Origin of the sequence: Oceanobacillus sojae, from assembly GCF_007991515.1 — a bacterium.
In the GTDB taxonomy this organism is placed as follows: domain Bacteria; phylum Bacillota; class Bacilli; order Bacillales; family Amphibacillaceae; genus Oceanobacillus; species Oceanobacillus sojae.
In genome coordinates this window covers 57,672-115,342 of record NZ_BJYM01000012.1, presented here as the reverse complement: position 1 = coordinate 115,342, position 57,671 = coordinate 57,672, and the positions used below count along the sequence as shown (strand labels likewise).

The window sequence follows — 57,671 nt, the reverse complement described above, 5'->3', positions numbered from 1 at the left end:
TGGTAAATAAAAAGAAATTCAGACAATAAAAGCCTCTGCCTGAATTTCTTTTTATGAAAAATATTTGCGTGGAGTATATGTTAATTACCATCCTATTCTTCTGCAACGGAGGGACGATATCCCTGTTGCAGTTCAGAAATGCTCAATCCGAATGTCATCTGCAAATGCGGATAATCTGTAAAGCCATTGAAATCTCCGCCCCATTCAAACTCTAAATCTTTTGCGATTTCTGCAACTTCAAACCAGTCCGGCTCTCCATTGTTATTCCCGTCATAATGAATATCCCAGATAATTTCTCCGTCGTTGTTCCGAATCGCATAATCCACAGCCAAACCATAATTATGATAGCTTTCACCTGCTCTGGCGTGGGTAACAATATCTTCTTCGTTTTCTCTGCCTCTTGCATACAGCGTTTCCTGTTCTTCCTCTGTACGCAGGCCATCTGTAATAACAACCTCTATATCAATATCATCAGCACGATCAATTAACGTATCGACAGCTTCCTGGACAGCGGGATGAAGTTCTGATATCGTTTCTTCTCCATCCACTCTTTCATAAGAAGAATTTGTCTGCTGGTAAAGCCAGAACAGCAAACCTATAAAAAGAATAATAGCAATCCAGGAAAGCGTAAAATGCTTTAAAGCTTTCATTCGTTATTTCTGACTCCTTTAAAAAATTTCTCTCTATTAGTAATCATAACATGAACAAGTTCCTGATGATGCATTGAACAACTAGATAAATATGGTTGTTTTACAAATTGATTTCTTAAGCATTCTGGACATATAATAAGAGAAACTTAACAGAAATGGAGGGAAATCAATGTATTACTTCATTAGCTGTTTAATAGGCTATATTTTTGGCTGTATTCATGGATCGCAAATTATCGGGAAAATAAAGAAGCGGGATATTAAGAGTGAAGGTGTCAAAAATGCCGGAGCATCTAATACAACAATTCTGTTAGGCTGGAAATATGGTATTGTGGTTGCGCTGATTGATATTTTTAAGGCTACACTTGCCATTTTACTCGTCTTATTTATTTTAGGAGAAGCAGGAATCCCGGCTGGAGAGGCTTCCTTATATATTTATTTGACTGCTTTATTTGTTATTATTGGGCATAATTATCCTATAACGATGAACTTCAGCGGCGGGAAAGGTACCGCGTCCCTGATTGGTGCATTAATTGCCATTGACTGGCGGGTTGCTTTAATTGGAATTGCTATTTTATTGTTCTTTACTTTTGCAACAGACTATCTTGTTATCGGCGTCCTGTTTATGTATGTATCTTTTCTTATTACAACCTACTATTTCTTTGGAAATGGGCCTGCGCTGGTGGTTATATTTTTAACACTGCTTTGTATATACAAGCATATGGAGAATTATCGCCGGATTATATTAAAGGAAGAGACAAGGTTATCCAGTATGTTTAAAAAGAGTGCCTAGATAAGGGTTTTTTTGAACTTATATTATAGGGGATACTGAAAAAGTAAGCTTTTTATTAAGGAGTGTGCAAGAATTGGATATTTTATTATGGATAATCATTATCCTGTTATTTATCGCAAGTTTTCTGGGAATTATCTTTCCGATGATCCCGTCTGTTATTGCTATTTGGGGAGGATTTCTAATCTATTACTTCTTTATAAATAGTGAGACCCTGAACTGGTGGTTCTGGGCAGGAATGATTGTGATCACAGTTATTCTCTTTGTTGCGGACATTATTGCCAACAGTTATTTTGTGAAAAAATTTGGAGGCAGTAAAGCAGGAGAAAGAGGCGCTGCGGTAGCTGTTATTATCGGTTCCTTTATTACTCCGCCATTTGGAATTATTTATGTTCCATTTTTAACAGTGCTCGCTATCGAAATGATGCAACGGAGAACAGTGAAAGAAGCAATCCGGGCTTCCATTGGTTCTTTTTTAGGATTTTTAGGAGGTTCTTTTGCAAAAGTTGTCCTGCAGTTGATTATGATTGTCTGGTTCTTTATCGCGGTCTGGTTATAAGCAGGCAGCAAATGCCTTATCCCCATTTTCTTAACTGTAAAAAATCGTCTGCTTCTTGACTTTCATCAGTGAGAACTATATATTAAAAGCATAGTTGAAATATTGACGGAGAATAGTACGTTGTTACTGTCTAATACAGAGAGAAAAAGGATGCTGAGACTTTTTCATAGACATACAAGGGAACCTGCCTCCCGAGTTCGCCATATAAGGAGATACTGCTCTGAAATTGGCGCGGTTTTGGCCGTTATCAAATGAAGTGTATATATTTGCCGGTCCTATCTGTAAAATAATAGACAGCAGCTTATATATAAACAAGGGTGGTACCACCTGTTTAACCTCGGTCCCTTTCATAAGGATGGAGGATTTTTTGCGTTTATAGAGGATGTTCAAAAAGTCCAATAAAAATGACACGGCGATAAGAGGATCTTCTACTAAGAACGCCCACGTCGTGTGGGCAACGTAGAAGTCACCGCATCCTGCGGAAGTGCGTTGGTTTGCTTTTCCGGTACTCACGTATGTTAAAGCATACGCTCCGTTCCTCAAAGCGGCACCGCCTTGAACTTCTTGGTCCTATTTATCAGACTTTTTGAACACACACTTATATGGAATTTCAAACAATAGAAGAGTTAAATAAGAAAGAGGTGCTTACAATTGGGTAAGAAAAATAAACAATTTGTAGAAAAAATTACAGCGATGGAGGACGATTTCGCACAGTGGTATACAGACGTTGTCAAGCAGGCAGAGCTTGTTGATTATGGTCAAGTGCGCGGAACAATGATTATCAAACCTTATGGTTATGCAATCTGGGAAAATATTAAAGATGAATTAGATCGTATGTTTAAGGAAACAGGTCATACGAACGTTGCTTTTCCGCTGTTTATTCCTGAAAGTCTGCTGCAAAAGGAAAAAGATCATGTAGAGGGATTTGCTCCTGAGGTTGCCTGGGTAACTCATGGCGGAGATGAGGAATTAACAGAACGTATTGCAGTACGCCCAACTTCTGAAGTACTGTTTTGTGATTATTATTCAAATAATATTCACTCTTACCGTGATCTGCCAAAGCTCTATAATCAATGGTCCAATGTGGTCCGCTGGGAAAAAACGACACGTCCGTTCCTGCGTTCTTCTGAATTTCATTGGCAGGAAGGGCATACAGCACATGCAACAGATGAAGAAGCAACCGAAGAAACAAATCGTATGCTTGGAATTTATGCCAAGCTGGTGGAAGAATATTTAGCCATCCCCGTGTTAAAAGGAAAGAAAACAGATAAAGAAAAATTTGCAGGGGCGGAATTTACCTTAACGATTGAAGCATTGATGCATGACGGGAAAGCATTGCAATCTGCTACATCGCATCATTTTGGTTCTGGATTTGCAGAAGCATTTGATATTACCTATCTGGATGAAAATGGGGAAAGCCAGTTTGTTCATCAAACTTCATGGGGCTTGTCTACCCGGATTATGGGAGCTTTAATTATGGTGCACGGTGATAACCGCGGACTAGTAGTGCCTCCAAAGGTTGCGCCGACACAGGCAATGATTGTTCCAATCGCCCAGCATAAAGAAGGCGTACTGGACAAAGCTTATGCTCTACGTGATAAATTAGCAAAAGTTGCCCGTGTCGATATTGACGGCAGTGATAAAATGCCAGGCTGGAAATTTAATGAATATGAAATGAAAGGTATCCCGGTCCGAGTTGAGATGGGGCCAAAGGATATTGAAAAAGAGCAGGTCGTTCTTGTCCGCCGTGATACCGGCGAGAAGGAATTTGTTGCTCTGGCAGATGTGGAAGAGCGTCTTGCTGCATTGCTGGATGAAGTACAGGCAAATCTGTATAATCGTGCATTAGAGCATCGTGAAGAGATGACCCATACAGCTAAAAATATGGATGAATTTAAAACAGAAATTGAAAAGGGCGGCTTTGTCAAAGCAATGTGGTGTGGAGATGTAGCCTGTGAAGAAAAGATTAAAGAAGAAACAACAGCAACCTCCCGCTGTATTCCATTTGAACCGGAAAGCGTATCTGATACATGCGTATGCTGCGGGAAGCAGGCAAAGGAATTAGTTTACTGGGCAAAAGCGTATTAATAACTGAAAAATGGAAGCAGACTGGGTTTTGCAGCTCAGTCTGCTTTTATGTATTAAAGATAATATATAAAGTGCTTAAGGGATTGCCTCTTTCTGATAGTAGAAAAATTTAGACTGAATGGGGTATATCCATTCCAAATGATATGCAAGAATCAGGCTTTAAAGAAATAATTACAGATGAAGATGGATACCGCTATGATGGTTTATTGGGGAATTAAAGTAACCTTTCTTAGTAAAAATACGATCCTGGGTTGAGGGATATACTTCTTGTAAATATCAATATATAAGCTTGAATAATTATCTGAAAATATAATTATTATTTTGCCTATTGCATAAGCATGCAAAATCGTGTTATAAATATACATATTAATTAATAATTATACATTAAATGAGGGAATAAATATGAAGTCAAATTTAAAAAACGAACTAGATAAAGTAATTAATGATTTAACGAACTTGAGCGACACTATTTTTGATAATCCAGAGCTTGGAGATCAAGAATATGAATCTATGAAGCTATTAACAGATTATTTAACGTCACATCAATTTAAAGTAGAAAAAGGGATTGTTGGTCGTGATACGGCCTTTAAAGCAACCTACTCAAGCGGAAAGCCTGGTCCTCAAATTGCATATCTGGCCGAATATGATGCACTTCCAGGTGTAGGTCACGGCTGCGGGCATAATTTAATTGGAACGATGAGTGTCGGTGCAGGAGTTGTATTAAGTAAAGTTATTGATGAAATTGGCGGCACTGTTTATGTATTCGGTACTCCTGCAGAGGAAACAAACGGAGCTAAAGTACCGATGAGTGAGCAGGGAGTGTTTGACGGTATTGATGCTGCGATGATTTTACATCCAAGTGATACATCACAGGTAAGCGGCGAATCACTGGCTATGGATGCAATCCAATTTGAGTATCATGGAAAAACAGCACATGCTGCAGCAGCTCCGGAAAAAGGGATTAATGCCTTAGATGGTGTGCTTCAATTGTTTAACGGTATTAATGCATTGAGACAGCATGTGAAATCAGATGTCCGTATTCATGGAGTTATTCCTGATGGAGGACAAGCTGCGAACGTGGTTCCTGATAAAGCAGTTGCACAGTTCTATGTCCGGGCAAATAATCGTCCTTACCTTAATGAAGTAGTAGAAAAGGTAAAGCATATTGCTGAAGGAGCAGCTTTAATGACTGGAGCAACATTAAATATATCCAACTATGAATTAAGCTATGACGATATGACAACGAATCAGGTTTTATCTGATTTGTTTACTGCAAATTTAAAAGAGACAAGCCGCCTGCCTGTTTATGGAGCAAAAGAATCTTATGGTTCGATTGATATGGGAAATGTCAGCCAGGTAGTTCCGGCTATTCATCCGTATATCGGCTTAAACAAAGAAGGCTTAATTGCTCATACGAAAGAATTTGCTAATCAGACTATTACTGAGGATGGGCATCTGGCATTGTATGAAGGGGCTCTTTCTTTAGCGAAAACAGGCTATGATTTATTGACAAATGAAGAAGCGGTTCAGGCAATGAAGGAAGAATTTAATAAAAACAAAGAAGAGGTAAACGTCTAATGAAAAAAAAGCTCATTTTACTTTTCAGCACATTACTATTTACAGCTTTACTGGCTGCTTGCGGATCAGATGATAATGAATCTGAATCATCTGGCGGGGATAAAAATGTATTAAAAATGGGAACATCAGCTGATTTCCCTCCATATGAATCACGAAATCCTCAAGGTGAGTTTGAAGGATTTGATATTGAATTAGGAAAGCTTATCGCTGAAGAACTGGATATGGAATTAGAAATTGAAGATATGAAATTTGAAGGTCTGATTGGTTCCTTGCAAGCAAATCGTGTGGACATGGTCATATCAGGAATGAATGCAAGCGAAGACCGTAAAAAGAATGTAGACTTCTCTAATGTTTATAATGATACTGGACAAATGTTTGTTACCAAAGATAAAGCAATGGAATCTTTAGATGAGCTTGAAGGAAAAACACTTGGTGTACAACTGGGCTCCATTCAAGAAAATGGCGCAGATGCTTTAGCGGAAGAGTATAATATTGAGGTGAAAAAGGTAGATGATGCCGGGATTTTAGCTCAGGAATTGAATGCGAACCGTATCGATGTTGTCTATCTGTCTAAGGAAGTTGCTCTGGGATATATGGATTCCCAAGGATTCTTTGGATTTGATGATCCCAATTCTTCAACTGAGGGTATGGCAATCGCATTCCCTAAAGACAGTGATTTAGTGGATGATGTAAATGCCGTTTTAGAAAAATTAGAAGAAGATGGCACTTTAAAGAGCTTAAAAGAAGAATGGATACCAGGCTCTGTTGAATAAAATACAGCATAAAGAAACGAGGTGATAGGGCATGAATTTGGATTTTTCCCAAATCGTGCCTTATATTCCTTTTATACTAGAAGGAATAGGTGCAACATTAAAGTTTGTTAGTGTATCCATTTTGGCAGGGTTTATATTGGGTACTATTTTGGCAATTTTTAAAATAACGGGCTTTTGGCCGTTGAAGGCAATTGCAGATGTATATACATCTATTTTTCGCGGTACACCGCTTATTTTGCAATTAATGATTATATACTTAGCAATCCCCCAATTAACTGGCTATGATATATCGGCATTTTTATCCGCTGTATTAGCATTCGGCTTGAACTCAGCCGCGTATGTATCTGAAATTATCCGTGCCGGTATTATGGCAGTGGATAAAGGACAGACCGAAGCAGCCAAAGCGTTAGGTGTTCCTTATCGTTCCATGATGCTAAATATTATTTTACCGCAGGCATTTAAAAATATTCTTCCTGCACTCATGAATGAATTTATTACATTAACAAAAGAGTCGGCATTAGTTTCTACTATTGGCTATCTGGATTTAATGCGCCGTGCACAAATTGCCGGAGCCGATTTATATAGAAACTTCGAACCGCTCTTTTTCGCAGGAGTAATTTATTGGGTGATGGTTACCATACTAACTTTGGCTGGAAGGTATGTTGAACGGAGGATGAGACAGAGTGATTAAAGCAGATAATATAACAAAGGTATTTGGTAAGAATGAAGTGTTAAAAGGTATCAGTACAACAGTTGGAAAAGGTGAGGTTGTGACAATTATCGGCCCTTCCGGATCTGGAAAATCAACCTTTCTGCGCTGTCTTAATCTATTGGAAGAGCCAACCTCTGGACAAATTTATATAAATGACGAGGAAATTACTTCTCCAAGGGTTAACAAAATGGAAATAAGAAAAAATATTGGAATGGTATTCCAGCATTTTCATCTTTTTCCCCATATGACTGCTTTGGAGAACGTAATGTATGCACCACAAAAAGTAAAGGGTTTATCGAAAAAAGAAGCGGAGCAGATTGGGAAAAACCTGCTGGCAAGGGTAGGTATGACCGATAAAGAAAAAGCATACCCCAATCGACTGTCTGGCGGACAGAAGCAGCGTGTTGCCATCGCCAGAGCACTCGCAATGGAACCGGAAATTATGCTTTTTGATGAACCAACTTCCGCACTTGATCCGGAAATGGTAAAAGAGGTACTCGACGTTATGAAAGGCTTGACGGAGACAGGCATGACGATGGTAATTGTTACGCATGAAATGAATTTTGCAAAGGAAGTTGCAGATAAGGTACTCTTTTTAGATGATGGTGTATTGCTGGAAGAAACGGAGCCAAATACATTCTTCACTAATCCAAGCACCGAACGGGCCCAAAGCTTTTTGGAAAAAGTACTCTAAAGATAAAAGCGCGGAAGATAGATTGAACATGGTTTAAACTAAGTCATGTTCTTAATATATCCTCTGCGCTTTTATTGCTTATCCATCTAGAAGTGCTTCCACATCCTTCTCTATTATATCCGGGTTCTTTTGCGGACCAAATCGTTTTACAACTTGTCCATCTTTATCAATAAGAAACTTCGTAAAATTCCATTTAATTTGTTCGCCAAGTATACCTTTTTGCTCGCTTGTTAAAAAAGCAAAAAGAGGATGTGCATTTTTTCCTTTTACATTCACTTTAGAAAACATTTGAAAGGAAACCCCGTAATTCTGTTTGCAAAACTGGTTAATCTCTTCATCCGCTCCAGGATCCTGATGTCCAAATTGATTGCATGGAAAGCCAAGCACTTCAAAGCTCTGATCTTTATATTGGTCATACAATTTCTGCAGTCCGTTAAATTGAGGAGTAAAGCCGCATTTACTGGCTGTGTTTACGATGAGCAGCACATCCCCCTTATAATCTGACAGCGGCTTCTCTTCACCCTCAATTGTTTTTGCTGAAAAATCGTATATACTTGTCATATTACTCCTCCTTAAAAAAATGATAAGATGTAAATGCATCTAAAAGTGTGTGTTCAAAAAGTCCGATGAATAGGACCAAGAAACTCCCATCAACGCAGAAATTCGCCGTGTCATTTTTATTAGACTTTTTGAACATCCTCTAAAAGAATAGCTCTATCTGATTTAATTGTATCATAGCAAGAAAGGACGTTTACCTGTGACAGAAATTGTAAAATATCTCCCATTAAATGGGGAAGATAAAAATACTTATTTACGCTACCTCACTACTACTGATTTACCCGAAATTATAGAGCTGCAAACAGCAGTTTATGAAGCATTGGAGGATAAAAACAGACTTGAGCCCTTAGACGAGGACGAGTTCCTTACAATATTAGAGGGAGATTCGCTGATGGTCGGCATTTTTCATCAGGAGAAGCTGGTTGCATTTCGGGCTTTTCTAAATCCTGCTGCAGATGAAGAGGGGCTGGGAAAAGATATCGGGCTGACAGAAGAAGATTATGCACAAATTATCTATTCGGAGATTTCTAATGTACATCCTGATTTTCGGGGGAATCGATTGCAGACAAGAATGGGAAAATTTATTATGGAGCAGTTGGATTCAACTGCATATCGCTATGTTTTAGCTACAGTTGCCCCGGGAAATATTCCGAGTATGAAAGATAAATTTGCTCTGGGAATGCGGATTTATAAAGTGAAGGAAAAGTATGGCGGGAAGCTGCGTTATATTTATTGTAATGATTTACAATTGCACAACGTTGGTGATGGAGAACATAGAGAAATAAAAATGAACGATATTACTGGTCAAACAAATCTTATGGAGGAAGGGTATATCGGTACTGGAATGAAAAACAAGGATAATGAATGGCTGATTATTTATCAAAAATAATAAACAGGCTGGAGATTCTCCAGCCTGTTTTCGATTATATATTTATTTAAACAGTTGTTGTTTCCGGAAGTGTTTCGCCAATAGCTGCTAAACGCTCTTTAACTTCTTCTGCAGATAAATTATGCTCTTTTACATAAAGATTACGTGGGCTGATACGGCATTCATGTGTGCATCCGCGTAAATATTTATGTTCATTCTCTTCAGAAGCGAGAATTTGATTATTACATTCGGGATTTGCACAGTTTATATAACGTTCACAAGGTTCCCCGTCAAAGTAATCTTTTCCGACAATAACATGCTCTTTGCGGTTAACAGGAACGCTGATACGTTCATCAAATACATATAGCTGTCCATCCCATAATTCGCCCTGAACTTCAGGATCTTTTCCATAGGTAACGATACCGCCATGTAATTGGCTTACGTCCTCAAAGCCTTCATCCTTGAGCCAGCCGCTAAATTTCTCACAGCGAATGCCTCCTGTGCAATACGTTACAATTTTTTTATCTTCAAGCATTTCTTTATTTTCCTGTACCCAATCCGGCAATTCACGGAAGGTTTGAATGTCTGGACGGATTGCTCCGCGGAAATGGCCCAAATCAAATTCGTAATCATTGCGGGCATCCAATACCACTGTATTTTCGTCCTTTAATGCTTCATAGAATTCTTTTGGCTCTAAGTACTTACCAGTAGTTTCCAATGGGTTAATATCATCCTCTAAACGAAGCGTAACTAATTCACCTCTTGGGCGTACGTGCATTTTTTTGAAAGCATGTTTATCATGAGCGTCCACCTTGAATACCATATCTTCAAAGCGGGGATCAGCATGCATATGCTCCATATAGGCATTTGTCTGCTCAATAGTACCTGAAACTGTTCCGTTAATACCTTCCTCAGCTACCAGAATACGCCCCTTCAACCCAAGTTCCTTACAGTACTTAAGGTGCTCTGCAGCGAATGTTTCAGGATCCTCAATGTGTACATAATTGTAATAAAGTAAAACCTGATAATCTTGTTTTGTTTCCATTTGGTATACCACCTGTTCATTTTGTATTTGCAAGATACAAATGAGTTGGGTTTCGTTTATTCATTTTTCGTCTTGCAATTTTTTATTTTAGCATGTTTCTCTGCTTGATTCCAGTCCATAACAATGAAATATGTCCGCCATTATTTAGAAGCCCTTGGACTCGAGCATAGTCAATCCAGTCCTGCCCTCCATAAAATGAAGTATCTATGATGGAAGGAGGAAAAATCAATGAGTGAATCATCTAAAAAAGCAACGATGCCGGATAAACTGGTTGAGGTAATGGTGGACAGTGTTTTTCGTAAAAATGGTATAAAGCCGGAAGAGGTCAAAAATAACCTTTCTGAAAAGCAGCGCGAAATGCTGAAGGAAATGGTTACGGATTTAAAACAGCAAGTGGAGGAGTTTCAGCAAAAAAGGAATGAATCTAAAACGGAAGAATAGTGATTTTGAAAATGTGGAGAAAATCAATTATTTCTTCACATTTTTATGTGACAGTAAAAACACCATGATGCTATTCCTATTCTTATAAATTAGAGATGAAAAGAAATTTTCTCTTTATAAGGCTTCTTTTATTGCATATTCCCTAAATTTGGACTAGGTGATTTTGTTATTTTCCGTGTTCTTTGTGCGGGTGTACAGGAAGTATAGTTATCAATACCATAAATTATTTTAGTACTTTTAGAAAGGAGTGTTAATTGATGTCTGTCTACAGAAGTAAAACAGAAGGAACAAATCGTTTTCATGAAGATTTATATGGAGACGATTATGCGTGTCAGCCTAAAGAAACAGACTGCGATACAAATAATTACCAATCTGCACCGACTTATTTTGAAAATTCCTTTAGCCCGAATTTTGGTGAGGCAAGTGTTGTTCAAACTGGAGATGAATATTCGTATATGGAGCAGGAGTCTGCGGAGGTTATCTGGGTAAAAGAATCATGCAATATCACAGTGAGCTCAACAGACACTCAGATCAGTGCTTCTCTGCAAGCTGCTTTGCAATTAGCTATTTCCATTGTTATTCGTTTATCTATTGCTGGCTCTGCAGATGAAGAAGCAGTCGAACAAGAATTAATGCAAACAATCAGTTCCAGTCAAGTAAATAAACAAAAAATATTTATCTATAATACAAAAGATGCAACTGTTACAACAACGGACACTGATATTTCGGTAAATATCCAGCTGCTTTTACAAATACTCATTGCTTTGGTAATCATGATTGATATTCTGTAATCTCAATATGGTATAGAAAGGAGTGTAAGATAAAATGATGCACAAAAAAGAGTGGAGAGCCTTAGACTACTGTGATGACGACCGTAATAATCAAGCAGATGTAGAGCAGGATGCGAAACAAAAGAACGTAACGAAGCAGTCCTCCGAGGAATGGATTATTATTAAAGATTCCGAGGGAGTTACAGTAACAACGACTGATACACAAGCAGCCATCAGCTTACAGGTAGGTATTGAAGTAGCTATTGCTCTAGTCCTCAGTATTTCATTAGGTGATTCGGATAAGGCAAAGGCTGTATTCCAGGATTTAGAACAAGTGATGAAAACGAAACAAAGCAACCGTCAAAAAACTATTGTCGAAAAATCGAAAAATGTTAATATAACAACAACAGATACAGATATTGCAATTAATATTCAGCTATTAATTCAATTACTTGTGGCGATTGTAGTAAGTCTGGATATTTTATAAGAATTCTTGGAGTAATCACAATAGAAAAAATTATATTACTTTACCTGGACTCCCTTTATATATATAAAGGGAGTTTAATTTGCCATAATGGAAATGGCTATAAGACTCCCGCTGAATAAAGCTTCCCTTTAACTTATAATTACGTATTTTTCCCCTTTATAAACAGGTGAATAATATCTTATTACTATTTATGGTAATTATAAAAAATTATGGATTTTATTAAAGCAGTAGCTGCAGTTTTATGAAAACGCTTCTTCCATTGAAAAACGTCGAATTTTGTTTGATAATACTCACCGATATTGACTTGCATTTTTTTATGAAAGGGGTTAAAATAATACTTGCAAAAGGTAATTGGAGTTACAAGAATACTTTACGATCTCTTTTCCAAGACGGTGTAAAAGTATTTAGGTTTCAATGACTTTGCATATCTTGTATAAGGAGGTCATGATAATGACTGGTAAAGTAAAATGGTTTAATGCAGAAAAAGGTTTTGGTTTCATCGAGCGTGAAGACGGAGACGACGTATTTGTACACTTCTCTGCAATTCAAGCTGAAGGATTCAAAACTCTTGAAGAAGGTCAAGATGTTGAATTCGAAATCGTTGAAGGCAACCGTGGCCCACAAGCTGCTAACGTTGTTCGTCTGTAATTCGAATATGAGTAATATAAAAAGCTAGGGTGACCTGGTTAAAAAACCCCGAATGTCTTGAGAGGCATTCGGGGTTTTTTAATGTTGAAAATGAGCTTGCTTATAATGTCAGCTCTGCTTCATGCGCAAGCAATTTAATCAAGGCCTGTGTTCCGCTGTCAGCTTCACCCATATCAGCTAATTCTTTATAGAGCTTTAATGATAGTTCCAGCCCGGGCGCAGGCATTCCTATAGTATGGGCAGATTCTAAGGCGATTTCCATATCCTTGATAAAATGCTTCACATAAAATCCGGGCTCATAATCCTGTTCCAGCATTCTTTTACCCAGATTAGACAGAGAAAAGCTGGCGGCAGCTCCCGAGGAAATAGTTGCTAGTACTTCTTCCGCATTTAATCCTGCTTTCTTTGCATATATAATTGATTCACAAACTCCGATCATATTGGTAGCGATAGCAATTTGATTTGCCATTTTCGTATGCTGACCTGCTCCGGCAGGTCCGAGTAAATGAATTCTTTCACCTAAAACGCGAAATATCGGAGCAATTTCATCATAAGCATTTTTATCTCCACCGGCCATGATTGCCAATGTACCATTTTTTGCACCGATATCTCCGCCGGAGACTGGCGCGTCTAAAGCAGCCAGCCCTTCTTTTTTTGCTGCTTCATAAATTTCAATTGCCAAGCTGGGCTTAGAGGTTGTCATATCAATAACATAAGTATTTTTTTTCGCATTTTTTAAAATGCCGTTATCACCAAAATAGACTTTTTCTACATCTGCAGGATAACCAACCATCGTAATAATTACATTACTTGCTTTTGCTAAGCTTGCTGGATCATCGTGCCAGTTTGCACCAATTTCTAACAGTTCTTCCGCTTTCGATTTCGTCCTTGTGTAAACATTCAGGCTATAGCCGGCATCCATTAAATTTTTTACCATGCTTTTCCCCATAACACCTAAACCAATAAAGCCAATTGTTGCAGTTGATGCAGTGATCATTATATCCATCTCCTTTATATAGATGCTTTACCTTGAGTTTGTCACGAAAATTTGCGAAACGCAACTATTTTCAGTTAATATGATTTCAGAATTTTACATAAAAATATTCTCGTTTAACTTGGCAACGATTGCCTTGCATTGAATCATGCAGGATACATATAGTATAAAATGATTTCACAATAAAACAGTAGTTGCTTATGAATGTATAGAGGGGGAGGAGAACAATGACGATTAATATAAATCAGCTGAAGAAGCGTATTCTTGCAAGGCAGGAAGAATTAATCGAAAAAATAAATCAAGAGACAGAGGCAATATATGAATTCAGTCAAGAAGTATCAGGTGAATTATCTAATTACGATAATCATCCCGCTGATACTGGGACTGAGCTCTTTGACAAAGAGAGGGACAGTGCTTTACGAAGGCTTGCAGAATCAGAGCTGGAAGAGATAAACAATTCTCTGCACGCTATGGAGGAAGGAACGTATGGTATCTGTAAGATGTGTGGAGGAAATATTGATCCAGAGCGCTTAGAAGCTTTGCCGACTGCTGATTGCTGTGCGGAGCATGCGGAGAAACCAGCATATCATGGAGATACACCACCCAAAGAGGTATTTAAAGGCAGGGATGATGGTGGAGAAAATAGCTGGGAAGACGTCAAGCAGTATGGCACATCCAGTTCTTCGATAGAGTATGCAGGGAATTTCAATGAATTTGGAGATGAAGAAGAAAGGGAAATTGATGTAGAGGACTTTCTAGCGGCAGATATTGAGGGGAAGTATACAGGTGTGATGCCTAATCATGAGGCATATGAACAGAGAATTGACGATGAAGAATAAGGCAAAAAGTGCTGGAAAACCAACTGGATTAGATAGCGAACCAAAAACTGCTCCTCAATTTGTATAGTAGAGGAGCAGTTTTTGGTTCACAAAAGATAAAAAAATAAATGATTGCTACTAATAAAAGCAATTTAGAAAAATGGGAAGGAGCTCATCACACCATCAAATATAGCAAAAAATAACGTTTGCAGTAGCAGATAATAGCCTGAAATAAGCTGTATTAAGTAAACAACCATAAGTGCGTATATCTTATCAATTTCTCTTGGAAGAGACTCCATTAATACATAAGCCGGTATAATTAAAATTGGTGCAAGCATAGCCAAAAGCATGACATAAACCATGAAGTCCAGACCGATAACAGCGAACAAATACCCTGCAAGAAAAAGCACTGAATAAGGAAAAAGATAGCCGCCTGTTTTTGCAGTTGTACTAAAGAAATTGTCCTGGCTCCCCATAAGCTTTCCTGTGCCGTAAATTACTGCGACAGATATAATAAAGAATAGTAAGAATTTAAGAAAAGGCACCAAAAAAGATTCCACAAACGGTGGTGATGAGGAAGAAATTTCATTAAGTGTAATGTACAATATGATAGTATATAAAAGGGCTGTTAATACAATTGTTATTGCTCCGGAAATCCAGCTTTGTTCTGTAAGGCTTCTTGCTTGCCCGGGGGACTTCAGCTGATTAAGCGCGAAACGACCAAATCCGCCTGATGCCTTTTTAACTGCTTCTCCCAAGTCATTCATTGTGTAAGGCGTTGTTTCTGGCTGCTGCTGTTGAGCAGTTTGACCAGCTGTTTCTGCAGTTGGCGCTGCCTGTTCTTGACTGGGCTGTGCGTTTGCAGCTTCATATGTCTGTTGTGCCTGAACAGGCTCATTCGCCAGTTTGACAGCTTCTACAGGTTCAGCGGGTTCACTTGGCGTGGTTTCCTGCTGGCTTAAAGGCTGCCCGCATTTCGTACAAAACTTTCCTTCCTCCGTTTCTTGATTACATGATGGACAAATCAAAAAATCACTTCCTTTCAAAATAATTCGACAAGATAAGATAAATCCTGCTTTAATTGTTAATTATATATGAACTTTAGGAGGAAAGGTAGGGGTTATTGGATTGATTTTCTTATTAAAGACGATGTTAAAATAGACTTTTTTGAAGAATAAGAAAGAATATAAAAATGCTGAAGAATAGCCACTCCAACGGTTTTCATGGGATAAATAATCGCAAACTCAGAAATATACTACGCTTTCCGTAGGCCCCGAGCTTATCTCCTCGAAAAAAAAGAAGAGCACTTTTTTCTGTGGAGGCATGCAGGACGTATGTCAGTTCGGTGCCTGAGACAGGACGTCGCGAACTTAACCGAACTTTCTTTTCTGTGTTCTGCGCTTACTCGTCCCATCAGAAAGCGACTTCCCGTAGCGGACATCTCCTTGGTAAGAACACCATCGTTTTAAAGACCAAGTGACTTTCTAGGCTTTTCTTACATAATTCTCTATTCAGCGTATCCTATGCGCGGAAATCAATATTATTCTGAAAAAATGATGCATTAAAAAAGCGGCATGCAGAGCTCTGATTTGCTCCTGTATGCCGCTTCTAATATTTCTTTAAATATCTGTTACGCTTCTTATTCTAACTTTGCATTAAGATTCATTTGTTTGAAGCTCATCCATTTTTAACGTAATGGAATGTACTTCACCATCACGTATAAATTCGATTTCTACATGCTCACCAGCCTGTCCTTGAGCATAAAGCTCTTTTCTGAGATCAATTATAGATTTGACAGGATTTCCATTGATTTTGGTAATGACGTCAAATTGTTGCAGATTAGCATTATCTGCTGGAGAATTTGGCTGTACATTAGCAACAACCATGCCGCCTTCTACATCTTCAGGAAGCTGAATTTCCTGCTGATATTCTGCCGGTACTTGACTTAATGGTGCAGTAGAAATACCAATCAACGGACGGGAAACCTCACCATCTGTTTCGAGTTTTTCAATGATTGGGAGAGCTTCGTCAATAGGAATGGCAAAGCCAATACCTTCTACTTGACTTTGAGCAATTTTCATAGAGTTTATTCCAATAACATCACCGTTTGAATTAACTAATGCTCCACCGCTGTTACCCGGGTTAATTGCTGCGTCTGTTTGCAGAACTTCAGTTACCCAGTCAGCAGCACCGTCTCCATTTGTATCTACCTCTACAGAACGATTTAATCCACTGATTATACCTTTTGTTACACTATTATTAAAGTCCATTCCAAGAGGGTTTCCAATAGCAAGTACTGTTTCTCCCACTTGTGCATCTTCACTGGATCCTAAATTGGCTACCGTATCTACATATTCACCATCAATTTCAAGAACTGCTAAGTCTGTTAAAGCATCCGTTCCTAGCACTGTTGCATCAACCTGATGCTCTTCATCCAGAGCCACTTGGACTTGCTCAGCACCTTCTACAACGTGGTTATTCGTGATAACATAAGCTTTTCCATCCTCTTTTTTATAAATGATTCCAGAGCCGGTTCCAGCTTCCTGGCTGCCTTCCCACAGGTTTTGCTGCTGCATATTGATGACTCCAACCACTGCTTTTGATACCTCAGAGACATCAGCGGATACATCAGCATCATCAGAAGCCAGGGTAGGGATGACTGAATCCGATGACTGTTCGGATGCTGCGCTTTGTTCTCCCGTCGGGTTTATCGTATCACCAGAAGCTGACAACAATTGATTTCCCAGGAGCATGATAACAAGTATGGCAGAAACAATTCCTCCAAGTGCTCCGCTAAAAAAACCGCGGACCCAGCCTTTAGAAGTTTTTGGTCTTTTTGATTTTTTTTCTGATGAAGCAATATATGTTGTTTGCTGTTCATTTGTCGAATCTTGCTCTGATCTATTTTCTTCAATTGTCGATGCTTCATCATCCGGATGAGTATCTTTATTTTCTATCCCACCCGGTACGTGTTCATTTTTTTCATTTTGATAATCATTATTACTCATTGTAAAGCACCTCCAAGTTATTTGATTTATCTTTATTATAGTGGGTATCGTGGGAAATCCTTTGGTATAATTGTGTAAAAACTGTGTAATCTTGAACTTGATTTGTCATTGGAAGTATATTCATGTAAAAATAGATAGTGTAAAATGAAATTTTATGAAATTTATGCGTTTTTTCAAACTATAACTATATCCAGTATGCAGGCCTTATTTGCAGGAAAAGAACTTCCAGTTTATATTGTATTTGAAGAGGTGAAGAACATATGTCATACCATATCGGTTTGATAGAAGATGATAAAAACATACAAGATATTGTCGTTGCTTATTTGAAAAAAGAAGGATACCAGGTAACCGTATTAGATAATGCAGAAGATGGCTGGACATTATGGGAAAACAACCCTCCTGATATGTGGGTATTAGATATTATGCTCCCGGGGATGGATGGTTATGAATTTTGCAAAAAGATCAGGAATGAAAGTGATGTTCCAATTATTATTATTTCAGCTAAAGATGAAGAAATTGATAAAATCCTGGGCTTAGAGCTCGGAGGCGATGACTATTTAACAAAGCCGTTTAGCCCTAGAGAATTAATTGCCCGTATTAAAAGGCTGTTCAAACGGGTCCAGCCAAAGTCTATCATGGATAAGGAAGCTGATGACCGTGTCAAGGTGGACCAGCTCCTTGTTTATAAGAATGAGCGCAGGGTATTTTTTGAAGGGATAGAGTATGAAACAACTGCTAAGGAATATGATATGCTGCTTCTTTTAGCAGAGAATCCCAACCGTGCTTTTTCCCGTGAGGAATTACTGGTAAAGGTATGGGGTGATGATTATTTTGGCAGTGACCGGGCTGTGGATGATCTAATGAAACGAATCCGTAAAAAGATGGAGAATATTCCTCTTGAGACAGTATGGGGATTCGGCTATCGTCTGAGAAAAGATGAGGAAGCATAGCAATGAAATTACAATCACAATTAAATGCTGCTTTTACAGCATTGCTTCTTGTAATCATGACAGCTGCAGGCTTAGTTATTTATTCGCTCGTTTTAGATGTGTTAATTCAAGATGAGCAGCGCCAGCTTGCAGAGACGGGAGAATTATTGATTAATTTTCTTTCAGAATATGATGATGCAAGTGAGTACCGGAATATCAATGACTTTTTACAGGATCAGGATTTACAGCTGTTCTTGTATGACCGGAATTTAGATACGGTTTTATTTTCTACCATGTCAATTTCTGTAGTAAATGAATTTTTCGATGAAAATAACTTTGAAGATAATGAAGAAACATTGTGGCAGCATGGAAATGACCGTTTCGTAACACAAAGAATTATATTTTCCCCGGAGCAATCGGGGCTGGAATTAATCTTATTAACGCCGATCAATGATTTAAGAGCTGTACAGCAAAACTTTTTCTTCCGGCTGGCATGGGTATTTTTAATCGGAGCATTAGCCGCAGTTATTTTAAGCTATTTTATGACGAATAAACTGGTTACGCCATTGTCCCTGCTGAAAAAAGAGCTGAAAAAGGTGGAAAATCGGCAATTTGATCAAATGAAACGAATTCGGGCAAGCGGTGAGATAAAAGAAGTAGAGCAGACTGTCTACGATATGGCACAGACACTGGAGCAATATATGAAATCACAGCAAACCTTCTTCCAAAATGCGAGTCATGAGCTGAAAACCCCCTTGATGACGATTCAAGGCTATGCAGAAGGAATTCGTGACGGTATTTTTGATGAGGAGGACGCAGAAAAAGGCTTAGATGTTATGGTAACGGAGGTCAGTCGGCTGAAGAAAATTATTAATGAGATGATTCTGCTTGCTAAATTAGATTCTCAGCCTGATGTGTACGAAGAAACAGAAATTGACGTGCAGACTTTCGTTGATGGAATTTTGAGTAAAGCATTGCCAATCGTCAATGAAAATAAACTGAAGCTTCAGCAGAAGGTGGACGGTTCGATTACGGTCTATGCTGACGAAGAAAAACTTTTGCGAGCTGTTACAAATGTGGTATTTAATGCTATTAGATATGCTCATGAAGAGGTATCTATCCATGTGTATAAGAAAAAGAATTACATCTTCTTTGATATTGAGGACGATGGAAAAGGAGTTTCCGAAGAAGATATGGATAAAATCTTCCATCGATTTATCAAAGGAAAAGGCGGAGAGACTGGATTGGGTCTTGCTATTGCCCGGGCAATTATTGAACAGTCAAATGGAAAAATATACGCTGGAAAATCCAAAAAATTAGGCGGGGCAAAATTTACTATGTGCCTCCCTGTACCTAATAAAACTAAAGGAAATAAAAAATTAAAGTCGTAAAGAATTAAGAAAAGACTTCTTTCTATGCCTAATCACCAGGCGGGAAAGAAGTCTTTTCTATAAAATTATTCAACAGGGAAAAGTTCAAGAATTTGCTTTTTCTTTTTGCCATTTCCTCAAATTATAAAGAATTTCAATAGCAAAAAGAATAATGAAAAAAGCTATAATCATTGTACTATACATTGTTGAAAAGCTTGATAGGAAAAAGATAATGAGTAGTCCAATAACTATAACAGGAATAGACCATAAATTTCTTTTTAATCTGCGTCGATAGCTTAGCCGGTAATAGTTAAATACAAATCCATGGTCTTTTTTTCTAAGTTTTTACTGGAAAGAAACATGATAAAAGAGACAACTGCTGCAGCAGCTCCGGGTATCAGTATATCTTTCCACATAGAAACCACCCTTTATTATTTATTATTTGAATTATAACACAGGGTAATGCTGTCATAATAATTAATAGGAAACGGACACATATTAAAATAAAAAAATAATTTTACATTATTCTTCAAAATATGATATAATAAATTGGTTTTACATTCGATATGTTAGAGGAGCGTACTATTTATGCAATTAAGAAATGATATTCGTAATATCGCAATTATTGCACACGTTGACCACGGGAAAACAACATTAGTGGATCAGCTATTAAAATATTCTGGGACTTTTCGGGAAAATGAGCACGTAGATGAGCGTGCGATGGACTCTGGAGATATAGAACGTGAGCGCGGGATTACAATCCTGGCTAAAAATACAGCTGTGAAATATGGAGATTCGACAATTAATATCCTTGATACACCGGGTCACGCCGACTTTGGCGGTGAGGTTGAGCGTATTATGAAAATGGTTGACGGTGTTGCCTTAGTCGTTGATGCTTATGAAGGAACTATGCCGCAGACGCGTTTTGTATTGAAAAAAGCTTTAGAACAAAAATTAACGCCAATTGTGGTATTAAATAAAGTAGACAGACCTAATGCACGGCCAGAAGAAGTTATTGATGAAGTATTGGATTTATTTATTGAACTGGGAGCGGATGATAACCAATTAGAATTCCCGGTTGTATATGCTTCTGCATTAAACGGAACGTCTGGTTTAGAGCCGGAAGATCAGCAGGAAACAATGGATCCAGTGTTTAAAACTATTTTGGACCATATCCCGGCTCCAATTGATACTAGAGAAGAACCATTACAATTTCAAGTAACTTTATTGGACTATAATGATTATGTGGGACGTATCGGTGTTGGCCGTGTTGTCCGTGGAACTATTAAAGTAGGACAGCAGGTTGTCGTTTTAAAAGAAGACGGATCACAGAAATCCTTCCGTGTTTCCAAACTATTTGGTTTTATCGGGTTAAAACGGATTGAAATTCAAGAAGCAGTAGCAGGAGATATCGTGGCACTTTCAGGTATGGAAGACTTGAATGTCGGTGAAACAGTTTGTCCGGCAGATCATCCAGATCCACTTCCTTGGCTGCGTATTGATGAGCCGACACTGCAAATGACATTTGTCGTAAACAACAGTCCGTTTGCAGGAAAAGAAGGAAAATATATTACTTCCCGCAGAATTGAAGAGCGTTTGTTAAAACAATTAGAAACCGATGTAAGCTTACGTGTTGATCCAACAAGCTCACCAGATGCCTGGACTGTATCAGGACGCGGAGAACTGCATCTATCTATTCTTATTGAAAACATGCGTCGCGAGGGCTATGAGCTCCAATTGTCTAAACCGGAAGTAATTATTAAAGAGATTGACGGTGTTAAGTGTGAGCCGATGGAGCGTGTACAAGTGGATGTTCCGGAAGAATACACAGGAGCCGTGATGGAATCTCTGGGAGAACGTAAAGGCGAAATGCTTGATATGTCTAACCAGGGTAATGGACAGGTTCGTATCGAGTTCAAAGTGCCGTCTCGCGGACTTTTAGGATATACAACAGAATTTATGTCACAAACACGCGGTTATGGAATCATTAACCATACGTTTGAAGCATTTGAGCCTGTTATTAAAGGACAGGTTGGCGGACGCCGCGAGGGTGTGCTTGTAGCACTTGAAAATGGAAAAGCTTCTACTTATGGAATTATGAATTTAGAAGATCGTGGGGTTATCTTTATCACTCCAGGTACGGAAGTTTATGCCGGTATGATTGTCGGAGAACACAACCGTGAAAATGACTTAACCGTTAATATCACGAAAGAAAAGCACTTAACTAACGTGCGGTCAGCAACGAAAGACCAGACATCAACAATCCGTAAAACAAGAGATATGTCTCTTGAAGAAGCATTACAATATTTAAGTGATGACGAGTATTGTGAAGTTACACCAGAATCTATTCGTCTTCGCAAAAAAATCTTAAATAAAAATGAACGTGAAAAAGCAGCTAAGAAAAAATAAGCAAAAAGCCGTGCAAATCTCTAACATAAGATTTGCACGGCTTTTTTTATGGATAAAAAACTAGATAGGTTTTCAAAGCATGCTGAATGTGCGTTACATAATAGCTAAGAAAATAGGGACGAGAAAAGAAACAAACACTGCGCTGATCGTCATCGATAAAACACTGATAGCACCCTCTATTTTTCCGTTTTCTAGTGCTTTTGCGGTACCAATGGCGTGGGAAGCAGTTCCGAAACTGAGTCCTCTGGCAATGGGATGCTGGATACGGCAAATTTTCAAAATAACAGGTCCAAACATTGCCCCGCTGACACCAGCTATCATGACGAAAACTGCTGCCAGTGAAACATTCCCTCCTGCTGTATCTGTAATACTGATGGCAATCGGAGCAGTTACAGATTTAGCTGCAACAGATTGGATCAGCCAGCTTTCAAATCCAAAGAGCTTTGCTCCCGCTATTCCGGTAAGAACGCCGGTCAGAGAACCGGCAAATATACCGATACTTATTGCCCCTGCGTATTTTTTTATTAAATGAATCTCCCTATATAAAGGAACTGCCAGAGAAACAACGATTGGGCCAAGAAAAATATCTATCCACTGACCGCCAATCATAAAGGTTTCATAAGGAATTCCTGTTAAAATTAAAAAGATGACAATACTGGCTGTTGACAGAAAAATCGGCATCGTAAACGGACTGGGCTTCATACTGTACATCTTCTTTGAAAATTGATAAAGGATAAAAGCACCTGCAATAGTAGCTATCCCGGTAAAGAAGCTACTCATAGGATTTCACCTCTTTTTTTAATAGGAAGTTCGTTATTGTTCCACTGACACCGATAACAAAGAAGGTACTTATGACAACTAATAAAATTATAAGACTGCCTTTTCCATAGAAAAAGCTTAAGTATTGAACAACTCCAACCGTAACCGGGATAAAGAAAAAGGGAATATCTTTTAAAAGAAAATCAACTCCAGTTTGAACCCACACTAAAGGAAGGATTTTTAAAAACAGCAGACAAAAAAGCAGCAGCATGCCAATCAGGCTGCCGGGAATGCTGAGAGAGAAGTATCCTTGAATAAGCTGACCAATAAAATTAAAAAGAAATAATACACTAATTTGCAAAATCATTATGAAATACTTCACAATAAACCTCCGTTGTTATTTTACATTTTCAAACCGGCAAAACAAAGCTGCTTAAAAAAGAAACGATACTTATCATTTTATTATAAAACCTGGTATTGTAAAAGAGAGTAAGTCATTTCATTGCATAAAAAACAGCTCGACGTTTAAAAAAACTTGTCGAGCTTGTTTTAATTTATTTTTAAAGATTAATCAACCATATTACTTTTCTTAGTTTTTACATATGCTTTATGAACACGAGGTGCAATCCATGGCCGGAATGTATATCCTAATAGAATGAAGATAGCCGGGAAGATGGCGAGTATCAGGAATCTGTTAAATACAACTGACCATACAATTCCTCCGGTTGCTTCCCTGAGAATGTCGATAGCATACGTGAAAGGAAGGAACGGGTGAATTGCCTGGAAAAACTCCGGCGCTACCTGAATAGGAAACATTCCTCCACCTCCTGATAATTGCAGAATCATAAAGATTATCGCAATCGCCTTTCCGACGTTTCCAAATAAGGAAACCATCGTGTAGACAATAATCATAAATGCCAGCGCAATCAGAACACTAAAGAGTGTAAAGAAAGCTGGGTGTGCCATATAAGCATCCAGTATAAAGATATTACCAAGTGAAACAATCACTGCCTGTAAAACAGCCACTATTAAGAATAGAGCCATCCTGCCGAGATAAATATCTCTTAAGCTGAATTCCTCTCTATTTTTATCCTTCAGTTCTGTTGTAACCAGGTTACAAAGTAATAATGCACCAACCCAGAGTGCAAGTACGGTATAAAATGGTGTATTGGCAGAACCATAGTTTGGAATGGGGAAGAGTTTTTCTTCATCCAGCTGTACCGGACGTGAGAAATACTCTGTTTCATCGCTTAAATCATTTTGCAGTGCAGAAATCAATTCTTCAATAATTTGATCATCTTCCATCTGCTTGATCCGGTCATAGGCATTTTGAATATCTTCTTTGTAGCCCGGCCAATCATTGCGGATGAAATCTGCCATTTCAGCAATTGCTTCCTGAGCCTCTGGTAAATTATCTTGAACAAGTGAATTTAAATTTTTATACTGCTCAATTAAATCATCCATATCATTGGTAACAAATCCAGCTAGATTATTTACTTCATCCTCTAAATGCGGCATATCATTTTGGAAAAATGAACTTGCCATATCCACGCCATTTTTAAAGTCGGGGAAGTATTGATTTACGGTATCAGATACATCGCTGAACTGCTCTTCATAGTATGGTAAATTTTCATTTAAAAGGTTTAAATAATACTGTGAATCATTAATTATGGTTGAAGCCTGAGATAAATAATCAGAAGCTAAGGCTGTATAATTCAAAGCAGCATCTAATTTTGAATCTGCATCATTTAATTTGTTTTCCAAAGTAGTGAACGCATTGTTCATAAAGGGATTCAATGTATCCTCGTTAAAGGATTGCAATGATTCTAAATTAGTTATCGCATTGTCTTTCATATCTTCTAATTGATTAAGGTCAAAATCATTATTACCCAGAAAATCAATTAACTCATTTAAGTTGGAACCATTATTTTCAAGCGCATCTTGAATCTTTTCTAATTCCTCTTTGTTTTCAGGAGCCTCGAGTAATGCAAGTGAGTCCTGTGTACTTGTAACGGAAGATTGAAGACCTTTGATACTTTCTTGAACAGCTTTAATCTGTTCATTTGCATATTCCTCCGTCTCCGGATTTTCCTTCATGGCAATTAATGTAGGCAATGCACGGATATTACTTATTGCCAGGTCGATATTTTGATCTAACACGGTTGAAATTTCATCAAAGGCTTTGACAGTATCTTCATGAAGATCATTAATTACATTATCAATTTCCTCATCACGCTGCTGTGTATCCTCTGCAGTATCTTCCGTCTCTTCACCATCCTGCTGCGTATCTTCTCCAGAATTGTCATTGCCTTCTTCATTGTTTGATGTGCCTGGGACAAACTCAGCATTTGCTAAATCTTCTTTAGTATTATTGAATGAAGCCTGATAATTGGCTATTGCCTCATTTAAATTATTTATATCCTCCTCTGTAAAATTATCTTCTTCTAATTTTGTAAGCATGTCATCTAGACCGGCAGATAGTTCGCTTCCCTGCTCTCTTGCAGCATCTGCAGAGCTGCCTAATTTTTCAATAGATTCATTTGGCTCTATAGAATTAGAATCACGAAGCTCCTCTAGAATATTCTCAATTGTATTTTGAGAATCACCGACGGAATCCTTTACGTTATTTACAAAGTCTGGTGTAACAGATCCTTCTGTACCAAAATCAAAAGAAGGAAGACCATTAATTATCTTTTCAGCGTCGTTTATTTGATTGTTAATAAGCTCTGCAACATCGTCTTTTGCCTGCTCTGCTTCATCTAATGTATCCTGAGCCTGGTCCACCTGATCCTGATAGTCGTGAATCTGATTATTAATTTCTGGAATACGTGCTTGCACGTTCGATAACGTATCACCGGCAGTAATACTCGCTGCATAGGCATCCTGCAGTCCCTGATTAATTTCAGGGAAGTATTGCTGAATAGAACTGATTCGAGTTAGCGCATTTTCGATATCAGGCATTGCTTGATTTAACTCAACAACAGCACTTCCCATCCGATTTATATCATCCAAGTGGGATTGAGCAGTCAGAATTTGATCTCCGCCTTCTCTGATGTTTGACTCATACTCTCCAAGACTCTCCAGTTTATCAGCATAGCCCTGAATATTATCATGGTCATCGTCTAACTCGACAATAAGATCGCCGGCTTTATCAATATCTTCAATATGGTCATGAAGATTATACACAGCGTTTTTAATTTTTTGCAGCGTAGGCAGATTTTGTTCAAGCTCAATTCCTGCATTATTAAATTCTTCCAGCAATGTTTTTGCCGTAGTCTGCACAAATTCATCATTAATGGTTTCTGTGATTTGCGTTGCTCCGGCACTGGTCATTTTAGGAGCGATTGCATTGACTTTTTCATTCACCTTATATTGAACGATCGCACTCCGTGGTTCGTCATTAAGTATACTGACTACATCTTCGGAGAAGCTCTCAGGGATATGGATGGTTGCAAAATATTCCCCTTTATAAACCTTTTCGTCTGCTTCTTCAATGGAATCACCGAATTGCCATCCTAATGAATCATTCTCTTTTAAGTTTTCTACCAGTTCGTCTCCCATATTTATAGATCGGCCCTCTACTTCTGTGCCGGCATCGTCACTGACTACGCCAATTTTGATTCCTTGTGTATTGGAGTATGGATCCCAGGATGCTTTTATATTAAACCAAGCATAAAAAGAAGGGAGGATCGCTAATCCGATAATCAAAATAAGAACAGAAGGTACACGAATGATGTTTTTCATATCTTGTTTTGTAATTTTAAAAGCTTTTTTCAAAAAAATTCTCCTCTTTTCTCAAACAAAAATATAGCAACGTTTTTAATAGACCGAGTAATCGCAGGTCTCATTATTTAATGATTAATCAAGAAATAGCTGTGTACAGTTCAGGGTGCCCGAAAACTGTCGCAATTTATTTTTTATGTTCAACTTTTCCTAAAAGTATGGTATCATAAATATAAATGAATGACAATCAGTCAGTTTTAATTTTTTTAAAAGGTGGCGTCGAAATGGCTAAAACGGCGAATAAAAAAGAACTTATTCTGGAAAGTGCTTATGATATTTTTAAAGAAAAAGGCCTGGAGGATACTCGTGTATCTCAGATTGTTAAGAATGCAGGAATTGCTCAAGGTACTTTCTATCTATACTATAATAGTAAAATGGATGTCCTTCCTGATCTAGCCCAGCAAATCATTTCTAATTATACACAATACCTTACAGAGCATGGAGATGTAAAGGCGGGGTTGGATATTAATTTACGATTAGCTATAGATCGTATTTTTGAAGTGAATCAAGAGGATAGAACGATTCCTTCTATTGTTTATGCAGGTATTACAAGAAGCGGAGATGTAGATAAATGGAAGGTTATCTATCGTCCTTTATACGATCTCATTGCTGACTATCTTGAAGCTGCGAAAGAAAATGGGGAGATTCGGGAAGATATCAATTCCAGCTATTACAGTGAATTTGTTATTTCGTTAATTGAATCTACAGCAAGAGGCTTAATTTTATTCCAGCATACTTCAGAGGAAGTGGAAAAATATAAAGAAGAATTATCATCCTTTATATTAAATGCTGTATCCTGGGCGCCGGTGAAAGTAGTTTGAAAGAAAAGACTTCGATTCTATGAGATTAGAATCGAAGTCTTTTTAATAATTATTGAAATATATAGGTGATTGAATTATCAGCTTAATAATACTTCCTTTTCCGCTTCCAACTGAAGTATCTTATTTATTTTCTTATTTAAATCAGCAAATAAGTCAGGATGCTCTGATAAAGAAATACCATAGGATGGAATCATTTCTTTAATTTTCGGCTCCCATTTTTTAAAGTGATGCGGGAAGCAGCGCTGCAGAACATCAAGCATTACATCAACAGAAACAGAAGCACCAGGTGAGGCTCCAAGTAAAGCTGCGATGGATCCGTCTTCTGCAGTAATTACCTCCGTACCGAATTGAAGCGTTCCTTTTCCGCTTGTTTCTGTATCTTTAATGACCTGTACACGCTGGCCGGCTACAATAATATCCCATTCTCCCTGTTTAGCATTAGGGATGAACTCACGCAAATCCTCCATACGTTTTTCATCAGAGAGGAGTACTTGCTGAATAAGATATTTTGTAAGTGCCATCTCTTTTGCTCCAGCTGCAAGCATAGTTGTTACATTGTTAGGCTTAATTGATCCAAACAAATCAAAGTTTGAGCCGGTTTTTAAAAACTTAGGAGAAAAGCCTGCGAAAGGTCCAAATAATAAGGAACGCTTGCCGTTGATAAATCGTGTATCTAAATGGGGCACTGACATTGGCGGAGCTCCAACCTTAGCTTTGCCATAAACCTTAGCGTGATGCTGCTCTGCAACCTCCGGATTATTACAAACCATAAATAATCCGCTCACCGGGAAGCCGCCAATATGCTTCGATTCCGGAATATTTGTTTTTTGCAATAATGGAAGGCTGCCGCCGCCTGCTCCAATAAATACAAATTTTGCTTTGTGATAAGAAACTTTCCCATTGAATAGATTTTTAACCTTTACTTTCCACAAATTATCCTTTGTGCGTCCGATGGATTCTACTTCATGTTTAAAGTAAAGCCGTGTACCCTGTTCTTCTAATTGATTAAACAGCTTACGTGTCAGGCTTCCAAAGTTAATATCTGTCCCCGACTCAATTTTTGAAGCAGCGATAGGTTCACTTTTACTGCGGCCCTCCATCATAAGAGGAATCCATTCTTTTAAGGTTTCTTCATTATCCGTTATTTCCATACCCTCAAATAACGGGTTTTCTACAAGGGCTTCCACACGTTTCTTTAGAAATTCCACATCTTTTTCACCTTCTACAAAGCTTAAATGTGGCACGTTTTGGATGAAATCACTTGGGTTATCTAAAATACCCTGCTTAACCAGATAAGACCAGTATTGCTTTGATAATTGGAACTGTTCATTTATTTTTACTGCTTTTGTAATATCGAGTGACCCGTCTGCCTGTTCAGGTGTATAGTTCATCTCGCATAGAGCGGAATGACCCGTCCCGGCATTATTCCATGCATCAGAACTTTCCTGTGCTGTCTGGCCAAGCTTTTCAAAAACATTAATCTGCCATTCAGGCTGTAGTGTTTTTAATAAGGAACCAATCGTGGCACTCATGATTCCACCGCCGATTAAAATGACATCTGTTTGATTCGTATCTTTCCTCATCATTGTCACAAACCTTCCTAATCTAAAATTCTTGTATGTATACTCTTACAAAATAGAATTCTCTAAAAATAATACTTCAGTTATCATTGAATAAATATTTACCCACATTAACTCATTATACTCCTTTTTGATAAAAGAAAAAAGATGTTTGAAGTAATCGAATGGTTATAAGTATAAGAGGAGGGTTAAAAAGCTGCTGTCTCTGCGTGTGTATATTGTGTTTATTTAAAGAGAGCCGGACCTGAATTATCTATCTTGCATCAGGTCCGGCTCTCTTTAAGTAATTTTCTATGAGTGTTTCCGATAAAGAGGGAGTGTACAGCATCTGAAGGATCCACCAGATTTGATAATTTCAGAGAAAGGAACTTCTATAATGTGGTAACCAAGCTTTTTCAATTTATTATTAACCCGTTTATTTTCAGGAAGGCTAATCACTTTTTTGTCACCAATAGATAGTATGTTGGGCGCCATGCTGAATTGCTCCTCTTTCGTTACTTCAACCAATGTATATTGTTCTGTTAATATCTGGTAGGCACTCTCGCTCATTCCATCTGGGTAAATCAGCGCGTGTTTATCTTCCAGAATATTAAATACACAATCCAAATGAAGAATATCTGCCCGTAATGGAACAGCTGTAATCTGTAGATGAGGAAACTGCTCACGGAGATAGTCAATAGCTGTTTGCTTTGTACGTTGACTTAAACCGACCCAAATCTGATTGTTATCAATAATCACATCTCCGCCTTCTATACTTGTGTTTATAAAAGAAGTATAGTCTAATTGCTCTTCATACAGCCAATTTTTAAGAAGTTTTGATTCCTCCTTACGAATATCCCGATCCATGTTAGCTGCGAATAATCTATCATGGAGTGTAAAACCAATATCTCTTGTAAAGACTTGCTCATTTAAGTCAGGCTTTGTTGGGAGGGGGATCACTTCTGCCCCGTGATTCTCCAATGTTTCTATAAAAAATTGATGCTGCTTCGTTGCTCTTTTTATATTAATATTTTCTTTTGCATAATAGGATTGTGTTTCATTAATAACTGTAGTGATTTTCATATAATCTGGTGGAGCAACAATTACTTGCTGTAATGGGTCATATTCATTTTGACAGTGAATCGTATATTTTTCTTTCATATCTTTTATCATGTGTACTTTGAACCCCCAATTCTGCTTTAGGAAACTCTCTCCGTTAATTCATTATATTTATTATTTTAACATGATGCAACGGTCTTGATGGGGCGAGTAATCGCAGTACCAACGCATTTCATGGGGCGAGTAATCGCAGCCCCCAACGATTTTGATAGGCGGGTAACCAACCCCGGTCTTCCGAAAAGACTCCTTGAAATAAAGTCTTACTTTATTATTACGCACTTTTTAAAATAAATCCATTTATCTTACAGTATGATGGGAGTGCCAGATGTACAGATAGGCAGAGAGATAATATACTTAAATGATAAAAACTTGTATGCTTTGCTTAAACGAAATTTAATGTACTTGGGATGGATAGCTGGTTAGCAGCTTAGCAGGACTGGAATAAACTAGTGGACATGGAAAAATCTCCTCGCCGGCAAAATGGGTAGCGGGGAGATTTTTATATTTCTTTCTTTTTCTTTTTAGAAGCTTTTTCATTTGGGATGTACTTCGAATAGTGTACTGCAAAAATAAGACAAACCAATGCGAGTCCCCACGCAAGAATACCGCTCCAATAGATTTGTAATTTAGCCCCAATGTAGATAATAAGGATACTTACTGCAAATAGGATTACTGTTAAATAGCGTTTCATGCTTCTGCCCCCTAAAAAATCGAACACAGTAATACATATGATAATATATGATGATTATTTCGTATTATTTCTTTTCAAGTTTTAATATATACAAATATTATAAAGGATTTGTCAACTATCGTCATGATAGAAGCATCCTGATAATTAAATGTTTCAACGAAAATGTTTGCTTCATTACAAAATTAATCAATAAGAAAGCTTTTCTAAAGTATATTTTTCTAATTACTTTTGATAAAATGATTTGGTAGTAACGAAAGATGAAGGAGAAAAAGAATATATGGAGTGGAAAAATTTTTATCGTGGTTTTATTATGGGATCGATTGAGGTTGTTCCTGGCATAAGTGGTGGAACAATTGCTGTGCTATTAGGAATTTATGAACAGTTAATTGGAGCTATAGGCGGTTTCTTTAGTAAAGATTGGAAAAAACACCTTGTCTTTTTAGCCCCTTTAGGAATAGGTATGGTTATAGCTATATTTTCATTTGCTAAAGTAATTGGCTGGCTTTTTGAAAATTATCCGATTCAGACACAATTTTTCTTTTTAGGGTTAGTAATCGGGGTCATCCCTTACCTGTATCAAAAGGCAGAAGGAAAAACAAAATTTCAAACAAAGCATTATCTTATGCTAATCGTTGGAGTTATTATTGTGAGTGCTTTGGGAATTTTAAACCCGAGTGAAGGACAGGTTATTCAGGATATTGATACAAGCACATATATTTTATTATTTGTCGCAGGTTTTATCGGCAGCAGTGTAATGATTATCCCTGGTATCAGCGGATCAATGATGATGTTACTATTGGGGGTCTATCCAACCATTATTGCTGCAATTAACCATTTTCAATTCTCCATTATTATTGTAACAGGATTAGGGATTGCACTTGGATTTATTATTATGAGTAAAGTTATTGCATACTTTTTAAGGAATTATTTCACCATAACCTATGCTATTATTATCGGATTTGTTATCGGTGCAATCACTGTTGTCTTTCCAGGGATCCCAGTGGGGGCAGGAAATATTATCGTATCCGTACTTTTATTTATAGGCGGATTGATTGCAGCCTTGGCACTAGGAAGATTAGAATATAAATAAAACAAGGATTGGAGAGATAACGATGCAGTCAATTAATACAGAAGCAGAATTTCAAGAAATTATTCAAAGTGAGAAACCCGTAATTATTAAATTCTTTGCAGATTGGTGTCCGGATTGCAAGCGGATGGATATGTTTATCGGGGAAGTAATGGAAGAATTTGAGAACTATGATTGGTATGAAGTAAATAGTGATGAAGTTTCTGGTTTAGCTGAGAAATACGAAGTAATGGGTATTCCAAGTATTCTTCTATTTCAAAACGGTGAGAAAATAGCACATCAGCATAGTGCGTATACCAAAACACCAGATTCTGTTATAGAATTTTTAAAACAACAATTAGGCTAAGCGATTCATACATTGAAATAAACTGTCTCCAAAAGATATTGAACGAATATGCAGTTCTGCTTTATTATGAAGTAGAACTATTTACAAAGGTAATTGTTCAAGCAGCTATTGGAGACAGTTTTTTTGTACAATCATTTATTAACTGGGAGAGAAGGGGGCATGACCAATGTCAGAACGAATCCTAATTGTTGAGGATGAACAAAAAATCAGCCGTGTTTTGCAATTAGAATTAGATTATGAAGGCTACGAAACCACCGTTGCATCAAATGGCAAACAAGCTTTGGAATATTTAGAATCCCAAGAGTGGGGACTTGTTTTATTAGATATTATGATACCTGAATTAAGCGGCTTAGAAGTATTAAGAAGAGTCCGGAGGCAGGGGAATGAAACGCCTGTTATTTTATTGACTGCCCGCGATGAAGTATATGATAAAGTGAATGGTCTCGATCTTGGGGCAAATGACTATATTACGAAGCCTTTTCAAATTGAAGAATTATTGGCCCGTATTCGAGCTAATTTACGAAAAAAAGTCCAGGTTGGACCGGGTAACGAGACATTGCAGATGGGGGATTTACAAGTAGACACAGCAGCACACGAAGTTACCCGTTCAGGAAATATTATTGATTTAACCCCGAGAGAGTATGATTTATTAGTATGTTTATTAGAAAATAAAAATAGAGTACTTACACGTGAACAATTAATTGAAAAGGTCTGGGGCTTTGATTACTTTGGTGAAACGAATGTGGTGGATGTATATATCCGTTACTTGCGCCAAAAGATAGATAAAGGATATGATAAGGCGTTCATTCAAACAATCCGTGGAGTAGGCTACTCTATTAAGGAAGGAAACCAATGACGTTACGTAAAAAGATTATCTTATTTACTTCTGTTTTTATGTTTTTAGTGATTGTTATTTCACATACTGCGATTTATTTTCTCTTTTACCGATCAGCTTCTGATGGAGAGATTGACCAACTTCATATACAGGCTGACGCCTTAGTACAAGCCATTGCAGAAAATAACTCCTTATCGGAAGAAGAAATGGGGGATCTATTAAAAGCTTACCTGCCAGCGAACGGAATCATTCGAATTATAAATGAAACAGGAAACGATGTTCTGCCCGTGCAAGTAAGATCACAGCGTTATGCGGACTTGAGAATAAACTATACAACAACAGAAACAAGCCGTATTGTTCAAGATGATACTGAAAGTCATTTTGCAATTATTGAAAAACCAATTATTTGGAAAAATGGAGACATTGTTACTGTTCAAATAGCGAATGAATTGGTCTATTTAGATGAAACAATAGGATCATTAACATACGTTCTTCTCTTTTCTAGTGCTGTGCTATTGATTCCAACAGTTATAGCAAGTATTGTCCTGAGCCGCTTTTTATTAACGCCTATCCAAAAATTAAAGGATACGATGCGCCGGAATATTCATAATAAAAATTGGCAGAAGATAGACGTTGAAAAACGTTCCCGAGACGAAATTTATGAAATGGAAATCACATTTAATGAAATGATAGATTCATTAAAAGAAAACTTTGAGAAGCAGGAAGCCTTTGTATCCAATGCTTCCCATGAACTGAAAACACCTATTCAGATTATAAAAAGCTACGCACAGCTCATTGAACGTCAGGGGAAGAGCCGGCCTGAATTACTGGATGAATCTGTAGGGGCAATTGATTCAGAAGCTGATCGGATGCAAAAGCTTGTAGAGCAGCTGCTTTTATTAGCAAAGCATAAGAACGAGAATAAGAAGCAGGAAGTAAATATACGAGAGATAGTAGAGCAAGTTATTCAGACCATTCAAAATGCCTATCCCGAGCGGAGAATTCAGCTTGATGCAGAGAAAGGAAATTATAAAATTCATGGAAATCTAGATCAATTAAAGCAAATCCCATATATATTAATTGAAAATGCTTTGAAATATAGTGAAACTGACGTTCTTGTATCAATGTATTCGGATGCAGGGAAGAGCTTCATTCAATTTAAAGACTTTGGAGAAGGTATTGCATCTGAAGAGCAGGAGAAGATTTTTGACCGTTTTTATCGCGTTGACCGGGCGAGAAATAGAGAAACAGGCGGAACTGGTCTGGGACTGGCTATTGCTAAAGAAATTATTGAAACACATAGCGGGAAAATTACCGTGGAAAGTGATGTCGGGAAGGGCTCAACGTTTACTTGGGAGCTGGGAGAAAAACATTAATAATAAATACAAAGAAGGTTTTTCTGCAAATTTTTGGGAAATATCACGTTTCAATAAGCTTATTAAGTAAAGAAATACTGGTCATTCTCATCAAATTCTAATCTAATTGCCATGCTTTCATAAAAAATGCCGTTTATACTGTAGGAAAGGGGTGATATGACGTGCGTAAGAAAATGATATGGATGATTGGTACGCTGGTTGCTCTAATTATCGTTGGTTTAACTGTATATCAGACAAATGCTACAACCTCCAGTCCGGATCTTAATTCGGAAGAGATTATCGAGCTTGTTAATATCCAATATCCTGGTCAGCACTCGGAACCGGAACTGAGTGTTGAAAACGGGGAGCCGGTATATCAAATGGAAGTCACACAGGATCAGGGCGTGTATTCCTTAAAGCTGAATGGAGATACCGGACAGGTGATTGACTTAAAAGCTGTAGAAAAAACAGCAACTAATAATAAAGAAGACGATACAGAAAAACAAGAGAATACTGCTGAGGAAAATCCAGAAGCTGATGATTCAGAGTCTGACGAAGGAAAAACGGAGAATAAATCTAATAAACAAACGACAGAAAATGATGCGATGCTAACACATGAAGAAGCTAAGGAAATTGCTCTCAAGGAATTTCCGGGTAAAGTAACAGATCTGGAATTGGATTCGGATGACGGGGTTTATATTTATGAAATTGAAATTGTTAATGGAGAAGATGAGGCATCGATTGAGATTAATGCATATACAGGGAATGTAGTAATGATAGAAATTGATATAGATGATTAATAAATATACTTTTGAAAAGTCTGGATGAATTCAAAATTCTGCGCTTAGAATTTAAATTCATCCAGATTTTTTATTAGCTGTCAGCAATAATATCAAGAAAAGAGTAAAAGCCTGCAGACAACGATAATTGAATTGATAAATGCTTTCATGTAATTCCTGATAATCAGCCTGGGACAACTGTTATTATAATGGTGAAATTCACATTTGGCAGGAATAAAACTATATTTAAAACGGTAAAAAGCTCAGGCCCTCCATTAGAATTTCCTGATCATACATTTCTCATGAAATTCTAATCTTGCTCAAATGGTGTTGTCATTATTACCGGGTAAGATGTAATTAATAAGAAATAAGGAGGAAAAATAAATGAATAAAAAAATTGGAATAATTGCTGGTGCGATTGTATTAGCAGGAGTTGTCGGTACAGGAATTTACCATACAGAAGCATCAAGCTCGAAAGAAGGGGAGCTGCAAATTGCTGCAGTAGAAAACGTAACAATTGAAGATGCAACTAAAAAGTTAGAAGAAGCATATCAAGGAACGGTTAAAGAAATAGAGTTGGATAAAGAAGGAAATAAGTTATATTATGAAGCAGAAGTTATCGTTGATAAACAAGAATATGATGTGGTAATGGATGCTGAATCAGGAGAAGTTGTCTACGAAGAAATTGACGACAATTATAGAAATAATGATGACAGAGATGACGATGATAGAAATTGGGAAGCTGGACAGCAGGAAACAAATGGAGAAAATAACAATAAAGATAATAAGAGTAATCTGATAGCACAGGAGAAAGCCATTGAGATTGCGAAGCAGGAATTTGATGGAGAAGTCGTACAAATTGAATTAGATTTTGATGATGGCAGATATGTTTATGAATTGGAGCTTGTTAATGGACAGCAGGAAGCTGATATTGATGTCCATGGAGAAACTGGAGACATTCTTTCTTTAGAAATAGATTATGAAAATGACTGATAATAGCTATAAAAACACCAAAGTTCACCACTTTGGTGTTTTTTCTATGGAGCTAGGAAAAGGAGAGCCGGAATCCTTTGGAATACCCAGAAAATGGATTGTCTTTTCAGGCGAAAAAATGTGCTGAGTAAGTTTTATACATAAAAAAATAGGGTAACTAAAAATAAGTGAATATAAAGTAGGAATCGGTAGGAGGATTTTTATGAAGAAGGTTACATTATTTGTCAGCGAAGGCAGCGAGGCATCTGATAGGGTAAAGGCATTTCTAGATAAAAATGATGTTACCTACGAATTAAAAAATGTGACGAAAAATAAAGATTATCTAAAAGAATTGCAGGAAATGAAGGTTTTTGGAACACCGACAATTTTTATCGATGGTAAGAAAATAGAAGGAAATCAGGAAAATAAAATTCTTTATGAATTAGGGTTAAAACAAAATTTAAGTGATGAAAATTTTTCTTTTGAGGATGTGTTTAAATATAGATAAATGGTTTGCACTTATAAGCCTTCTATTGCATAAAATGGCAGTAATCTTAAACTTAAAAAGGCAGAAGAAGGTGATAGATGTGCAACAACGACCATTAAATCAAAGGCATACTTTCCCCAACGGATTGAATAGAGATAATCCTTATATACCAGCTTCTTCAAATATAAACCAGCGAAATACGAGGCAAGAGTTTTCTCCATACGAATTATTTTCAAAGCCGGAATTACCCACACAATATTTGATGTCTCAACAGCAAAGTCAGTCACAGCAGAGCATAAACGGCGGAGGAGCAAATGAGAGCAATCCATTGAATTTTGACACAGTGATTAGCAAAGTTGGGCAAATAGCAAGTACTTACCATCAAGTTTCTCCCATTGTAAAGCAGTTTAGCACCTTTGTGAAAGGATTTATGTAGGTATATATCAACAAATTCAAGAGATGATAAGGTTATCCTCCTGAAATAGTTATCTTAGGAGGAAATTCCTTTAAGAAGATGTTCAAAAGTGGCCGAAGGATAAACGGAAATAAAATGATCTTCTACTAAAACCGCCAAGTCGTACGGACAGCGCAGAAGTCATTATAGCCGTTCATGCCTTCATATTCAGAGTCGAATACATGCCATTTTTTGAACATGCACTTTAAAGTGTAAATTACGAGAAGGAGTAGAAAATCATGATTGGATGTTTAATTATTCACGGGTACACTGGAGGGCCCTATGAAGTGGAGCCATTAGCAAATTATTTAAGAGACAACACGGATTGGCATATTGAGGTGCCAACCCTGCCGGGACATGGCACAGAGTTAAATTTGGAGGACGCTTCTTATGAGAGCTGGATTCAAGCAGCTGAAGAAGAGCTCCAAACACTAATCAAACAGTTTGAAACAATTTATGTTATCGGATTTTCTATGGGGGGGATGATTGCCTCTTATTTAGCAGCAAAGTATAAAATTGACAGGCTTGTGCTCCTGGCTACTTCAGGAAAATATCTATGTTTAAAGCAGCTTGGCCTGGATGCTGCTGCAGTAATTGGTGATGGACTGCGAGGTCATTTAAAAGAAAATCAGTTATTTAATCACTATAAGAAAAAAATGGGGGTTGTACCGTTAAAAGCACATTTTGAGTTTATGAAACTTGTCCGTTTTACACGAAAATATCTGGACAAAGTGCAATCGCCGGTATTAATTGCTCAGGGGCAACTTGATGGAATGGTGCCTTATAAAACAGCATACTATTTAGATAAGTTAATTCACTCTGAAAAAAAACAAGTTGTCTTTTTTGAAAGATCCAAACACTTAATTTGCCTGGGTACCGATAAAGACACATTAAACAATATGATTTATGGTTTTCTGACGGAAGCACCTGCATAAAAGAAAGGCCGGGACAAAAATCCCGGCCTTTCTTCAAGAATAAAAATATAAAACAGAGACTGGAGTGGACATCTTTTCAGTAAGGAAGTCACTGTATTAAATAACAAGTGATTTTCTCCTGTATTATTTTTTAAAGAATGAAATAACCAGGGCCCCTTCTCCGCCATATGTTGAAATGAGCGGACCGGATTCCTCTAAAATAACATCATAAAAAGCATATTTGCTGCGAATTTTTTCTAAAACATTCATAGCCCTTTCTTTATCCCGGCAATAGGTCATTGTAATGATTTTATTTTCAGTATCCTCTGCATACTCCCCAATTTGATCAATGAACCGCTGCAATGACTTCTTTTCCCCGCGTACTTTTTCAACGACATCAATAGCACCCTTATCTGTCGCTTTCATAAGCACTTTTATATTTAATGTTTTTGCAATTTTTCCTTTAATTTTCTCTAAACGTCCGCCTAAAACAAGATTATCTAAACTTTTTAATACAAATAAAGTAGTTGTCTGTTCAATGCGTTCTGTTAAATGACTGACAAGTTCGTTAAATTGGTACCCTTCCTTTATTTTTTTATTAGCTTCATGTATAAGCAGGCATATCCCGCAGGAAGCAGTTTTTGTATTAAGCACCTCAATAACACGATCAGGTTCTTCCTCTAATAACATGTTTTTTCCTGCTACTGCATTTGAATAAGTACTGCTTATTTCACTTGATATACTTAACATCAGAATTTTCTTCTCAGGTGAAATCTTTTTATACGCTTCATAGAAATCGGAAGGGCTGGGCGCTGCTGAACGCGGTACCTCTCCCAAATTCTTCACTTTCTGATGAAATAATTCGATATCCATCGTTTGTCCGCAAGTGTACTGACCATCACTAAAATGAAGGTACAAAGGAACAATTTCTACGTGAAGTTTGTTTTTTAAGAATACGGGTAAATCAGCAGAGCTGTCTGTCATTAATTGAATTGTCATTGCTTCACCTACTTTATGAGTATTTATTTATAATTCTTTGTTGAAATGGTAATCTTTTTTTTCCGTGAAGTGCTGAGGATAAACAGAAATAGTCCGATTACAATTATAGTCCCCCCAAGAAATTGGGCCCAGGTCGGTGCTTCATTTAAAATAAGAAAAGCAAGGATACCCGCTCCGACAGGTTCAAATACAATTGCCATAGAAATAGTAGACGTGCTTAACCATTTTAACGACCAGTTAAAAAGAGAATGCCCTAAAAAGGTTGGTATAATCGCCAAAGCGATAAAAATCCACCAATGGCTGGCCGGGTAAGAAAAGAAGTTTTCCTGCTGTATTATATTAAAAAGTGTTAAGGTAACCGCACTGATACTATAGACTATAAATGTGTAGGTAATCAGAGAAACATTTTTCCGCACATGCTGACCTGATAAAAAATAAGTAGTTACAGCAATCGCTCCGAGTAAAGCAAGCATGTCCCCGTATAGTACGTCTCCAGATAATTGAAAATCTCCAGAGCCTATAATCAATCCACCGAGTAAAACAATAAATATGCTGATGACAGCTCCGGATGAAAAACGTTCGCCAAAGATAAAGTATGTTCCGATAAAGGCCAGGATTGGCTGGAGTGATATAAGCACAACGCTGCTGGCAACAGAGGTATGATTTAATGATTCAAACCACAAAATAAAAAATAAAGCAAGAAAGACACCGGCAAGAATAGAGAGGCCCCAATTTTTAGTGGTAATACGTTTAAACTCATGCTTATAATGAAATAAAATAAAAGGCAATAAGAGTAAAGCAGCAAATAAAAGACGATAATTTGCTATGATGGAAGCAGATGCTTCTGAAGCAAGCCGGACGAAAATTGCTGATGTAGATATAGAAAAAACCCCAATAACAACTGCTGCTTTAGGGTTGAACGCGGACTGACGCATGGTGATAACTCCCTTTTCGCATTTTCATCATTATGTATTGTTCTTCTTGATAGAATTACTTGTTCAACGCGAAGAACTGTATGTGAGCGTATATTGTATTTGTAATAAACTTCATTGATAAAAAGAGCAGTCTCTATATAAAATGAAGCTGGAAATTCCTAGTGCACACGCATACATACCCAATTATATTTTATCATGTTACGAAAAAAAAATCATTTTAATCTGTGCACTGGATATCTGACTTATAAGTGTGGTATGATTAAGGGAGCATTTTTATAGAGGCCTCTTACCTTATTAAAATTGGTTATGCCTTTTTTGTACTTTAAACGTTGATAATGAATACGCACATGAAATACGTTATTCGTTTAATTGCTGATGTGGAGTGAAATATTCATTCAATCAGCAATTTTTAGGTAGTAAATCAGTAAATATGATAAAACGAAGCTTCATTCAGTGAAGGAATTAAATTTTTCTTCCACTGAAGATAAGTTGAGTGATTCAGGGAGACTTACCTCCTGTTTAAATTAAGAAGGAACACAAGTTGAGACTTTTACATTCTGGGAACAGGATTACTTGTCCCATCGAAAATATTTGTGATTACTCTGCCATTGAAGACACTTGTGTGACCAACAATCCTAATTGACTCGAGATGGAAACTTTATGGACAATTACCCATAATAAATTTATATAAAAGCAGAATGGTGTAAATAACTCTCTGCTTGTTTGTCCGGGTGACTCAGGAATTTTACTGGTTTGTATAATATGATGAAAAGTATGAGAAACTCTTTATAAGGCCTCTTTTGCAATAAAAAACAAAAAGGAGTCGACGATTACGTGACTAAATTTAATGAACTAGGTGTTTCTGCGCCAATAATGAAAGCTTTAGAAGAAATGGGGTTTGAAGAAGCAACTCCTATTCAGGCAGAGACTATTCCATATGCGCTAGAAGGAAATGATGTAATTGGACAAGCGCAAACTGGTACAGGGAAAACCGCTGCATTTGGTATTCCATTAATTAATAAAGTTAATCCCAAGCTGAGGAAGGTACAAGGCTTAATTGTTGCGCCTACGCGTGAGCTTGCTATTCAGGTAGCTGAAGAGATCAATCGTCTAGCTAAATTCAAACGTATACGGGCACTTGCAATCTTCGGAGGATCTCCAATGGACCGCCAGATTCGTGCATTAAAAGATGGCCCGCAAATTGTGGTTGCAACACCGGGACGTTTAATGGACCACATGCGCCGCAAAACAATTCGCATTGATGAAGTGCATACAGCAGTTCTTGATGAAGCAGATGAAATGCTTAATATGGGCTTTATTGATGATATCCGTGAAATTTTAAAAGGTATTCCTGAAGACAGACAAACATTGCTTTTCTCTGCGACCATGCCTAAAGAAATCCGCGATATTGCCACTACGCTTATGAGAGAACCAAAAGAAGTAAAAGTAAAAGCAAAAGAAATGACAGTGGAGAATATTGATCAGTATTTCATTGAAATTCCTGAGAAATTCAAGTTTGAAACGCTGAATAATCATTTGGATATTAATTCTCCTGAATTAGCTATCGTTTTTGCCAGAACAAAAAAACGTGTGGATGAAATTACAGAAGGGCTTCAAGCAAGAGGCTACCGTGCTGAAGGAATTCATGGAGATTTGACACAGGGTAAACGTATGTCTGTATTGAATAAATTTAAGCAGGGACGTGTAGATGTTCTTGTTGCTACAGACGTTGCAGCCCGCGGATTAGATATTTCCGGTGTAACACATGTGTACAACTTTGATATTCCTCAGGATCCCGAAAGCTATGTTCACCGTATCGGAAGAACTGGAAGAGCAGGAAAAACAGGGGAAGCTATTTCCTTTATTACACCAAGAGAAATGGCTCATCTAAGCTTGATTGAAAAAACAACAAAAAGTAAAATGAAGCGTTTGACCCCGCCTACAAATCAGGATGCACAACGCGGACAGCAACAAGTAACCATTGATAAAATGAAAAAGGCAATTGATCAAAAAGATTTGAAGCCTTACTTTGATGCTGCAAAGGAATTATTAGAGGATCATGATTCTGTTACAGTTGTTGCTGCTGCAATCAGCATGATGACAAAAGAAAGAAGAGATACACCTGTACGTATTTCTTCGGCAGCACCAATCAGCGTGAAAAAAGCTAAAAGCTCAAAAGATAATAACCGTCGTAATAATAACAAACGCTATTATGGAGGCCGTGGACAAGGCGGACGTAATCAAGGCGGCAGAAATCGCAAAGGGAAAGGTAATTTCCAGCGTAAAAGACGGGATGACCGTTAAGAATAAATAATAAAGACAATAAAAAAGCATTGGCCAGTGTATCATACACCAGCCAATGCTTTTTTATATTTTCTTATTGAGAAAGTTCAGCCAATGCCTCGCGGTCAGCAATAATCGTTACATTTGGATGTTTTTGTAAAATGGAAGCCGGAAAATCTTCCGTTACTGGGCCATTTACCAATTTTTCTAATGCTTCTGCTTTTTTTGATCCAGATACTAACAGAATAATTTGTTTGGTCTGCATAATAGAATCAATACCCATCGTGATAGCTTGTAATGGTACTTCATCAATGGAATCAAAGAAGCGGGCATTGGCATTTCGAGTCGACGCATCCAAGTCAACAATATGTGTTTGGATCGAGAAGGGTGTGCCTGGTTCATTAAATCCGATATGCCCATTTAAGCCGATTCCTAAGATTTGAATGTCAATACCGCCGGCTTGTTGAATGGAAGCTTCATATCGGCTGCATTCTTCCTGTAGATCCTCTGCATCCCCATTAGGCAGGTTAGCTTGGTTATCTTTTAAATCAATATGGTCAAATAGAAGCTTATGCATATAATAGTAATAGCTTTGATCATTGTCTTTGGAGAGCCCGACATACTCATCTAAATTGAAGGTTGTAACGTCCTTGAAGGAAACGTTGCCCTCTTTGTGCGCTTTAATAATTTCTTCATATAGCCCTTCTGGTGTTGAGCCAGTTGCCAGACCGAGCACACTGTCTGATTTACTGTTTATCTGTTCTATCAATTTTTTTGCAGCAAGCTCACTCATTTGCTGATAATTTTCTGCTTGGATAATATTCATTATTTTTTCCCCCTCGTCTTTAATGTTGAATAGAAAATATTATTTATCTTCATTGTACAGTTTGTTCAACGCTTCTGCCACTGCTTAGTTATACTCTTTGTTTTTTAATGTGTGTTACATTGCAAGTGCAGCTGCCTGCAGTAATGAAGTCGATAACATGGTTTTTATTAAGATTTTATAATTATCTAAAGATAATTTTAATCTTGTTATGTTTTATTCAATTTTATTATAGACATAAATAACGGTAATTGTACATATGTTTTTGTAAATTTGTAATAACAAATTTTACAAGGGTTTTTCTATTATAAAAAATATTAGATTTATCAGGAAGTAAGCTGGGATATTAATTGTTATATTTGTATTATTTGTTTTGCTTGGAATAAAATATATTTTATGAATCTGGCCAGAAGGTTTACTGATATTTCTATATGGTAAATAAATTCAAATACCACTGGATAATCACCTCTCCAAGAAAATAAGCAAGGATAGCTCCGAAAGCTATGAAAGGTCCAAAAGGGAAGGGTTTATTCCGTTGAATCAGTCCAAAATGTATTAAAATACTGCCGATTAATGCTCCAGAAAAACAAGCCAGCAAAAAGGCTGCAATGACATGAGACGGTCCTAATACAATGCCGAGTACAGCCAATAATTTCATATCTCCACCCCCTATCCCTTGTTTATTCCATAAGATTACAATAAAGATAATCAGGAATCCGGTAAGTCCTCCTGCCACAGAGTTCCACCAGGGATTCAAAGGTTCTATTATACGGAAGAGAATAAAAGCGGGAAGGTAAAAAGCAAGCAGTTTATTAGGAATTAACATATAACATAAATCAGTTATGATAATTATAATCAATAATGACATAAATAAAAGGGAAAGAAGCAGTTCTGGAAGAGAGGCTGCGTGCAGGTAACAGAGGACAAAAAGAAAGCCTGTAAAAACTTCTATCAGCGGATATAATGAGGAAATTTTATAGCGGCATTTCCGGCAGCGGCCTCTTAAAAGGATATAAGATAGAATGGGAATGTTATCATACCACGCAAGCTGACAGCTGCAGGAAGGACATTTAGAGCGCCCGTGAGTAAATGAGATTTTTTGTGGAAGCCGAATGCCTACGACCATAAAAAACGAACCAAAAATGATTCCAAACAGGAAAAAAATCAATGAAATGCAGATTTCCATAAGAAACCTCCTTTATTTAATTTGGGGGAATTACGAGGTGAGATTATTATAGCATAAAGGGTAGGTTTGTTTACATATGTTTCAAGTTTTCAATAAAATAAAAAAAGCTGAGCATGAGAAAATACCATGATCAGCTGAGTGTTTTAATGAAATCCTATAATATATTTGCCTGTCCTAATAACCATAAAACAGCGATAATACCTACAACTATCCATAGCATATTTTTTCGGATAACCTCTGGCATCTTTCGTTTTTTATTCCAACGGTCTGGATCAAACTGCGGTCCATTGTCGTCATCTGCATACTTTCTTTTCCTCGGTCGCGGACGTGCCCATGGAGAATAGCTTTTCACACCAGCGAGGAGAAGCGGAGCGTAGATAAAACCGCTGAATAAACCAAATAAATGTCCTAATATACTAATATTGCTTCTTAAAAATGTCATCACCAGTCCAATGGCTACGATCACTCCGACGATTTGAATGCTGGATTGATCGATTAAATCTTTGCGGAAAATAGACATATAAACGTAAATCCCAAATAAACCAAAAATTGCTCCGGATGCACCTAAATGTGCGTAGTTAGGTGATTCTATCAGGTAGATAATAACATTTGCTGTAACAGCCGTACCAAGATAAGCTAATATAAATTTGATTTTACCAAGCATCTGCTCGAGGGCAGGGCCAAACAATACAAGCGAAAAGGAATTAAACAGCATATGCATAGCTCCGGCATGAAGAAAAACAGGCGTAATCAGCCTCCACCATTCTCCGGCTGCAATAGCGGCATTAATCCCTATCCCGTAAAATCTTATTTCATTGCCAATTCGTAAATTTAAAAAGTCGATAATAAACCAAAATAATATATTGATCCCGACAATAATTGTTACAACGGGATATAATTGAAAAAATTCCTTTACGCTCCGTTCCGTTCTGATAAACATAGAGTGCCCCCTCATAGTCAAAGCTTTCAAAGTGAATAAGATATCCTATATAATATAATAAGAAATAATATAGATTATGACCATTAAAAAGGTGTTTTCATACATGGAATAACTTTTAGGAGCAGTGAAAATGATACTTGGAACAGGGATTGATATCATCGAATTAAAAAGGGTTAAACGGCTGCTGGAGAAAAATGACCGATTTTTAGAGCGAGTGTTAACAAAAGCAGAACAAGAAAAAGCAATGGGTTTAACTGCCCATCGTCGCGTGGAATATGTATCAGGTCGATTTGCTGCAAAAGAAGCCTTTGCAAAAGCAAATGGAACAGGGATAGGGAAAATAGGCTTTCAACAAATCGAAATTAAAAATAACCTCAATGGAGCACCTGAAATGCAGGTAGTGGGCATGGAGGATATACATATCCACTTGTCTATATCCCACAGCAGGGAGCACGCGGTTGCACAGGTTTTATTAGAGAAGAAATAAGCTCTTAAAGAAAATAAATACAAACAGGAAATGCATAAACGCATAGTTTGTCTCATATATTTTATTGCGGTAGGAGGGAACAAAATTGTATATTGTTACCGCGGAAGAAATGTACAGGGTTGACCGGGAAACAATTGGTACGATTGGACTTGATGCAAAAATACTCATGGAGAATGCAGGTAGAGAAGCAAGCAGGGAAATAGAGAAAAGGATATCCAAAGAAAATAAGATCGTTATTTTGATTGGCAGCGGAAATAATGGCGGAGATGGGTTTGTCATTGCCCGTGTACTTTTAGAAGCAGGTTATCCTGTCAAAACAATCCAGGTTGCACCAGATGAAAAAATAACAGGAGATGCAGCTTATCATAAGAAAATTTATCGTCAATTTGGCGGCCGGGTCGAGCAGTATCAAGAAAGTGTATCAGAAACTGCTTTAAAGGAAGCGGATGTTATTATTGATGCAATGCTTGGTATTGGTGTACGCGGTGAATTAAGAGGAGATATACTAACTGCAGTCAGACAAGTGAATGAAAAAAATGCTTATGTTATTTCCATTGATATACCGAGTGGTCTGCCAGCAGAGGAAGGCTCACCGGTTTTTCAAGCAGTCAAAGCAGATGCAACGATTATGATTGGTGCAGTAAAGCAATCAGCAGTCTGTCAGCATATGTCCTCTTATTTTGGAGAATGGATTATAGCTGATATCGGATTTCCTCAAAGTCTTTTTGAGAAGCAAACAAAAAGACGCTTGTGGACCACATCCAGTTTTCAGGAGTCTTTTCCAAAGCGGGAAGAGAATTCACATAAAGGAGATCATGGAAGAGGACTGATTATAGGTGGCAGCCAGTTTATGCCAGGATCTGTTTTAATGACGACGAGGGCAGCACTGAGGACTGGAGCAGGTTTATTAACGACTGCATCAGTAAAAGACGTTATTTCTATGATTGCTGGGAATAATCCGGAGGCTATGTATATCTCTACTACAGAAAAAAATGGCTATATTGCTGGAATCGACAATATTGACTTGTCCAGTTTTGACGCGATTGCTGTTGGAATAGGTATAGGCAGGAGGGAAGAAACCGGAAAAGAAATTCTTCCGGCATTGCTCAGGTATAAAGGGCCAATCGTTGTCGATGCTGACGGTCTTTACCATCTGAAATCGTATTTAACAGATTTTGGAGCAAGACAAGCTCCGCTTATTTTAACACCGCATCCTGGCGAACTTGCAGCATTGATGGATATATCTGTTTCTGATTTATTGTTGGAACCTTTCCGGTACAGCGCTGATTTTGCAAAGAAATTTAACTGCTATCTTGTGTTAAAAGGAAAGCATACGATTATTACTGACCCGGAAGGAAACCAGACAGTCGAATCGAGCGGGAATCCAGGACTTGCCAAAGGCGGCAGCGGGGATGTATTGACCGGAATGATTTTAGCTATGATTATGCAAAGTAAATCTTTTTTTGCAGGGATAAATAATGCTTGCTTCCTGCACGGAAAATCTGCAGACTTACTAGTCCAAGAAAAGCACTCGGAACAGGATTTGCTTGCGGGAGATGTTATTCAAGGTATTCCGAAAGCAATCCGTACATTTTCTTAAACACGGTGTGAATTTTTCATAAAACAAAATGTTCCCTCTGTTAATTGAGACAAGGGAGATATGCTAATGATAAAGAAACGTTTTTTCGGTGTCGTTTTACTATTAAGTGCATTGGGTCTGCTGCTTTCCGCATGTGGAGAAAAAACACAGGAAGATGTTGTGGAAAAATTGCAGAAGGCAGTTGCGGATTTAGACGGTTATAAAGCGACTGCGGATATGACGATGAATACAAGTGATCAAGAACAAACTTTTTTAATTGATATATGGTATCAGGCAGATGATCAATATCGAGTAAAGCTTGAAAATGAAGCGGAGCAGAACGAAAGTCAAGTAATCCTAAAAAATACAGATGGTGTCTTTGTGCTAACGCCGGCATTGGAGAAAAGCTTCAAATTCCAATCAGAATGGCCGGAAAATAGCAGTCAGCCGTATTTATTTCAATCACTTGTTAATGATGTTGTAAGTGATCCAGAGGCGCAATTTGAAACAACAGAAGACCATTATATTTTTAAGACAAAGACAAATTACCAAAGTAACAATAATTTACCAGCTCAAGAAATCTACTTTGATAAATCCAGCTATACTCCAGTGATGGTCAATGTTTTAAATCAAGATGGCGAACCGTTGGTTAATGTGACTTTTCATGGCTTTGATTTAGACGCAGCATTTGAAGAAGATGATTTTTCAATGGAGAAAAATATGGAAAAAGAAGCAGATGATGAAGCATCCGCCTCAGAAGAAGGTGAAGCAGTAGAAACAGCAGCTCAGGAAGTACGGACACTGTACCCGACATTTACAGCTGGAGCAGAGGTGGCGGAGAAGAAAGAGGTAGCTTTAGAGGATGGCGAGCGCATTATCACAACCTTTGAAGGAGAGAAAAACTTTACGCTTGTTCAGGAAATCAGAGAAACCGCACCGGCTAGTGCAGCTCCTGAAGAAGTGGATGGGGATATTGTAAATCTTGGTACTACAGTTGGAGCCTTGGAAGGTAACACATTAAAATGGACTTATCAAGGCGTTGATTATCAACTGGCAAGTACGGAGCTGACTAAAGAAGAAATGATTGAAGTAGCACAATCTGTTCAAGGACAAACAATAAAATGATACGGTTATATATTGGCAGGCTTCGTGTGAACGGGCCTGCTTTTGTTATATTACGGCTTCGTTAAAGCTGGCTTAAAATAAGTGTTTGAAAGTATTCATCAATGAAGAAATCTGCTGCTTGTCAATTGGCTCAATCTCGAACATTGTCTTATAGAGGTATGATTTTAACATATTGGCATATAATTAATAGACAGGTATTTATTTCGTTGAATAGATAAAACGAAGTATTATATCTGCACTATATTTATTTGAATTGTAAAATGATGCGTTTAATTTTAACAAAAACACAAATATTTTCCGTAATTAATCCTTGTAATTAGTATGGATTTTTCTGAAGCAGCTGCTGTAAAGCTTAAAGAAACATAAAATTATATGGTAAATAATGTTTTTTAGCGAAAGGGTAAAATATTATTTTTTTATACTTCAAATATTTTAAATACCACATAAATTAAGGTTTAAAACGACAAATTTACATGATTTTTTTACAAATTCGCCATAACCCCTTTGCAAAAGTAGGCTCACAATGCTATTATGATATTAAATTTAATAATGAACGTTAATTGTTGGCGGGGGTGCTTGATTTTGGCTGAAAATAAAGAAGAAATCATGGTGAAAATACCGAAAAATTTATTGAGTGAGGTGGATGGGTTAATGAAATATGAGAATAGCTCCGACTTAAGCGATTTTATTTGTGAAGCAACTCAAATTTATTTAAACCATAAAAAAGAAGAACACCTCCAGCGTTTTCATGAAACGATGCAACGTGGATATGAAGAAATGGCAAGAATTAATCTGACGATTGCTTCAGAGGCTTTTCAAGCTGAAGAGGAGGCTGAAATAACTCTAGAGCGCTCCGTGATCGGGGTGTAACACTTGTGATCGTTCAAAGAGGCGAGGTTTATTTTGCTGACTTATCCCCTGTGGTTGGTTCGGAACAGGGTGGTGTACGACCAGTTCTTATTCTCCAAAATGATATCGGTAACCGATTTAGTCCGACTGTTATTGTAGCGGCTATTACAGCTCAAATCCAAAAGGCTAAATTACCGACGCATGTTGAGATCGATGCAAAACGTTATGGGTTTGACCGGAATTCAGTCATTCTGTTAGAACAGATCCGCACATTAGATAAGCAGCGATTAACTGACAAAATTACAAAGCTCGATAAAGAAATGATGGAAAAAATCAATCAATCATTAGAAATAAGCCTTGGCTTAAGAGATGTGTACAGTAATAATTAATAATTTCATGATAAATAGATAAAAAAGACGGTTCTTTCACAGAGAACCGTCTTTTTTATTAATCCGAGAAAATGCAAAGCTCAGCATAAATTCATTTTTTAGGAATAGCCGGGCGCAGCTCTTAATTTAATTCTGAAAAAAGCTTAATCAGTTCCTGTATCAGTAAGTATTTTTCCTCCTTTGAAAAATATAGTAAAATGAAGAAGGAGGTCGATAATTGTGGATACGATTATTTTTGATATGGATGATACTTTGTATGACCAGTCAGCAACATTTAGAACCACATGTAAAAAAATGTTGAATGCATCCTTGGAGGATAGCGAGCTGGACAATCTTTATCTGCTTAGCCGTAAGTATAGTGATGAATTATTTGATGATCAGGTAGCAGGTAAAATAACGCTGGAGGAAATGCATATTCGCCGTATAAAAGATGCTTGTGCAGATACAGGTATAGAGATATCAGCAGAGCAGGCTCTAGAATTTCAGAATACCTATGTTCAGGAGCAGGGGAAAATCGAATTATTTGACGAAGCTGTCCAATTGCTGGATTATCTTACAGCAGGTAAAAAGCAGCTGGCTGTTTTAACAAATGGTGCAGAAGATCACCAGACCATGAAAATAAAGCAATTAAAGCTGAGCAGATGGATACCTGAGGATTATTTATTCATTTCAGGAGCGATTGGACATGCGAAACCTTCTGTAGAAGCATTTCATTTTATTGAAGATAAGCTTGATTTAACAAAATCGAAAACAGTTTATGTTGGAGATTCCTTTGCAAATGATGTTGTTGGAGCAAAGCAAGCCGGGTGGCAGGCTGTCTGGATGAATCATCGCAACAGACAAATGCCGGAAGCTGCTGCAAAACCAGATAAAATTGTCTATAGTGCAAAGGAATTGTTAGACTTTTTTCTGGAGTCTTAATAATGCAGTAAGAAAAGCGGGATATATATCTTTGCAGAACGCTTAAAATATGTTGTGAAAACTATAATGAAAGTTTTATATTCTTAATGCTGAGGTATATAAATTTACCAGCTATTTTGATAGAAGCATCTATAGCAAGTACATCAATGTTAGATATATTCCATATGTGTTACAATGGAGATGTTGTAAACCTTCTAAAACTATAGGTATATTTTTGTAGTAATTGCAGCAAATAATAGCAGTAATATAATGAAAATGTTAGAAAAAGAAAATATGGAGGGAACGAGTTATGGATGAAAATCTGAAAGAATTAATTATCAATAATAGTGATTCTATTGTTGATAATTGGATGAACGAGGTTGGAAGGATAAAGGCTGGAAATTATACGGCAAGTATATCTGATGAGCTTTATGAAAATACCAACCGTGAATTTGTAAATGTTATTTTCACAAGTATTCAAAATCAAGGATCCTCAAAGGTAGTAGAGGAGTTCTCAGAGAAAATTATTAACCTTGGCTGGCCTCTTAGTTACATCACAGATGGACTGCAGATTTTTCGTCGTGTAACCATTGATTTTTTACTTGCACAAGCAGATCAGGTTGATTCGAATCATTTTTCAAATGTCTTAACTAGTGTGGATGAGTGGATTGAGCCGTTAATCCGTCAGCTTGTTAATGAGTATTCAGGAAGCTGGGAAAATATCCTCTCTCTGCAGCGGGTAGCTCTGCAGGAACTATCAGCACCGTTAATTCCAGTTATGGAAAGAATAACGGTAATGCCGCTGATTGGTACTATTGACACAGATAGAGCTAAATTGATTATGGAAAATTTACTGGAGGGAACAATTAAGCATAACTCCGAAGTTGTATTAATTGATATTACCGGAGTTCCAGTGGTGGATACGATGGTCGCGCATCATATTATCCAGGCTGCAGAAGCGGTCAGACTGATTGGGTCAACATGTATCCTTGTAGGGATTCGTCCGGAAATTGCCCAAACCATTGTAAACATCGGTATTGATTTAAGTAAATTCCCAACAAGAAGCACATTGGAGAAGGGCTTTACAAAAGCACTTGAGATTACCGAGAGAGAAGTTGTTGATTTACATGTTAAAAATCAAGGGATTGAAGATATAATGCATTCACTTAAGGGGGAGTAGAGAAAATGCGGATACCTATTTTAAAACTACATAAATATTTGCTGATTTCTATTCAGACTGAGATTGACGATCAAACAGCTATTCAATTTCAGGAGGACCTATTAGCGAAAATTCATAAAACAGGTGCCACAGGTGTTGTAATTGATTTGACATCTGTAGACATTATTGATTCCTTCATTGCAAAAGTGCTAGGTGATGTTGTATCCATGTCGGATTTAATGGGGGCCCGCGTCGTATTAACAGGAATTCAGCCTGCTGTTGCAATGACATTAATCGATTTAGGAATACACCTGCAAAATGTCCCTACTGCATTAGATTTAGAACAAGGATTAGTGAAGCTGCACCAGGAATTGGGAGGTTAATATATGAACCCAAGATCCTGTGTCAACATTCATAAAGAGTGGGATATTGTTGGAGCAAGACAGCTTGGCCGGGAAATGGCAAAAGAGATTGGATTTGGCACCGTTGATCAGGCAAGAATCGCTACAGCAGTATCTGAATTAGCTCGTAATATATATTTATATGCTGAAAATGGACAGGTTTGTTTTGAATACATCTATACAAACAGTCAAAAGGGAATATTAATGATTGCTGTTGATACTGGCCCAGGAATTAAAGATATAAGCAGCGTTATGCAAGATGGCTATACTACTTCTGGAGGACTCGGTGCGGGTCTGCCTGGAGTGAAGCGTTTAATGGATGATTTTGATATAGAATCCACCGTCGGGGAAGGAACTAAGATTAAAGCGATTAAATGGATCAGATAATCCTTTAATTTTAGTAACTTTCCTTGTTTTATCACAGATAAAACCTTCCGCTAATCTCCATTTTCTATTTTAAAGTGGAGATTGGCGGAAGGTTTACGGGCGCTGACTTTCGGAATCATATAGGTTGAAAAGCCTACTGATGAGACAGGTAATCTTAACTCTGTCAGACTGGAGAATTTAGCTATTAGTTTTTTTTTATCGTACCTATTTGAATAGGAATACAGGATAATTAGACAGCTGACGGGTATAACGAAAGAGTTACAAAACCTGAATAAAAGTATTGCATGCATAAGAGCGGTACACACCTGCCGTCAATCTCTGGGAGAGCCTAAAAAGAGAAAAGAAGATTCCGGGGTTCTTTGGAATATAGGGGGAGTAACTATAGTGAAAGAGACCATTGAAAAGAATTCAATTAAATATCAGGAGCTATTAAGAAAATATATAAATACACAAGATGAGAAAGCACTATATGACCTCGAATTAATTAGTAAAGCTTTTATCAAAAAGAACATTTTACCTGAAGAATTAATTAATTTGCATATCCAGGCAATGGAGAATATCTATCCTCAGTTAATGGATGAATATAAGCTTTCAATGGAATTTTTATTAGAAGCTACTGTTTTCTATGGACTCGCATTGCAGGAAGTAGATTATTTGAGACAGGAAAAAAATGTTCTGACCGCTGAAATCTCTGTTGCTGCCAATATGCAGAAGACATTATTAGGGACCCAAAAACCGGAAAGAAACGGTGTAGATATAGGGGTTATTAGTGTACCTGCTCATCAGATGAATGGGGATTATCACCATTTTACAGCAGGCAGTAATGGAACAATTGGAATTGCCATCGCAGATGTTATCGGTAAAGGGATACCGGCGGCATTATGTATGTCTATGATTAAATATGCAATAGACAGCTATCCCGAAGCAACGATGTCACCAAACAAGGTTCTGGAAAACTTGAATCGGGTTGTAGAGAGAAATATTGATTCAAGCATGTTTATCACGATGTGTTATGCACACTATCTGCCAATGGAAAGTAAATTAAGACTATCCTCTGCGGGTCATGAACCGGGATATATTTATCGTGCAGAAACGGAAGAATTTGAAGAAATCCGTACAAAAGGTATTGTTCTCGGTGTGATGCCGGATGCTGAATACCGGGAATATGAATTAAATATTAATAAAGATGATTTGATTATCTTTTTGACAGATGGTGTTTCAGAGTGCCGGGATGGAGACCGTTTTATTGAAACGGAAGAACTTTTAGAAGTAATTCGGAAATATATTGATTTACCTGCACAGGAGCTGGTGGATAATGTATATCAATACTTTGAGAAATTGCAGGATTTTCAGTTGCGGGATGATTTTACATTAATTGTTCTTCGGAAAGAGGTTTAAAGATATAAAAGCCGGGAATATAGTATATTAGTCTGCAAAGTGATTAAATTATTATTTAAGAGCTTGAGAGAGAGTAAAGAAAAGTTTAGAGAAGAACTTTTCATTTACCGTATATAAAATGAAAAACGGGATTAAAATAAATTTAGATTGTATAGTCATCTATCCAGGATTTTGATGACAGAGGGGGTCATTATGAATTTATCAGTGAGAATCAATGAGGATAGTAATTTGAAAGTTTTAGAAGTAAGCGGCGAAATTGATGCCTACACAGCACCTGAGCTTAAGGAATCATTAATGCCGTTAGTGAAAGAAAGCGGCAAACAAATTGAGGTGGATTTAGAAGATGTCCAATATATGGACAGTACTGGATTGGGTGTATTTGTCAGTGCTTTAAAAGCCTCCAAAGAAAGTGGAAGTCATTTTACCTTGAAAAATGTTCAAGAACGTGTTTGCCGTATTTTTGAAATTACCGGTCTTAGTGAAATTATAGATATAAAAGCAGCGATTCGAGGTGGCAACGAGTGATGGAAGCATTTGATTATATCGAAATGAAGGTCCCGGCTAAAGCGGAATATATCGGAGTAATGCGCTTAACCTTATCAGGCATTGCTAATCGGATGAGTTTTTCCTATGATGCTATTGAGGATTTAAAGGTTGCTATATCAGAAGCTGTGACCAATGCTGTAGAGCATGCTTATGGAGAAAATGAGTCCGGTGAAATCACTGTGGGCTTTGGTTTATATGAGGATCGGATTGAAATAATGGTAGCCGATCGCGGTGGAAGCTTTAATTTAGAAGAGGTAAAAAGTGAAACTGGACCATATCGTTCCGATGAACCTGTTGAAAAAATACGGGAAGGAGGGTTTGGTTTATTCCTGATTGAAGCACTAATGGACGAAGTAAAAATCAACAACAAATATGGTGTAATGGTCATTATGACTAAATACAATAGAGAAGAAGAGGTGGACATGGATGACGACCAAGTCTCAACCATTCAATAGAGGGGGAGATGAGGTTTACCAATGGATAAGTACTCTTCAGCAAGATCCGACCAACGAAGAATTACAGGAAAAGATTGTTTTAACCTATCAGAATCTTGTTGGATCTATTGCACGGAAGTATTCCAAAAACAGTGCCATTCATGAAGACCTAGTACAAGTGGGCATGATTGGATTACTTGGTGCAATTAAGAGGTACGACCCATCTTATGGTAAGTCGTTTGAATCATTCGCGATCCCGACAATAATTGGTGAAATAAAACGATTCATACGAGATAAAACATGGAGCGTTCATGTACCTCGTCGTATTAAAGAATTGGGACCAAAAATTCGAAAAAGTGCTGATGAACTGACGACCAAAAATCAAAAATCTCCTACCATTAAAGAAATCGCAGATCATATCGGTGTACCAGAAGAAGAAGTTTTAGAGACGATGGAAATGAGCAAAAGCTACAAAGCTTTATCTGTTGATCATAAAATTGAAGCTGATTCAGATGGCAGTACAGTTGCCATCTTAGATTTAATTGGAAATGAAGATAACAGCTTTAAAAACCTTGAGCAAAAAATGATGCTTGAAAAAATACTTCCGGTTTTATCAGAACGGGAGCAATTAATTCTGGAATGTACGTATTTCAAAAATATGAGTCAAAAAGAAACAGGAGAAAAGCTGGGAATTTCACAAATGCATGTTTCAAGGCTTCAAAGAAGAGCACTCCGTAAATTAAGAGAAACAATGCAAACGGAAAGCACGGAGGTATTCGATTGATTTCCGGCAAATATGTAGATGTTTCTGTTTATCAAAAATCAAAAAAAGGTAACCATTTTTGTGGAGATAGTTACTTTTTTGTGGAAGAAGACCAGATATTTTTAGGAGTGCTCGCAGATGGTCTTGGAAGCGGAGAAATTGCAAAGGAATCCTCACAGGCTGTCATAGATATTGTGAACCAGCATAAGTACAAAACAGTTAAAGAAATCATTGAGCTATGTAACAAACGGCTAATTGGCATGCGTGGAGCAGTTATGGGCATTTTAAAAATAGACTTCATTCAACAGACCTTTACTTTTTCTTCCATAGGAAATATAGGAATAATTGTTTTGGAAAATGGAGTTAAAAAAAAGAGAAATATCCCAAGCTCCGGATATTTGGGCTCCCGTTACCGTGGTGTAAAAGTGATGACAGAAAAATTAAGTGAAGGGACAAACTTCATTGTATTTTCTGACGGGGTAATGGATAAAGAGTTATCTCAGTATTTTTTTAAAGACTATAATGTCGACAGAATTACAGAAGCCTATGCACGTTATAGTGACAATATAAGACAAGATGATACAACATTATTAGCAATCAGGTACAAAGGAGAAAAAGGTTGATTTGTATGCAAATAACATGAACGCTGTTTCAGCTGTTATTGGACTACAAATCAATCTTTTTTTGTGTCAGAAAGCATTGCTCCGCTTAATTTGATACAATAGAAAGCAGAGTAAGGAGGAGAATCACCAGTGAATTTAGATGAAAAATTAATTACAATCGTATCAAAGGATACCAAAGTACAAGATAAAATTGTTTTGAAAGTAATTTCTCTTTTAGATGAGGGGAACACAGTTCCATTTATTGCAAGGTATCGAAAGGAAGCAACAGGTGGGCTGGATGAAGTAAAAATCAAAGAAATACAGGATAGATGGGCATATGTGCTTCACCTGTCTGAGCGAAAACAGGAAGTTCTCCGTATCATTGAAGAACAAGGTAAATTAACAGATGAATTAAGGAATGAAATTGAGAAAGCAACAAAGCTTCAAAAAGTAGAAGACTTATATCGTCCTTATAAGCAAAAACGCCGGACAAGAGCAACTATTGCTAAAGAAAAAGGATTGGAGCCGCTGGCACAAATTATTTGGGAACAGAAGGAATCCGTTGATTTAGAACAGAAGGCAGCAGAGTTTTTCTCAGAAGAACATGAGTTAAACACAGTAGAAGAAGTACTCCAGGGAGTTAATGATATTATCGCTGAATGGATTTCTGATGAACCTGTTTACCGTGAATTTATTCGTGATACAACGATGAAACAGGGGCTGATCAGGTCCCAGGATAAAAATAAAGAAGCTGACGAAAAACAGATTTTTGAAATGTATTATGAATATAATGAAGCAGTACGTTCGCTTGTCTCCCACCGTATTCTTGCACTTAACCGCGGTGAAAAGGAAGGTATTTTAAAAGTTCAGTTGGAGCCTCCAGTGGATAAAATAATCTCCTATTTAGAACAAAAGGTTATTAAGAAAACCTGCCCGCAAAATATAAAGGAATTGCTAACAACAGCGGTGGAAGACAGCTATAAAAGGCTGATTGAGCCATCTGTGGAAAGAGAGATACGAAGTGCACTTACAGAAAAAGCAGAAGCACAGGCAATTGAGGTTTTTTCGGTTAACCTAAGAAATTTATTACTGCAGCCGCCATTAAAAGGAAAGGTTATTCTGGGAGTTGACCCTGCTTTCCGTACTGGCTGTAAGCTTGCTGTTGTGGATGAAACCGGGAAAGTCCATCAAATAAATGTAATCTATCCGACTGCTCCAAGAAAAGATGTGAAGGGAGCAGAAAAGGTTGTTATGGAATTGATTAATCAGTTTGATGTCGAGCTGATTGCGATTGGAAATGGAACGGCATCCAGAGAAACAGAGCAATTTATTTCGGATG

At 37.4% G+C, this 57,671-nt stretch carries 59 protein-coding genes and 1 other annotated feature (1 of these 60 only partly in view); of the genes, 42 read left to right on the top strand and 17 right to left on the bottom strand.

Annotated elements, in window-relative coordinates:
- Positions 1–92: 92 nt before the first annotated feature.
- On the bottom strand, positions 93–650 hold the full coding sequence (locus tag OSO01_RS14685) for a M15 family metallopeptidase (RefSeq protein ID WP_147211198.1): 558 nt from the start codon (positions 648–650) through the stop codon (positions 93–95).
- Between the two features lie 169 nt (positions 651–819).
- Here OSO01_RS14685 and OSO01_RS14680 point away from each other — a divergent pair, with 169 nt between their 5' ends.
- The 7 genes from OSO01_RS14680 (at position 820) to OSO01_RS14645 (ending at position 7,841) form a co-directional block, all read left to right on the top strand.
- Entirely contained in the window at positions 820–1,440 is a 621-nt protein-coding gene (locus OSO01_RS14680; RefSeq protein WP_147211196.1) for a glycerol-3-phosphate acyltransferase, read from the top strand.
- A 73-nt stretch (positions 1,441–1,513) separates the two neighbouring features.
- Entirely contained in the window at positions 1,514–1,996 is a 483-nt protein-coding gene (locus OSO01_RS14675) for a DUF456 domain-containing protein (RefSeq protein WP_246145176.1), read from the top strand.
- 93 nt (positions 1,997–2,089) lie between these two features.
- Positions 2,090–2,345 (top strand) — a binding site (T-box leader).
- A gap of 302 nt (positions 2,346–2,647) precedes the next feature.
- Positions 2,648–4,084: a proline--tRNA ligase gene (gene proS / locus OSO01_RS14670; protein WP_147211195.1), complete on the top strand. Its 1,437-nt coding sequence runs from the start codon at positions 2,648–2,650 to the stop codon at positions 4,082–4,084.
- Between the two features lie 402 nt (positions 4,085–4,486).
- On the top strand, positions 4,487–5,662 hold the full coding sequence (locus OSO01_RS14660; protein WP_147211194.1) for a M20 family metallopeptidase: 1,176 nt from the start codon (positions 4,487–4,489) through the stop codon (positions 5,660–5,662).
- Positions 5,662–6,435 (top strand): substrate-binding periplasmic protein, encoded by a 774-nt coding sequence (locus OSO01_RS14655; RefSeq protein WP_147211193.1) that lies wholly within the window; start codon positions 5,662–5,664, stop codon positions 6,433–6,435. The genes OSO01_RS14660 and OSO01_RS14655 overlap by 1 nt, the downstream gene beginning before the upstream one ends.
- Before the next feature lie 31 nt (positions 6,436–6,466).
- Positions 6,467–7,126, top strand: coding sequence for an amino acid ABC transporter permease (locus OSO01_RS14650; RefSeq protein ID WP_147211191.1), 660 nt, complete (start codon positions 6,467–6,469; stop codon positions 7,124–7,126).
- The gene (locus OSO01_RS14645) at positions 7,119–7,841 is read left to right on the top strand and encodes an amino acid ABC transporter ATP-binding protein (RefSeq protein WP_147211189.1); all 723 of its coding nucleotides are present in this window, start codon (positions 7,119–7,121) and stop codon (positions 7,839–7,841) included. The genes OSO01_RS14650 and OSO01_RS14645 overlap by 8 nt, the downstream gene beginning before the upstream one ends.
- A gap of 78 nt (positions 7,842–7,919) precedes the next feature.
- On the opposite strand, the gene OSO01_RS14640 is transcribed toward OSO01_RS14645, so the two are convergent.
- Positions 7,920–8,402: a glutathione peroxidase gene (locus OSO01_RS14640; protein WP_147211187.1), complete on the bottom strand. Its 483-nt coding sequence runs from the start codon at positions 8,400–8,402 to the stop codon at positions 7,920–7,922.
- Between the two features lie 196 nt (positions 8,403–8,598).
- Between OSO01_RS14640 and OSO01_RS14635 the strand changes: the two genes are divergently transcribed.
- A complete protein-coding gene (locus tag OSO01_RS14635; RefSeq protein WP_246145175.1) occupies positions 8,599–9,288 on the top strand; it encodes a GNAT family N-acetyltransferase in 690 nt (229 codons plus the stop codon).
- A 46-nt stretch (positions 9,289–9,334) separates the two neighbouring features.
- On the opposite strand, the gene trhO is transcribed toward OSO01_RS14635, so the two are convergent.
- Entirely contained in the window at positions 9,335–10,312 is a 978-nt protein-coding gene (trhO, locus tag OSO01_RS14630) for an oxygen-dependent tRNA uridine(34) hydroxylase TrhO (RefSeq protein ID WP_147211186.1), read from the bottom strand.
- Between the two features lie 228 nt (positions 10,313–10,540).
- Here trhO and OSO01_RS14625 point away from each other — a divergent pair, with 228 nt between their 5' ends.
- From OSO01_RS14625 to OSO01_RS14610, 4 genes are all read left to right on the top strand, one after another.
- Positions 10,541–10,753 carry a spore coat protein gene (locus tag OSO01_RS14625; RefSeq protein ID WP_147211184.1) on the top strand — a complete coding sequence of 71 codons (213 nt, stop codon included), beginning with the start codon at positions 10,541–10,543 and terminating at the stop codon, positions 10,751–10,753.
- 257 nt (positions 10,754–11,010) lie between these two features.
- Positions 11,011–11,544: a spore coat protein gene (locus tag OSO01_RS14620; protein WP_147211183.1), complete on the top strand. Its 534-nt coding sequence runs from the start codon at positions 11,011–11,013 to the stop codon at positions 11,542–11,544.
- Positions 11,545–11,578: 34 nt separating this feature from the next.
- Positions 11,579–12,010, top strand: coding sequence for a spore coat protein (locus tag OSO01_RS14615; RefSeq protein ID WP_147211182.1), 432 nt, complete (start codon positions 11,579–11,581; stop codon positions 12,008–12,010).
- A 447-nt stretch (positions 12,011–12,457) separates the two neighbouring features.
- Positions 12,458–12,658 carry a cold shock domain-containing protein gene (locus OSO01_RS14610; RefSeq protein WP_198048619.1) on the top strand — a complete coding sequence of 67 codons (201 nt, stop codon included), beginning with the start codon at positions 12,458–12,460 and terminating at the stop codon, positions 12,656–12,658.
- 100 nt (positions 12,659–12,758) lie between these two features.
- Here OSO01_RS14610 and OSO01_RS14605 read toward each other — a convergent pair whose 3' ends face one another.
- Entirely contained in the window at positions 12,759–13,655 is an 897-nt protein-coding gene (locus tag OSO01_RS14605) for an NAD(P)-dependent oxidoreductase (RefSeq protein ID WP_147211181.1), read from the bottom strand.
- 224 nt (positions 13,656–13,879) lie between these two features.
- On the opposite strand from OSO01_RS14605, the gene OSO01_RS14600 reads away from it, so the two are divergent.
- Entirely contained in the window at positions 13,880–14,491 is a 612-nt protein-coding gene (locus tag OSO01_RS14600; RefSeq protein ID WP_147211179.1) for a TraR/DksA C4-type zinc finger protein, read from the top strand.
- A 131-nt stretch (positions 14,492–14,622) separates the two neighbouring features.
- Here OSO01_RS14600 and OSO01_RS14595 read toward each other — a convergent pair whose 3' ends face one another.
- Positions 14,623–15,498, bottom strand: a complete 876-nt coding sequence (locus OSO01_RS14595; RefSeq protein ID WP_147211178.1) for a DUF6574 domain-containing protein — start codon at positions 15,496–15,498, stop codon at positions 14,623–14,625.
- Positions 15,499–16,125: 627 nt separating this feature from the next.
- Positions 16,126–17,478 (bottom strand): S1C family serine protease, encoded by a 1,353-nt coding sequence (locus OSO01_RS14590; protein ID WP_147211176.1) that lies wholly within the window; start codon positions 17,476–17,478, stop codon positions 16,126–16,128.
- 260 nt (positions 17,479–17,738) lie between these two features.
- Between OSO01_RS14590 and OSO01_RS14585 the strand changes: the two genes are divergently transcribed.
- The 3 genes from OSO01_RS14585 to typA all read left to right on the top strand — a co-directional run bounded on the left by OSO01_RS14585 (position 17,739) and on the right by typA (position 22,186).
- Positions 17,739–18,428, top strand: coding sequence for a response regulator transcription factor (locus OSO01_RS14585; protein WP_147211175.1), 690 nt, complete (start codon positions 17,739–17,741; stop codon positions 18,426–18,428).
- 2 nt (positions 18,429–18,430) lie between these two features.
- A complete protein-coding gene (locus tag OSO01_RS14580) occupies positions 18,431–19,798 on the top strand; it encodes a sensor histidine kinase (RefSeq protein WP_147211173.1) in 1,368 nt (455 codons plus the stop codon).
- Positions 19,799–20,365: 567 nt separating this feature from the next.
- Positions 20,366–22,186, top strand: coding sequence for a translational GTPase TypA (gene typA, locus OSO01_RS14575; RefSeq protein ID WP_147211171.1), 1,821 nt, complete (start codon positions 20,366–20,368; stop codon positions 22,184–22,186).
- A 93-nt stretch (positions 22,187–22,279) separates the two neighbouring features.
- Here the strand turns inward: typA and OSO01_RS14570 are convergent, their stop codons facing one another.
- The 3 genes from OSO01_RS14570 to OSO01_RS14560 all read right to left on the bottom strand — a co-directional run bounded on the left by OSO01_RS14570 (position 22,280) and on the right by OSO01_RS14560 (position 26,722).
- The gene (locus tag OSO01_RS14570) at positions 22,280–22,966 is read right to left on the bottom strand and encodes an LrgB family protein (RefSeq protein WP_147211169.1); all 687 of its coding nucleotides are present in this window, start codon (positions 22,964–22,966) and stop codon (positions 22,280–22,282) included.
- Entirely contained in the window at positions 22,959–23,327 is a 369-nt protein-coding gene (locus tag OSO01_RS14565) for a CidA/LrgA family protein (protein WP_147211168.1), read from the bottom strand. Before OSO01_RS14565 ends, OSO01_RS14570 begins: the two co-directional genes overlap by 8 nt.
- Before the next feature lie 185 nt (positions 23,328–23,512).
- Positions 23,513–26,722: a YhgE/Pip domain-containing protein gene (locus OSO01_RS14560; RefSeq protein ID WP_147211166.1), complete on the bottom strand. Its 3,210-nt coding sequence runs from the start codon at positions 26,720–26,722 to the stop codon at positions 23,513–23,515.
- A gap of 230 nt (positions 26,723–26,952) precedes the next feature.
- On the opposite strand from OSO01_RS14560, the gene OSO01_RS14555 reads away from it, so the two are divergent.
- Positions 26,953–27,549, top strand: a complete 597-nt coding sequence (locus OSO01_RS14555) for a TetR/AcrR family transcriptional regulator (protein ID WP_186813670.1) — start codon at positions 26,953–26,955, stop codon at positions 27,547–27,549.
- A gap of 77 nt (positions 27,550–27,626) precedes the next feature.
- Here OSO01_RS14555 and mqo read toward each other — a convergent pair whose 3' ends face one another.
- The 3 genes from mqo to OSO01_RS14540 all read right to left on the bottom strand — a co-directional run bounded on the left by mqo (position 27,627) and on the right by OSO01_RS14540 (position 30,918).
- A complete protein-coding gene (gene mqo, locus OSO01_RS14550) occupies positions 27,627–29,132 on the bottom strand; it encodes a malate dehydrogenase (quinone) (protein ID WP_147211283.1) in 1,506 nt (501 codons plus the stop codon).
- Between the two features lie 288 nt (positions 29,133–29,420).
- The gene (locus OSO01_RS14545) at positions 29,421–30,281 is read right to left on the bottom strand and encodes a dimethylarginine dimethylaminohydrolase family protein (protein WP_246145174.1); all 861 of its coding nucleotides are present in this window, start codon (positions 30,279–30,281) and stop codon (positions 29,421–29,423) included.
- A 445-nt stretch (positions 30,282–30,726) separates the two neighbouring features.
- The gene (locus OSO01_RS14540) at positions 30,727–30,918 is read right to left on the bottom strand and encodes a hypothetical protein (RefSeq protein WP_147211162.1); all 192 of its coding nucleotides are present in this window, start codon (positions 30,916–30,918) and stop codon (positions 30,727–30,729) included.
- 277 nt (positions 30,919–31,195) lie between these two features.
- Between OSO01_RS14540 and OSO01_RS14535 the strand changes: the two genes are divergently transcribed.
- The 9 genes from OSO01_RS14535 to OSO01_RS14495 all read left to right on the top strand — a co-directional run bounded on the left by OSO01_RS14535 (position 31,196) and on the right by OSO01_RS14495 (position 38,168).
- Positions 31,196–32,008, top strand: a complete 813-nt coding sequence (locus OSO01_RS14535) for a DUF368 domain-containing protein (protein WP_147211161.1) — start codon at positions 31,196–31,198, stop codon at positions 32,006–32,008.
- A 22-nt stretch (positions 32,009–32,030) separates the two neighbouring features.
- Complete coding sequence (locus tag OSO01_RS14530; RefSeq protein WP_147211160.1) at positions 32,031–32,351, top strand: thioredoxin family protein; 321 nt, start codon at positions 32,031–32,033, stop codon at positions 32,349–32,351.
- A 166-nt stretch (positions 32,352–32,517) separates the two neighbouring features.
- Positions 32,518–33,207 (top strand): response regulator transcription factor, encoded by a 690-nt coding sequence (locus OSO01_RS14525; protein WP_147211159.1) that lies wholly within the window; start codon positions 32,518–32,520, stop codon positions 33,205–33,207.
- The gene (locus OSO01_RS14520) at positions 33,204–34,562 is read left to right on the top strand and encodes a sensor histidine kinase (RefSeq protein WP_147211158.1); all 1,359 of its coding nucleotides are present in this window, start codon (positions 33,204–33,206) and stop codon (positions 34,560–34,562) included. The genes OSO01_RS14525 and OSO01_RS14520 overlap by 4 nt, the downstream gene beginning before the upstream one ends.
- Positions 34,563–34,723: 161 nt before the next feature.
- Entirely contained in the window at positions 34,724–35,341 is a 618-nt protein-coding gene (locus tag OSO01_RS14515) for a PepSY domain-containing protein (protein ID WP_147211157.1), read from the top strand.
- 363 nt (positions 35,342–35,704) lie between these two features.
- A complete protein-coding gene (locus OSO01_RS14510; protein ID WP_147211156.1) occupies positions 35,705–36,313 on the top strand; it encodes a PepSY domain-containing protein in 609 nt (202 codons plus the stop codon).
- 202 nt (positions 36,314–36,515) lie between these two features.
- Positions 36,516–36,800, top strand: coding sequence for a glutaredoxin family protein (locus tag OSO01_RS14505; RefSeq protein ID WP_147211155.1), 285 nt, complete (start codon positions 36,516–36,518; stop codon positions 36,798–36,800).
- A 79-nt stretch (positions 36,801–36,879) separates the two neighbouring features.
- Positions 36,880–37,215 carry a YppG family protein gene (locus OSO01_RS14500; RefSeq protein ID WP_246145173.1) on the top strand — a complete coding sequence of 112 codons (336 nt, stop codon included), beginning with the start codon at positions 36,880–36,882 and terminating at the stop codon, positions 37,213–37,215.
- 257 nt (positions 37,216–37,472) lie between these two features.
- Positions 37,473–38,168 (top strand): alpha/beta hydrolase, encoded by a 696-nt coding sequence (locus tag OSO01_RS14495; RefSeq protein ID WP_147211153.1) that lies wholly within the window; start codon positions 37,473–37,475, stop codon positions 38,166–38,168.
- 123 nt (positions 38,169–38,291) lie between these two features.
- Here the strand turns inward: OSO01_RS14495 and OSO01_RS14490 are convergent, their stop codons facing one another.
- Together OSO01_RS14490 and OSO01_RS14485 are read right to left on the bottom strand one after the other, a co-directional pair.
- A complete protein-coding gene (locus OSO01_RS14490) occupies positions 38,292–39,146 on the bottom strand; it encodes a DegV family protein (protein WP_147211152.1) in 855 nt (284 codons plus the stop codon).
- A 23-nt stretch (positions 39,147–39,169) separates the two neighbouring features.
- Positions 39,170–40,081, bottom strand: coding sequence for a DMT family transporter (locus tag OSO01_RS14485; RefSeq protein WP_147211151.1), 912 nt, complete (start codon positions 40,079–40,081; stop codon positions 39,170–39,172).
- A gap of 834 nt (positions 40,082–40,915) precedes the next feature.
- Here OSO01_RS14485 and cshA point away from each other — a divergent pair.
- Positions 40,916–42,385, top strand: coding sequence for a degradosome RNA helicase CshA (cshA, locus tag OSO01_RS14480; protein ID WP_147211150.1), 1,470 nt, complete (start codon positions 40,916–40,918; stop codon positions 42,383–42,385).
- Positions 42,386–42,458: 73 nt separating this feature from the next.
- Here cshA and nagB read toward each other — a convergent pair whose 3' ends face one another.
- From nagB to OSO01_RS14465, 3 genes are all read right to left on the bottom strand, one after another.
- On the bottom strand, positions 42,459–43,190 hold the full coding sequence (gene nagB / locus OSO01_RS14475) for a glucosamine-6-phosphate deaminase (protein WP_147211149.1): 732 nt from the start codon (positions 43,188–43,190) through the stop codon (positions 42,459–42,461).
- A gap of 424 nt (positions 43,191–43,614) precedes the next feature.
- Entirely contained in the window at positions 43,615–44,373 is a 759-nt protein-coding gene (locus OSO01_RS14470) for a prepilin peptidase (RefSeq protein ID WP_147211148.1), read from the bottom strand.
- A gap of 154 nt (positions 44,374–44,527) precedes the next feature.
- Positions 44,528–45,313, bottom strand: a complete 786-nt coding sequence (locus OSO01_RS14465) for a rhomboid family intramembrane serine protease (protein ID WP_147211147.1) — start codon at positions 45,311–45,313, stop codon at positions 44,528–44,530.
- A gap of 130 nt (positions 45,314–45,443) precedes the next feature.
- Between OSO01_RS14465 and acpS the strand changes: the two genes are divergently transcribed.
- From acpS to OSO01_RS14390, 15 genes are all read left to right on the top strand, one after another.
- Positions 45,444–45,800: a holo-ACP synthase gene (gene acpS, locus OSO01_RS14460; RefSeq protein ID WP_147211146.1), complete on the top strand. Its 357-nt coding sequence runs from the start codon at positions 45,444–45,446 to the stop codon at positions 45,798–45,800.
- Between the two features lie 85 nt (positions 45,801–45,885).
- Entirely contained in the window at positions 45,886–47,400 is a 1,515-nt protein-coding gene (locus tag OSO01_RS14455) for an NAD(P)H-hydrate dehydratase (protein WP_147211145.1), read from the top strand.
- Positions 47,401–47,466: 66 nt separating this feature from the next.
- Complete coding sequence (locus OSO01_RS14450; RefSeq protein ID WP_147211144.1) at positions 47,467–48,504, top strand: LolA family protein; 1,038 nt, start codon at positions 47,467–47,469, stop codon at positions 48,502–48,504.
- 606 nt (positions 48,505–49,110) lie between these two features.
- Complete coding sequence (locus tag OSO01_RS14445) at positions 49,111–49,374, top strand: CopG family ribbon-helix-helix protein (RefSeq protein ID WP_371863303.1); 264 nt, start codon at positions 49,111–49,113, stop codon at positions 49,372–49,374.
- A gap of 5 nt (positions 49,375–49,379) precedes the next feature.
- Entirely contained in the window at positions 49,380–49,742 is a 363-nt protein-coding gene (locus OSO01_RS14440; protein ID WP_042532419.1) for a type II toxin-antitoxin system PemK/MazF family toxin, read from the top strand.
- Between the two features lie 219 nt (positions 49,743–49,961).
- Positions 49,962–50,663: an HAD family hydrolase gene (locus OSO01_RS14435; RefSeq protein ID WP_147211143.1), complete on the top strand. Its 702-nt coding sequence runs from the start codon at positions 49,962–49,964 to the stop codon at positions 50,661–50,663.
- 289 nt (positions 50,664–50,952) lie between these two features.
- Complete coding sequence (gene rsbRA / locus OSO01_RS14430) at positions 50,953–51,822, top strand: RsbT co-antagonist protein RsbRA (protein WP_147211142.1); 870 nt, start codon at positions 50,953–50,955, stop codon at positions 51,820–51,822.
- 5 nt (positions 51,823–51,827) lie between these two features.
- Positions 51,828–52,184: an STAS domain-containing protein gene (locus tag OSO01_RS14425; protein ID WP_147211141.1), complete on the top strand. Its 357-nt coding sequence runs from the start codon at positions 51,828–51,830 to the stop codon at positions 52,182–52,184.
- Between the two features lie 3 nt (positions 52,185–52,187).
- Positions 52,188–52,589: an anti-sigma regulatory factor gene (locus OSO01_RS14420; RefSeq protein WP_147211140.1), complete on the top strand. Its 402-nt coding sequence runs from the start codon at positions 52,188–52,190 to the stop codon at positions 52,587–52,589.
- 384 nt (positions 52,590–52,973) lie between these two features.
- Positions 52,974–53,987: a PP2C family protein-serine/threonine phosphatase gene (locus tag OSO01_RS14415; RefSeq protein ID WP_147211139.1), complete on the top strand. Its 1,014-nt coding sequence runs from the start codon at positions 52,974–52,976 to the stop codon at positions 53,985–53,987.
- Positions 53,988–54,179: 192 nt separating this feature from the next.
- Positions 54,180–54,512 (top strand): STAS domain-containing protein, encoded by a 333-nt coding sequence (locus OSO01_RS14410; RefSeq protein ID WP_147211138.1) that lies wholly within the window; start codon positions 54,180–54,182, stop codon positions 54,510–54,512.
- A complete protein-coding gene (rsbW, locus tag OSO01_RS14405) occupies positions 54,512–54,988 on the top strand; it encodes an anti-sigma B factor RsbW (protein WP_147211137.1) in 477 nt (158 codons plus the stop codon). Before OSO01_RS14410 ends, rsbW begins: the two co-directional genes overlap by 1 nt.
- Complete coding sequence (sigB, locus tag OSO01_RS14400; protein ID WP_147211136.1) at positions 54,960–55,751, top strand: RNA polymerase sigma factor SigB; 792 nt, start codon at positions 54,960–54,962, stop codon at positions 55,749–55,751. Before rsbW ends, sigB begins: the two co-directional genes overlap by 29 nt.
- Positions 55,748–56,353 (top strand): SpoIIE family protein phosphatase, encoded by a 606-nt coding sequence (locus OSO01_RS14395; RefSeq protein WP_147211135.1) that lies wholly within the window; start codon positions 55,748–55,750, stop codon positions 56,351–56,353. Before sigB ends, OSO01_RS14395 begins: the two co-directional genes overlap by 4 nt.
- A 129-nt stretch (positions 56,354–56,482) precedes the next feature.
- Positions 56,483–57,671, top strand: the 5' portion of a protein-coding gene (locus tag OSO01_RS14390; protein ID WP_147211134.1) for a Tex family protein. The gene runs 971 nt beyond the window's last position; 1,189 of the gene's 2,160 nt are visible here — the first part of the coding sequence; its start codon is at positions 56,483–56,485; the stop codon falls past the right edge of the window.

Excerpts from the sequence above, each read along its gene's own strand:
- OSO01_RS14685 (WP_147211198.1), bottom strand. The coding sequence starts at position 650 with ATGAAAGCTTTAAAGCATTTTACGCTTTCCTGGATTGCTATTATTCTT.
- OSO01_RS14680 (WP_147211196.1), top strand. The coding sequence starts at position 820 with ATGTATTACTTCATTAGCTGTTTAATAGGCTATATTTTTGGCTGTATT.
- OSO01_RS14660 (WP_147211194.1), top strand. The coding sequence starts at position 4,487 with ATGAAGTCAAATTTAAAAAACGAACTAGATAAAGTAATTAATGATTTA.
- OSO01_RS14655 (WP_147211193.1), top strand. The coding sequence starts at position 5,662 with ATGAAAAAAAAGCTCATTTTACTTTTCAGCACATTACTATTTACAGCT.
- OSO01_RS14650 (WP_147211191.1), top strand. The coding sequence starts at position 6,467 with ATGAATTTGGATTTTTCCCAAATCGTGCCTTATATTCCTTTTATACTA.
- OSO01_RS14640 (WP_147211187.1), bottom strand. The coding sequence starts at position 8,402 with ATGACAAGTATATACGATTTTTCAGCAAAAACAATTGAGGGTGAAGAG.
- trhO (WP_147211186.1), bottom strand. The coding sequence starts at position 10,312 with ATGGAAACAAAACAAGATTATCAGGTTTTACTTTATTACAATTATGTA.
- OSO01_RS14625 (WP_147211184.1), top strand. The coding sequence starts at position 10,541 with ATGAGTGAATCATCTAAAAAAGCAACGATGCCGGATAAACTGGTTGAG.
- OSO01_RS14620 (WP_147211183.1), top strand. The coding sequence starts at position 11,011 with ATGTCTGTCTACAGAAGTAAAACAGAAGGAACAAATCGTTTTCATGAA.
- OSO01_RS14615 (WP_147211182.1), top strand. The coding sequence starts at position 11,579 with ATGATGCACAAAAAAGAGTGGAGAGCCTTAGACTACTGTGATGACGAC.
- OSO01_RS14605 (WP_147211181.1), bottom strand. The coding sequence starts at position 13,655 with ATGATCACTGCATCAACTGCAACAATTGGCTTTATTGGTTTAGGTGTT.
- OSO01_RS14600 (WP_147211179.1), top strand. The coding sequence starts at position 13,880 with ATGACGATTAATATAAATCAGCTGAAGAAGCGTATTCTTGCAAGGCAG.
- OSO01_RS14590 (WP_147211176.1), bottom strand. The coding sequence starts at position 17,478 with ATGAGTAATAATGATTATCAAAATGAAAAAAATGAACACGTACCGGGT.
- OSO01_RS14585 (WP_147211175.1), top strand. The coding sequence starts at position 17,739 with ATGTCATACCATATCGGTTTGATAGAAGATGATAAAAACATACAAGAT.
- OSO01_RS14580 (WP_147211173.1), top strand. The coding sequence starts at position 18,431 with ATGAAATTACAATCACAATTAAATGCTGCTTTTACAGCATTGCTTCTT.
- typA (WP_147211171.1), top strand. The coding sequence starts at position 20,366 with ATGCAATTAAGAAATGATATTCGTAATATCGCAATTATTGCACACGTT.
- OSO01_RS14570 (WP_147211169.1), bottom strand. The coding sequence starts at position 22,966 with ATGAGTAGCTTCTTTACCGGGATAGCTACTATTGCAGGTGCTTTTATC.
- OSO01_RS14555 (WP_186813670.1), top strand. The coding sequence starts at position 26,953 with ATGGCTAAAACGGCGAATAAAAAAGAACTTATTCTGGAAAGTGCTTAT.
- mqo (WP_147211283.1), bottom strand. The coding sequence starts at position 29,132 with ATGAGGAAAGATACGAATCAAACAGATGTCATTTTAATCGGCGGTGGA.
- OSO01_RS14545 (WP_246145174.1), bottom strand. The coding sequence starts at position 30,281 with ATGATAAAAGATATGAAAGAAAAATATACGATTCACTGTCAAAATGAA.
- OSO01_RS14540 (WP_147211162.1), bottom strand. The coding sequence starts at position 30,918 with ATGAAACGCTATTTAACAGTAATCCTATTTGCAGTAAGTATCCTTATT.
- OSO01_RS14535 (WP_147211161.1), top strand. The coding sequence starts at position 31,196 with ATGGAGTGGAAAAATTTTTATCGTGGTTTTATTATGGGATCGATTGAG.
- OSO01_RS14530 (WP_147211160.1), top strand. The coding sequence starts at position 32,031 with ATGCAGTCAATTAATACAGAAGCAGAATTTCAAGAAATTATTCAAAGT.
- OSO01_RS14525 (WP_147211159.1), top strand. The coding sequence starts at position 32,518 with ATGTCAGAACGAATCCTAATTGTTGAGGATGAACAAAAAATCAGCCGT.
- OSO01_RS14520 (WP_147211158.1), top strand. The coding sequence starts at position 33,204 with ATGACGTTACGTAAAAAGATTATCTTATTTACTTCTGTTTTTATGTTT.
- OSO01_RS14510 (WP_147211156.1), top strand. The coding sequence starts at position 35,705 with ATGAATAAAAAAATTGGAATAATTGCTGGTGCGATTGTATTAGCAGGA.
- OSO01_RS14505 (WP_147211155.1), top strand. The coding sequence starts at position 36,516 with ATGAAGAAGGTTACATTATTTGTCAGCGAAGGCAGCGAGGCATCTGAT.
- OSO01_RS14495 (WP_147211153.1), top strand. The coding sequence starts at position 37,473 with ATGATTGGATGTTTAATTATTCACGGGTACACTGGAGGGCCCTATGAA.
- OSO01_RS14490 (WP_147211152.1), bottom strand. The coding sequence starts at position 39,146 with ATGACAATTCAATTAATGACAGACAGCTCTGCTGATTTACCCGTATTC.
- OSO01_RS14485 (WP_147211151.1), bottom strand. The coding sequence starts at position 40,081 with ATGCGTCAGTCCGCGTTCAACCCTAAAGCAGCAGTTGTTATTGGGGTT.
- nagB (WP_147211149.1), bottom strand. The coding sequence starts at position 43,190 with ATGAATATTATCCAAGCAGAAAATTATCAGCAAATGAGTGAGCTTGCT.
- OSO01_RS14470 (WP_147211148.1), bottom strand. The coding sequence starts at position 44,373 with ATGGAAATCTGCATTTCATTGATTTTTTTCCTGTTTGGAATCATTTTT.
- OSO01_RS14465 (WP_147211147.1), bottom strand. The coding sequence starts at position 45,313 with ATGTTTATCAGAACGGAACGGAGCGTAAAGGAATTTTTTCAATTATAT.
- acpS (WP_147211146.1), top strand. The coding sequence starts at position 45,444 with ATGATACTTGGAACAGGGATTGATATCATCGAATTAAAAAGGGTTAAA.
- OSO01_RS14450 (WP_147211144.1), top strand. The coding sequence starts at position 47,467 with ATGATAAAGAAACGTTTTTTCGGTGTCGTTTTACTATTAAGTGCATTG.
- OSO01_RS14445 (WP_371863303.1), top strand. The coding sequence starts at position 49,111 with ATGGTGAAAATACCGAAAAATTTATTGAGTGAGGTGGATGGGTTAATG.
- rsbRA (WP_147211142.1), top strand. The coding sequence starts at position 50,953 with ATGGATGAAAATCTGAAAGAATTAATTATCAATAATAGTGATTCTATT.
- OSO01_RS14425 (WP_147211141.1), top strand. The coding sequence starts at position 51,828 with ATGCGGATACCTATTTTAAAACTACATAAATATTTGCTGATTTCTATT.
- OSO01_RS14420 (WP_147211140.1), top strand. The coding sequence starts at position 52,188 with ATGAACCCAAGATCCTGTGTCAACATTCATAAAGAGTGGGATATTGTT.
- OSO01_RS14410 (WP_147211138.1), top strand. The coding sequence starts at position 54,180 with ATGAATTTATCAGTGAGAATCAATGAGGATAGTAATTTGAAAGTTTTA.
- rsbW (WP_147211137.1), top strand. The coding sequence starts at position 54,512 with ATGGAAGCATTTGATTATATCGAAATGAAGGTCCCGGCTAAAGCGGAA.
- sigB (WP_147211136.1), top strand. The coding sequence starts at position 54,960 with ATGACGACCAAGTCTCAACCATTCAATAGAGGGGGAGATGAGGTTTAC.